The sequence below is a fragment of the Nocardiopsis sp. iso_238 genome (genome assembly GCF_056173325.1).
In genome coordinates this window covers 1,316,914-1,373,028 of the sequence record NZ_CM149668.1, presented here as the reverse complement: position 1 = coordinate 1,373,028, position 56,115 = coordinate 1,316,914, and the positions used below count along the sequence as shown (strand labels likewise).

Sequence of the window (56,115 nt, the reverse complement as noted above, 5' to 3'; positions counted from 1 at the left end):
GCAACAGCCCGGACCCGACCAGCCCCGTGGCCGCCATGCCGGTCACGAACGCCTCCCGGGCCGCGACGGTGAGCTCCCGAGCGGCATGCGGCAGCTGTCCGGCGACGGCGAGGGCGGCACCCAGACTGGAGCCGATCACCTCCACCCCCTCGGCCGGGACGTCGCCCGGAAGCCGTTCCTCGACGGCGGAACGGTAGACGACCGCACTGACCGTGCCCAGGACCGCGATCCCCAGCGCGGCGCCGAACTCGTTGGCCGTCTCCGACACCGCCGACGCCGCGCCCGCGCGATCCGGGCTGACCGCCGCGACCACCACGTCCACCGCCAGCGCGATGACCGGGCCGACCCCCATTCCCACCAGCGCGGATCCCAACAGGACCCACCAGGTGGGCGGATCGGTGGGAGCGAGCCCGAGCAGCAGCATCCCCCCGGCCGAGACCAGGGCGCCCGTCACGAACACGACCCGGTGCCCCCACCTGCGGGCCGCGCCCGCGGAGAGCGCGGAGTTCACCGCCACCGCCGCCAGGACGGGAAGCAGCAGCAGGGCGGCGCGCAGTGGGGAGAACCCCTGGACCAGTTGGAGGAACTGGGCGGTGTGGAGCATCATGCCGACCAGGGAGAACATCATGAGGGCACCGGCGAGCACCGCCCCGGTGAAGCGACGGTTGGTGAACAGGGACACGTCCACCAGAGGGACCGGGAGCCGCCGCTGGCGCCGGACGAACAGGGCCCCGCCGAGCAGACCGGCCGCCAGCGCCGCCCCGCTGGCCGGGGTCACGGCGAGCTCCTCGGCGACGGTCTTCACCGCCCACACCACCGGCAGGACGGTGACGAAGGAGAGCACGACGCTCAGCGAGTCGAGGGGGGCGGGGCGCTCGGCCCGGTACTCGGGCAGCACCAGCGCGCCAACCGCCATCAGCGCGAGGATGACGGGGACGTTGACCAGGAAGACCGACCCCCAGTCGAAGAACTCCAGGAGGCCGCCGCCGACGATCGGGCCGAGCGCCGCTCCCCCGGCGAAGCCCGCCGTCCACAGCCCGATGGCCCAGGTGCGCTCGGCGGGGTCCGTGAAGACGTTGCGGATCAGCGCGAGCGTGGACGGCATGAGGGTGGCTCCGCCGACACCCATGAGGGCCCGGGCCAGGATCAGGGCCTCGGGCGAGGTCGCGAGGGCGGCGGCGAGGGACGCGGCTCCGAAGAGCGCGGACCCGATCAGCAGCAGGCGCCGCCTCCCGATCCGGTCACCGACGTTGCCCGCCGTGATGAGGAGTCCGGCGAGGAGGAAGCCGTAGGCGTCGAGGATCCACAGGGTCTGACCCGTGGTCGGCGCCAGGTCCTCGGTGATGGCGGGGACGGCCATGTAGAGGATCGAGATGTCCATCGAGGTGAGCAGGACAGGGGCGACGAGGACGCCCAGGGCGAGCCATCGTCGGGGATGGGTACGGCTGGTCTGCGCGGTCATGACGGTCCCGTGTGGTCGAGGAAGGGGTGGTGAGTACGGTGTACGCATCAGGTGGGTACACCGTACGCAAGTGTTAGCGTGACCGCAACGGCGAACCGGGTGGTGAGTGTGGCGGGACAGACCCTGAGCAGGGAACGCATCGTCGAGGCCGCGATCGGACTCGCTGACTCCGAGGGCCTGGACTCGGTGTCCATGCGCCGTGTCGCCACACTGCTCGGCGCGGGGACGATGTCGCTCTACCGGCACGTCTCCGACAAGGAGGAGCTGCTCCGGGAGATGATCGACTCCCTCCACTCCCGCCACGCCTACCCCGACCCCGGCGACCTGGGCTGGCGCGCGCGGATGCGCCTGCTCGCCCGGCAGGACTGGGAGATGTACACGGCGCATCCCTGGCTGCTCACCGCCACCGCCACCCTGGCCCCGCCCGCGGGCCCGCACATGCTCGCGTCGATGGAGTGGGCACTGACCGCCCTGGAACCGCTCCAACTCACTCCGGAGCAGGCCGGGCGGGCCATCATGGCGGTCACGCACTACCTCCAGGGCAGCGCGCGCCTGGCGTCGCACGCCCGGGACAGCGGAGACGGCGCGCCCGGCGCCCGCGGGACGGGCCCCGGCGAGGCCTGGCGCAGACGGCTCGGTGGCGACGACCTGTCCGCGTTCCCCCGGGTGGCCGCCCTGGTCGGCTCCGCCCCCGACCACGGGGACGACGAGGACGACGACTGGGTGATGACCGGCCTGGACATGGTCCTCGACGGGATCGCCGCCCAGTCCGGCGCGGCCCCCGCGGTGAACCCGGACCGCTGACCCGGGACCGGATCGGGATCGGGCCGGGATCAGCCGGGCCGGTCCCCTCCTCGGGCCGGGCTCGCCCTCGGGTCAGGCTCGTCCTCGGGCCGGTGCCGCGGTCAGGGGGTCACGATGTCGAAGGAGGGGTCGGGCCGGTCCAGCAGGGCGATCAGCCGGTCCAGCAGCTCCCCGTCCCCCGCGAACGCCATGCCCTCGGTCCCCTTTCCCGCGAGCAGCCGCAGCAGGCGGAACTTGTTCAGGGTCACGGTGAGGCCCGGTTCTCCCCGGCGCGGCTTCTCCCGAGTGGTGAGGGCTCCGTTGGAGAGCGTCGTCCGGAACGTGGTGTCCAGGTCGGTGAACACCCAGTCGATCACGAACCGCTCGTCCCAGGCCCTCGGGCCGTTGACCCGGATCGCCACCGACTCGAAGAGCTGGTCCACCGATAGCGCGGCCGCCATGCCCGTGCCCAGGTTCGACGGGAGCTCCGGTTTGCCCCGCCGCAGCTCGGCCGCGCCCTGGAGGTAGAAGTTGCGCCAGGTGCCGTTCTCCGCGCCGAACCCCAGCCGCTCGTACACCCCGGCCAGGGCGGCCCGCGCCCGGCCGTGCTCCGGGTCCGCGAACACGGCGTGGTTGAGCAGTGTGGCGGCGAACCTCAGGTCGCCCCGGTCCCGGTACTCGTCCGCCCGGAGCACCACCTCGTCCACACCGCCCATGCAGTCCACGTACCGCCGCGCCGCCTCCTCCGGCGGGTGCTCCCACAGGTGGGCGGGGTTGCCGTCGAACCAGCCCATGTAGCGCTGGTAGATCGCCTTCACGTTGTGGCTGACCGACCCGTAGTACCCCCGTGTGTGCCACTCCCGCTCCAGGCCGGGCGGCATCCTCAGGTGCTCCGCGATCTCCGCGCCGACGAAACCCTGGTTCATCAGGCGCAGCGTCTGGTCGTGCAGGTAGGCGTACAGGTCCCGCTGCTGGCGCAGGAGCGACACCAGGTTCTCGGTGCCCCAGGTGGGCCAGTGGTGGGAGGCGAACAGGACGTCCGACTCGTGCGCGAAGAGCTCGACGGACTCGTCCAGGTAGCGCGACCACACCCGGGCGTCCCGCACGGGGGCGCCGCGCAGGGTGAGGATGTTGTGCAGGTTGTGAGTGACGTTCTCCGCCATGCACAGGGCCCGGTGGTCGGGGAAGTAGAAGTTCATCTCCGTGGGCGCCTCGGTGCCGGGCGTCATCTGGAAGACGATCCGCACCCCGTCCACGACCTCCTCCTGGCCCGTGCGGGTGATCTCCCGGTTGGGCGCGATGAGGGTGACCGTGCCGACCGACCTGGTCTGGCCGAGCCCCACCCCGATCTGCCCCCGCGGCCCCGCCTCCAGGTGGGAACCGGTGTGGTACAGGTTGCGGCGGGCCATGGCGGGCCCGGCGTGCACGTTCTCCGCCACCGCGCTCTCCAGGAACCCGGCCGGGGCGAGGATGGGCACGGTGCCGTCGGTGACCCCGCCGACCCCGCCGAAGTGGTCCACGTGCGAGTGCGAGTAGATAACCCCGCTGACCGGGCGGTTCCCCCGGTGCTCCCGGTACAGCTCCAGTCCGGCGCGGGCCGGTTCGGCGGAGATGAGGGGGTCGATGACCAGGACGCCCTGGTCTCCCTCCACGAGGGTCATGTTCGACAGGTCCAGACCTCTGATCTGGTAGATCCCTTCGGTGACCTCGAACAGCCCCTGTTTGGCGCACAGCTGGGACTGGCGCCACAGACTCGGGTTGGCGGTGTCCGGGCACTCCGCGTCGAGGAAGGCGTAGGCGTAGGCGTCCCACACCACGCGGCCGTTCGCGTCCCGGATCTGGCCGGGTTCGAGGCGTGCGACCAGTCCGCGCTCGGCGTTGGCGAAGTCGTCGGAGTGCTCGGGTCCGTGACCGGTCATCGCTGCTCCTCGTCATAGGGACGGGGTTCGTCCGGGCGGTGCCACCCGTGCGGCCGCCGGTGCGGGTGGCCCGCACCGGCGGCGTGAGAGGGCTCGGGTCCCGTGTACGGGCCCGGCCGATGTGTTCCTACTGGCTCTGGAGGGCCTCGACGAGCTCCCGCTCGTTGTCCTTGGACAGGTTGGTCTGGATGACCGTGGGGTCCAGCTGACGGAAGGCGTCGACGACGCGGTCGATGGTGGCGTCGGCGGCGAGCAGGAAGACGGCGGCCCGCCCCTGCTGGAGCTCGGCGCCGATGTCCTTGATCATGTCGTCGTCGATCCCGACGTCGCTCAGCCTGCCCGCGATGGCGCCGGCGCCCGCGCCGACCGCCAGGCCGAGGAGCGGGTTGAGGAAGAGCAGGCCGATGAGAGTCCCCCACAGTGCGCCGCCCGCCGCGCCGTAGCCGGTGAGGTTGACGGTCTGGTGGATGCGGGGACGGCCCTTGCCGTCCTTGTAGGCGTAGGCGGCGTCCTCCAGCTGGAGAAGCTCCTGTTTGTTCAGGTCCGAGGCGATGTCGAGCGCCTTCTCGGCGGTGTCGCGGTCGGCCACCCCGAGTACGATCAGCTGCGCCATGGGTGCTGGTTCCCCCCGTCGTCGTTGACCGGCCCGCCGTCGGCGGGCCCGATCTGCGGGAGCGTTCCCCGGGGCGTCTCTGGCCAAGGCCAGCGGAAGGGAGCGATCCCGCAAAACCCCCGGGTCACTCGCGGCGGGCCACCACCAGCTGGGTGGTGTAGGGCATCTCGACACGGCCGTCGGGGAAGTGGCGTTCGGCCACGGCCGTGATCTCGGCTCGGGTGCGCTCCTCTCCGATCTCGCGGACGACGGCGGCCATCCTGCTGGAGGACAGTGCCATCCCCAGGTACTCGTCGGCGGCGAGCGCCCGTGTCCAGGAGTGCGTGTGTTCGGTCGCCCCGGTGAGCCCCCGGGCCTCGGACAGCTCCCGGACCAGGTCGTACCGGCGGTGGTGGCGGTCGTACCCGGGGGCGTACCGCTCCAGCAGACTCTCGTGGTCGTCGACGAACGCGCTGCCGGTGAGGTCGCGGTTGTTGTTGAGCACCGCGAGGGTGCCGCCGGGTACGAGCAGCCGTGCGGACTCCGCGAAGAAGGCCGGGCGGTCGAACCAGTGCACGGCCTGGGCGGTCAGGACCAGCACGGCGGAGCCGTCCGGGAAGGGGACGTCCTCGGCGGTGGCCCGCACGTACTCGACCCCGCCGCCCTCGGCCTCGGCGGTCCGGATCATGTCGTGGCCGGGCTCCACGCCGACCACCCGGGGCCGGGGGCCGAACAGGGCGCGCAGGGCGCGGGTGGAGATGCCGGTCCCCGCGCCGACGTCGAGCAGGAGCCAGGGGCTGGGCCAGGCGTCGGTGGCCCCGGCCTTCAGATGGTCGGCCAGGGCGCCGAGGATCGGCGCCGGGTAGTCGGGTCGGAAGGCCTGGTAGTTCCCGGAGAGCCCGGTGAAGGCCTGCGTTCGGTCGTCGCTCATCGGTGGCCCTCTCGTCGGGGTGTGGGGGTCGTACCGACCGTAGCGAAGCGTCGGCCGCCGTGCCCGACATGACGTTTCGGTGACCGGTGTGAACGGGGCCTGAACGGCCCTCCACCCTTTGTGACCTCCCCATCTGCATAATCATGGTTTTCCTACTGTTTTGGTTGACTTTGATCGCGCGGGCGCCCTACCTTCAAGTCACCCGCCGCGAACGGACCGCGACCGAACGCGTGAGGTGACCGCCGCGCACCCGCCGCCAGAACGGAGCACCAACGTGACCACCACCACGGACCTGTCCGTACGCCGCGTCGCCGGACGGATCGGGGCCGAGATCTCCGGCGTGGAGATCGGCCCCGGCCTCGACGAGGCCACCGTCGCTCGGATCCGCGAGACCCTGCTCGCGCACAAGGTGATCTTCTTCCGCGACCAGCACCACCTGACCGACGAGACCCAGGCCGGGTTCGCCTCCCTGCTCGGCCCGCTCACCACCCCGCACCCCACCACCGGCAGCGTGTTCGGCCGGGAGCACCACGTCCTGCCGATCGACTCCGAGCGCGGCAAGGCCAACAGCTGGCACACCGACGTCACCTTCGTCGACCGGCCCCCACAGGCCAGCGTGCTGCGCGCGATCCACCTGCCCCCGTACGGCGGGGACACCACCTGGGCCAACACCGTCACGGCCTACCAGGACCTCCCCGAACCCCTGCGGGCGCTCGCGGACGGCCTCCGGGCGGTGCACACCAACGACTACGACTACGCGGCCTCCACCCCCAGGACCGAGGTCGGCGGCGAGCTGAGGAAGTACCGCGAGCAGTTCGTCTCCACGCTCTACCGGACCGAGCACCCCGTGGTGCGCGTCCACCCGGAGACCGGCGAGCGGGCACTGTTCCTCGGCCACTTCGCCCAGCACTTCTCCGGGCTGAGCAGCCGGGACTTCACCGCCCTCTTCGACCTCCTCCAGCAGCGGGTCACCCGCCCGGAGAACACCGTGCGGTGGAGCTGGCGCGAGGGCGACGTGGCGGTGTGGGACAACCGCGCCACCCAGCACTACGCGGTGGCCGACTACGACGACGAGGCCCGACGCCTGCACCGGATCACCGTGGGCGGCGACGTCCCGAAGGGGGTCGACGGCAGTCCCAGCCGGTCCCTGGTGGGCGACTCCAGCGAGTACACCCCGGCGGTCTGACCCCACGGGCCCGGGTGCGGGCCCGCCCCACGGCAGCACACCCCCTCGACGACGGCGGGTCGCACCACGCGCGACCCGTCGTCCTCCGGAGCCCACACATGCACTCACGACGCGACATCCTGCGCTACACCGCCTCGGCGGGGGCCGTCCTCCCCCTCGCGGCCGCCTGCGGCACCTCGGAGCGTTCCGCCGGAGACCCGGACGCGACCGTCGTGCGCTACCAGGGGGCCGCCGGTTCGGTGGTCTTCCCCGAGCTGGCCGCCGACCTCGGCTACCTGGACGGCATCGAACTGGAGTGGATCGGGGACACCACCAGCGGCCCCCAGGACATCCAGGCCGTGGCCACCGGCGACACCGACATCGGCGGGGCCTTCAACGGGGCGATCGCCAAACTGGTCGCGGCCGGGTCCCCGATCACCTCGGTCGTCTCCTACTACGGATCCGACGAGGAGTCGTTCAGCGGCTACTACGTCCTGGAGGACAGCGACATCACCCGGGCCCGGGACCTGGTCGGCCGGAAGGTCGCGATGAACACCCTGGGCGCCCACCACGAGTTCGTGGTCCGCGAGTGGCTGGAGCGGGAGGGACTGGGCGAGGACGAGATCGCACGGGTGGAGCTCACCGTCGTGCCGCCCGCCAACACCGAGCAGTCCCTGCGCGCCGGCCAGGTCCACGCGGCGACGCTCGGGGGCATCCTGCGCGAGACCGCCGTCGAGCGCGGCGGCATCCGTCCCCTCTTCACCGACGAGGGCCTGTACGGGAGGTTCAGCTACGGGTCCCTGGTCCTGCGTGACGAGTTCGTCGAGGAGAACCCCGACGCCACCCTCTCCCTGGTCAGCGGGATCGCCCGGGCCGTCCGCTGGTCACAGGTCACTCCGCGCGAGGAGGTGGTGGACCGGTTCGCGGCCATCGTCGAGGGGCGCGGCCGCAACGAGTCCTCCGAGGTCGTCCGGTACTGGAGGAGCAGCGGTGTGGCCGGTCCCGGCGGGGTCGTCGCGGAGGAGGAGTTCGCGATCTGGCTGGAGTGGCTGCACCGCAACGGAGAGCTGCCCGAGGGCTCGGTCGAGGCCTCGGACCTGTACACCAACGAGTTCAACCCGTTCCACAACGGCACCTTCCCCGAGGACTCGGGCCCCGACGGCGAGCCCGTGGGCGGCCCCACCGAGAGCGAGGACGCATGAGCGAGCACCCCAGGCTGCGGCTGGACGGGGTCCGGCAGACCTTCCCCGTGCGCGATTCCCGGGGGCGGCCGGGACCTCCCCTGACCGCCCTCGACGACGTCACCCTGGACGTCGGGGCCGGGGAGTTCCTCACCCTGGTCGGCCCCAGCGGCTGCGGCAAGTCCACCCTGCTGGACCTGTTGGGCGGGCTCGCGAGGCCCACCGGCGGACGCATCCTGCTCGACGGCCGCCCGGTGGAGGGACCCGGGCTCGACCGGGGCCTGGTGTTCCAGCAGTACGCCCTGCTGCCCTGGCGCACCGCCCTGGACAACGTGGCGTTCGGTCTGGAGGCCAAGGGGCTGCCCCGGTCACTGCGGGCCGCCCGAGCCCGCGAGTACCTGTCGCTGGTGGGTCTGGAGGGGTTCGCGGACCGCTACCCGCACGAGCTCTCCGGCGGGATGCGGCAGCGGGTGGCGATCGCCCGCAGCCTGGCGTTCGACCCCGAGGTGCTGCTGATGGACGAGCCGTTCGCGGCGCTGGACGCCCAGACGCGCGAGTCGCTCCAGGACGAGCTCCGAGCCATCTGGCTGCGCACCGGCAAGACCGTCCTGTTCATCACGCACGGGATAGACGAGGCCGTCTACCTGGGGCAACGGGTGGCCGTGATGACGTCGCGGCCGGGGCGGATCAAGAGCGTGATCGACGTCGACCTGGACCGGGAGGCCAGTGGGGACCCGCGTTCGGACCCGGCCTTCGCCCGGTACCGGAACCGGGTCTGGCAGGAGCTCCACGACGAGGTGGCGCTGGCGCAGAGGTCCGAGTTCGCACCCGTACCGTCGGAGGCCGACCGTGGCTGACACCCTCACCCGCACCACCGCTCCCCCGGTTCCCACGGGCGGCCCTCCCACGGCCGGGGCCGGGCGCCCGGTGCTGGCGGTCGGCTGGCTCTGGTTCAGGCGTTCGGCCGCGATCGTCGCGTTCCTCCTCCTCTGGGAGGCGGCACCGCGTGTGGGCCTGGTGGACCGGGTGTTCCTGCCCCCGTTCTCGGAGGTCCTCGCGGCCACCGCCGACCTGGCCGCCAGCGGACAGCTGTGGGCGCACGTCTCCGCGAGCCTGTCCCGCGCGCTGGCCGGGTTCGCCATCGCGGTGTCCGTGGCGGTGCCGTTGGGTCTGCTGATCTCCTGGTACCGGCCGGTGTCGGACTTCCTGCTGCCCGTCCTGGAGCTGTTCCGCAACACGGCTGCGCTGGCGCTGCTCCCGGTGTTCGTGCTGATCCTGGGGATCGGTGAGGCGTCCAAGATTGCGCTGGTGGTGTTCGCCTGCACCTTCCCGATCCTGCTCAGCACGGTGACCGGGGTGCGGACGGTGGACCCGCTGCTGGTGAAGGCGGCGGTGTCACTCGGTTTCGGACCGCTCGCCCTCTTCCGGAAGGTGATCGTGCCCGCCGCCGTGCCGTCGATCTTCACCGGGGTCCGCATGGCCGGGGCGGCGTCGATCCTGGTGCTGGTCGCCGCCGAGATGGTGGGCGCCCAGTCGGGGCTGGGATACCTGATCAACGCCTCGCAGCTCAACTTCCAGATCCACGACATGTACGCGGGCATCCTGTCCATCGCGCTGCTGGGTGTGGCGCTCAACGGCGCGCTGGTCGTCCTGGAGCGCCGGTGGTCCCGGTGGCGGACGACGGCCGGGTGAGACCGGCCGTCCCGGTTGTCCACAGGCGGAGAACCGGGGGTGGCGGGCGCGGCCCCTTCCTGGTGTGCTGGAACGGAATCCCCGATCCAGGACACCAGGGAGGGGCCCGATGCGTTCGGCCACCGTCCAGGAGCCCGTCAACGCTCACCGCCGCCTTCCGGGAACCGACCGGCTCCCCTGCCCTCCCCCTGTCAGCGGGAGTACGCCACCGGTGCGCCGTCGGGGCGGCGCACCGGTCCTCCGCCCCCACGGGGCCGGGAGGGCCGGGAGGGCCGGGGCGCACGATCCGCGGCGACCGGGATCGCACCGACGGGGACCTGTGTGCCTTGTGCCACAAATTAACCAACTGGTAGATTCCGAACCGTCCGCCGCGCGGCTCGGCGGGCGCGTACCGCGGGAACGAGGGAGCGGAACCGTAGTCTCGGAGCGACCCAGGCCTTCGTCGCCACGGCGGGCCCGTGGCGACGACCAACCGCGAGGAGACCGTCCCGTGGCGGACGCAGACCACACCCGACCGAGCAAGGGCGAGCGCACCAGGCGGCGCATCATCGACTCCGCCTCGGAACTGTTCTCGCGGTCGGGCTACCGGGCGGTGTCACTGCGCGACATCGCGGCGCACGCCGGGATCACCCACGCGGGCGCGCTACACCACTTCCCCAACAAGGAAGCCATGCTCATACACGTCCTGAGCAGGCGTGACGAGGTGGACGCTCCGCTGGTCCTCAGCGACGGCCTGAGCCACCGGGAGCTCATCGACAACATCGTGCGGATCGTGGAGCGCAACACGGGCACGCCCGGGATGGTCTCGCTCTACGTCAACCTGTCGGCCGAGGCCACCGACCCGACGCACCCCGCTCACGAGTACTTCGTCCGCCGGTACCGCGTCCTGCGCGAACACCTCACCACGGCCTTCGCCGGACTCCTCGGCGACCGTCCGCACCCCGCACCGGAGACCGCCGCGCAGCAGTTCCTGGCGCTCCAGGACGGACTCCAGGTCCAGTGGCTCCTCGACCCGGACTCCGTCGACATGCGGACCGCGGTCGCCTCCTTCCTCGGGAGCCTCGGGATCACCGTCCCCGACCCGCCCCCAGCGAGCAGCACCGACCCCACGGGAGACAGGCCCACATGAACACAGACCCACGCCCCGACCTCACGGCGAAGGCCTCGGCCACCTCCGGCTCCGACACCTGGCACAGCACCGGCGTGGCGGGCGTGCTGCGCCCCCTCCACCTCGCGGACGGCCCGCACGGGCTGCGGTACCAGCCCGAGGAGGGCGACCACCTCGGCATCGGCGGCAGCGTCCCGGCGACCTGTTTCCCGCCCGCCGTCGGCCTGGGCGCGACCTGGAACCCGGACCTCGTGCGCCGGGTCGGCGCGGCGCTCGGCGGGGAGGCCAGCGCGCAGGGCGTGGACGTGGTCCTGGGCCCGGGCATGAACATCAAGCGGTCGCCGCTGTGCGGCCGCAACTTCGAGTACGTCTCCGAGGACCCCCACGTCACGGCGCGCATCGCCGCCGCCCTCGTCACCGGCGTCCAGTCACAGGGGGTCGGCGCGTGCGTGAAGCACTTCGCCGCCAACAACCAGGAGACCGACCGGCACCGGGTCAGCGCCGAGGTGGACGACCGCACCCTGCGGGAGATCTACCTGTCCGCCTTCGAGGAGGTCGTCCGCACCACCGCGCCCGCCATGGTGATGAGCTCCTACAACCGGCTCAACGGGGTGTACACCAGCCAGGACCCGTGGCTGCTCACCGAACTCCTCCGGGAGGAATGGGGGTTCGAGGGCGTGGTGGTCTCCGACTGGGGCGCCGTCGTGGACCGGGTCGCCGCCGTCCGCGCCGGGCTCGACCTGGAGATGCCGCCGAGCGGGACCGACCGGGTCGTGGTGGAGGCGGTGGAGCGGGGCGATCTGGACGAGTCCGTGCTGGACACCGTGGTGGCGCGGCTGAGGCGGTTGCAGGACCGGGTGTCCGCCGACACCTCGCGCCCGCTGGAGCACGAGGCCAACGACGCCCTGGCACGCGAGGCCGCGCGTGAGGCGCTGGTCCTGCTGAAGAACGAGGGCGGCGTACTGCCGCTGGCGGCGGACCGTTCGGTGGCGCTGATCGGGGAGTTCGCGCGGACGCCCCGGTACCAGGGCGGCGGTTCCTCCCGCGTGGTGCCGACCAGGGTGCACACCGCGCTGGAGGAGTTCGGGCGCGCGCTCGACGAAGTGCGGTTCGCCCCCGGCTTCACCCTGGACGGGACCGACGACCCCGCGCTGGTCGAGGAGGCCGTCGCGGCGGCGCGCGAGGCGGACACGGCGGTGCTCTTCCTCGGACTGCCGGACGCCGCGGAGTCCGAGGGGTACGACCGCACCACCATCAGCCTGCCCGAGTCCCAGCTGGACCTGCTCGCGCGGGTGCGCGAGGTCAGCGACCGCGTGGTGGTCGTGCTGTCCAACGGCGGTGTCGTGTCGGTGTCCGAGTGGCAGGATCTGGCCGACGCCGTGGTGGAGGGCTGGTTGCTCGGCCAGGCGGGCGGAGCCGCCGTCGTGGACGTGCTGACCGGGGTCGTGTCCCCCTCCGGAAGACTCACCGAGACGATCCCCGTCCGGCTGAGCGACCACGCCACCTACCTGAACTTCCCCGGCGAGCACGGCGTGGTCCGCCACGGTGAGGGCGTGTTCGTCGGCTACCGCCACTTCGACACCCTGGACATACCGGTGGCCTACCCCTTCGGTCACGGTCTCACCTACACGGCCTTCGCGTACTCCGGGCTGGAGGTGGCCCCGGACGGCAACGGCGGGTGGACGGTGTCGTTCACCGTGACCAACACCGGTGACCGCGCCGGACGGGAGGTCGCCCAGCTGTACGCGGGGGTCGAGCAGGACCGCCCGACCCGGCCGCGGCACGAGCTGCGCGGCTTCGCGAAGGTGGCGCTGGAACCCGGCGAGAGCGCCCGGATCGAGCTCCCGCTGACCGGCCGCGACCTGTCCGTCTGGGACCCCCGGGACCGGCGCTGGTCCCTGGCGGCCGGCACCTACACCGTCTCCGTCGGGGCGTCCTCCCGCGACCTGCCGCTGCGCGGGGAGATCACCACCGAGGGCGACCGGTACGTGCGCCCGCTGACCAAGCACTGCACCGTGGGCGAGTGGCGCTCGCACCCCGTCGGCGGGCCGGTCATCGAGGAGATCATCGCGACGTTCCCCGGGCTCGACGACCTCCCCCCGGAGATGCTGGAGATGGCGGTTTCCCTGCCGGTCCTCACCCTGCGCACCTTCGGCCTGGGCGTCACCGAGGAGATGCTGGACCTGCTGGTGGACGACGTCGAGGCCCGGAGACGGGCGGCCGTCGACCGGGGAGAGTTCACCGGCTGACACGGGGCGGCGTGCTCGCGGCGGACGTCGTCCACACGCCCGTCCGGCGGGTTCGAGGAGTACGTCGCCGGGGCCGCCCGATCCGGGCCCGGGAGGGGAAGGGACGCGGGATCGACCCGTCCGGGCGGGTGCGCCCGGACGGAAACGGGTAACGGGGAAGGTGGGCCCAGGCCCTGCCCCCTCCCTCCTCACCCCCCAGGAGTCACCCTTGAAGCTGTACGCCGACGCCCCGGTGCGCGCCGTCCTCCAACTGGTCTCGGACCTGTTCGCCCTGGCCTGGGCGGGCGCGTGGGTCTACGCGGCCCTGTCCCTGCGCGAGGTCCTGCTCGCCCTGCACCACTCCGGCGAGCTCGTGACCAGCACCGGGAAGGGGTTCACCGAGCACATGGGCACGGCCGCCGAGAACGTCCAGCAGGTCCCCTTCGCCGGGGAGGCGCTGGCCACGCCCTTCGTCAACCTCAGTGAGTCGGGGGCCTCGCTCAGTGCGGCGGGGGACTCCTTCCAGGAGACCGTGGCCTCGCTCGCCGTCACCCTCCCGCTGCTCGTGGCGGCGATCCCGCTCTACCTCATCGCCACGACCTGGCTGCCCATGCGCGCCCGGTGGATCCGCCGGGCCACGGGCACGAGGCGTCTCGACGCGATGGCCCCGGAGGCGCGGACCCGGCTCCTGGCGCTGCGCGCCCTGAACTCGGCCTCCGGCAAGGGGCTCCTGGAGGTGCACGACGACCCCGCCGGGGCCTGGGAGGAGAACGACCGGGCGGCGGTGGCCGGGTTGGCCGCGCTGGAACTGCGCCGTCTGGGGTTGCGCCCGGCGGCCTCACCGGCGAGGACGGCCTGACCGCGGGCGCCTCAGTCGACCCGGATGATCCCCCGCCGCAGCGCCGTCGTGATCGCGGCGGTGCGGTTGTCCACCCCGAGCTTGTCGAACACGTGGACCAGGTGGGTCTTGACCGTCGCCTCGCTGATGAACAGCTCCCGGGAGATCGCCCGGTTGGACAGGCCCCGGGCGAGCAGACCCAGGATCTCCAGCTCGCGCCCGCTCAACGCGGGGCCCGGTGAACGCAGCCGGTCCATGAGGCGGTTGGCGACGTCGGGGGCGAGCGCGGTCTGACCGCGCGCCGCCGTGTGCACGGCCTCGCACAGCTGGTCCGGCGGGGCGTCCTTGAGCATGTAGCCGGTGGCTCCCGCCTCGACGGCGGCGAGGATGTCGGCGTCGGTGTCATAGGTGGTGAGCACGAGGACCGGCGGCGGGGTGTCGAGCCCGGTGATGCGCCGGATCGCGGTGACGCCGTCCATCCCCGTCCCCATGCGCAGGTCCATGAGGACGACGTCCACCTCCGTCACGGGGTCCCCGGCGAGCACGTCCAGGGCGGCCCGGCCGTCGGCGGCCTCGGCCACCACGTCCATGTCGGGTCGCTCCGCGAACATCGCCTTGAGCCCGTGCCGCACGACGGGGTGGTCGTCCACCAGGAGGATGCGCAGCGCGCGGCCCCGCTCGACCGGTCCGGTCACGGTGACTCCTTCCGGGTCAGGGGCAGCCGGACGGCGACGGCGGTGCCCTCGCCCGGGGCCGACTCCACCTCCAGGTCTCCGCCCAGGGCCGCCAGGCGCTGCCTCAGCGCGGTGATCCCGTAGCCGGTTCCGTCCTCACGGGGGCGGAGCGCTCCGGGCGCGAAGCCCCGGCCGTCGTCGTACACGTCCAGGGTGACCTCCCCCTCCAGGTAGCCGAGGGTGACGACGGCGGTGGTGGCGCGGGCGTGCGCGGTGACGTTGGCCAGGCTCGACTGCGCGGCGCGCAGGAGCGCCACCTCGAAGCCCGCGGGGAGCTCGGTGGGGGTGCCGTCGGTACGGAACCGGCAGTCGATCCCGTCGGCGCGGCCCACCCGCTCGCAGAGGCGCCGCAGTGCCTCGGGCAGGTTGGCGCCGGTGAGTGAGGGCGGGGCCAGGTCGCGGACGAACCCCCGCGCCTCCGCGAGGTTGGCGGAGGCGCTCTCCCTGGCCTCGGCCACACGGGTGGCGGCGAGTCCCGGGTCCCTCGGCAGGGCGTTCTCCGCCGAGCGCAGCAGCAGGACGATGCTGGACAACCCCTGGGCGAGGGTGTCGTGGATCTCCCGGGCCAGGCGTTCGCGTTCGTCGAGCACGCCCGTGCGCCGCTGGTAGGCGGCGAGTTCGCCGCGCGTGCGGGTGAGCGCGTCGATGAGCTCCCGGTGCCGTTCGCCCTCGCGTCGCAGCGCCGTGTACCCGGCCGCGATCGCCACCGCGAAGACCGCGCCGAGCACGGGCCCGAGGACCATCCCCGCGGTCATGTCACCGGTGTGCAGGGACTGGCCGAGGACCACCGCGGCCGTGATGACGACGACCGCCAGCACCGAGTGCAGGCCGCGTAGGAGGTGGAGGTGCAGGAAGTAGAGCGGGAAGGCCAGCCACACGAAGTCCTGTCCGGCCCAGACCAGTGCGAACCACAGCAGCGTGACGGCCGCGAGCCACACGAGGGAGCGGGTCCGGTGGAGGTCGTGGCGGGCGGCCAGCGCCCCGGCGCAGTAGACGGCCCCGAGCAGTACGGCACCGCCCAACACGGTCCAGTGCACGCCCTGGGACTGGTGGTCACCGAGGTGGGTGAGCGCGTACCGCGTGGTGCCGACCCCGAGCAGGAACAGGAAGCAGGCGTGCAGGAGCAGACGCAGCGCCTGGAGCACCGTCGTCACTCCGGGCAGTTCGGGCGCCCACCCTCCGCTGTTCCGCATCAGTGCAGCGTACGCCGGTGGGGACGGCGACGGCATCCATCGTTCGATGGATGCGTGCCTCCACCCGGAGCCCCCGGGGAAGGCTCCGTTCGCCCGATGCCGACGCCCCCGGCCGCCGGGGAGGCTGGAGCCACGGAACAACCGAGCTACCGGAAAGGGGGCCGTCGTGTTCGTCGCCCTTCGGGACATCCGTTTCGCCAAGGGCAGGTTCGCGCTGATGGGCTCCGTCGTCGCCCTGATCACCCTGCTGATCGTCCTGTTGTCGGGACTCACGGCGGGGCTGGCCGACCAGTCCACGTCAGCGGTCAGGAACCTGCCCGCCAGTCATGTCGCCTTCGGGACCTCCGGGGAGGGCGCGCCGGAGGAGTCCTTCGCCGACAGCACCGTCACCCGGGACCAGCTCGACGCCTGGTCCGGCACCGAGGGGGTGGAGTGGGCCGAGCCGCTGGGGATCACCCAGAGCCGGGTCGAACTGGGCGGCGGCGACGGCACCGCCGCCGTGCTGTTCGGTGTGTCGGCCGACGGCCCGTTGGCCCCCGAGGGACTGGGGACCGGCGCCCGCCTGGTGGTGAGCGAGGAGATCACCGAGGAGTTCGGGGTCTCCGTGGGAGACACCGTGTCCGTCGCCGGAACCGACCTGGTGGTGGGGGCGGTCGCTCCCACCGAGCACTACAGCCACGTGCCGGTGGTGTGGACCGACATCGGGGTCTGGCGCGGGATCGACCCCCGGGTACGGCACGCGGAGGGCGCGGACGCGCCGGTCGCCAACGTGGTCGCCGCGCGCACGGGTTCGGGGGCTGGCGCCCCCGAGCGGGCGGACGAGGCGGCCGACACCGTGTCCGCCACCCTGTCCGACAGCCTGCGCGCGATCGGCTCCTTCTCCTCCGAGAACGGATCGCTGGTCACCATGCAGGGGTTCCTGTACGCGATCTCCGCGCTGGTGATCGGCGCGTTCCTGACCGTGTGGACCATCCAGCGCAGCGGTGACATCGCGATCCTCAAGGCGCTGGGCGGCTCCACCCGGTACCTGGTTCGGGACGCCCTGGCCCAGGCCCTGATCGTGCTGCTCGTCGGCGCCGCCGCGGGCGGGGGTCTCGGGGTCGCGGTGGGGGCCCTGGCCGGTGCGGTCCTGCCGTTCTCCCTGACCGCCGCGACCACCCTCGGACCGATCGCCGCCATGGTCGTGCTGGGCATGCTCGGCGCGGTCCTGGCCGTCCGCCGCATCACCTCAGTCGACCCGTTGACCGCGCTGGGAGGCGTGCGATGAGCCTGGAACTGAACGACGTGACCCTGACCCACCCCGACGGCGACGGCGTGGTGACCGCCCTGGACCGTGTGTCGGTGCGGGTCGCCCCCGGTGAACTGGCGGCCGTGGTCGGCCCCTCCGGTTCGGGCAAGTCGAGCCTCCTCGCCGTGGCCGCCACCCTGATCAGGCCGGACTCCGGGCGGGTGGTGGTCGGCGGGGTCGAGACACTCGGCCTGCGCCCCCGGGAGCTGAGCGAGCTGCGGCTGGGCCGGGTGGGCATCGTCTTCCAGCAGCCCAACCTGATCGGTTCCCTCACCGCGGTGGAGCAGCTCATGGTGACCGAGCACATGCGCGCGCGTCCGGTGCGTGAGGCGCGCGGCCGGTCGGCGGAGACCCTGGCCGCGGTGGGGCTCTCCGGCAAGGAGCACCGGCGCCCGCACCAGCTGTCCGGAGGCGAGCGCCAGCGGGTGAACATCGCCCGTGCGCTGGCCGGTCGGCCGAGCGTCCTGCTGGTGGACGAGCCCACGGCGGCGCTGGACCACGAGCGGGGCGGCCGGATCATGGAACTGCTGGCCGAGGCGACCGGGACCTTCGACGTGGCGACCCTGCTGGTCACGCACGACACCGAGTACCTGGACGCGGCCGACCGGGTCCTGGAGATGCGCGACGGTCGGTTGCGCGCTCTGGCGGCCGACCGTCCGCGCGGGACCTGATCCCGGTCAGGGCACCTGGTACACGGTGTCCCGGACGTCGGTGACGGCCATGTGGCCGGGGGCGTGTCCGATGGCGAACTCGGGGGCGGACGCCGTCACCGCCGCCTGCGGGGTGACGCCGCAGGCCCAGAAGACCGGAACCTCGCCCTCGCGGACCTCCACGGGGTCGCCGTAGTCCGGCCGGTCCAGGTCGGTGATCCCCAGCGCGGCGGGATCGCCCACGTGGACCGGCGCCCCGTGTACGGCCGGGTAGCGGGAGGTGATCCGGACGGCGTCCGCGACCCGCCCGGCCGGGATCGGTCGCATGGACACCACGAGCGGCCCCGAGAGGCGGCCCGCCGGTCGGCACTCCCGGTTGGTCCGGTACATGGCGACGTTGCCGCCGGTCTCGATGTGGCGGACCGGCACACCCGCCTCCAGCAGCGGGGTCTCGAAGGTGAAGCTGCACCCGATCAGGAAGGACACCAGGTCCTCGCGCCACAGGTCGGTGACGTCGGTGCGTTCCTCCACGAACACGCCGTCGCGGTACACGCGGTAGGCGGGCAGGTCCGTGCGCAGGTCGCCGTCGAACACCGAGGCCGACACCTCGCCCGGCTCGGTCACGTCGAGGACCGGGCAGGCCTTGGGGTTGCGCTGGGCGAACAGCAGGAAGTCGAACGCGAGGTCACGCGGGAGCGAGATCAGGTTGGCCTGCGCGTACCCGGGGCTGTAGCCGGAGGTGGGCACGCGCAGTCCCCGCCGGAACAGGGCCCTGGCCTGGGCGGGAGAGAGGTCGGCCGGGGACGGCCCGTCGGTGCTGTGGTCGGGTTCGGGGTTCATCGGTTCCGGGCCTCTCTCTTGGCGGTTCACGGGACGAAGCGGATCCGGGTGCCGGGGCGGGCCTGGGCGGCCTTGGGCAGGTCGGTGGAGCGCACCACCGCGATCACCGGGTAGCCGCCGGTCACGGGGTGGTCGGCGAGGAACAGCACCGGTTCACCGCCCGGAGGCACCTGGAGTGACCCGGCGACCATGCCCTCGCTGGGCAGCTCGCCCTCCCGGGAGCGTTCCAGGACCGGCCCGGCGAGCCTGGCGCCGACCCGGTCGCTGCGGGAGGTCACCTCGTACTCGCCGGAGGACAGGGCCGCGACGGCCCGCTCGGTGAACCAGTCCTCGCGCGGTCCGAGATCGACCCGCAGGTCCACGAGGTCCGCACCGACCGCCCGGACCGGGGCGTGGTCCAGGTGGGGCAGGGCGGCGGGGACGGGTCCGACCGGCAGCAGGTCGCCGACGACGGGGACCTCGGGGCCCAGCCCGGCGAGCACGTCGGTGCTGCGCGAGCCGAGGACGGGCGCGACCGCCACTCCCCCGCGCACGGCGAGGTAGGACCGCAGGCCCCGGGCGGGGACGCCCAGGGTGAGTTCGGCCCCGTCCGGCAGGTGCAGCACCTCGTTGACGGCCGCGCCGCGTCCGTCCACCCGGACCGGGGTCTCGGCACCGGTCACCGCGACCGTGACGGGTCCCCGGGCACGGACCCGCAGACCGCCCAGGGTGACCTCCAGGGCGGCGGCGCCCTCGGGGTTGGCCAGGAGCCGGTTGCCGAGGGCGTAGGAGTCGGCGTCGGCGGCGCCGGAGCGGCCGACGCCCAGGGCGGCGTGCCCGAAGCGGCCCGCGTCCTGGACGGTGATCATCGGTCCCGTCGCCAGGACCTCCAGCGCGGTCACGAGACCTCCTCGAAGCGCACGCGGACCCCGGGGCGCAGCAGGCCGGGCGGGTCGCGGTCCAGGTCCCAGACCACGGCGTCGGTCCGGCCGAGCAGCTGCCATCCGCCGGGGGAGCTGCGCGGGTACACACCGGTGAACTCCCCGGCGAGCGCCACGGAGCCCTTGGGGACCCGGGTGCGCGCCTCCCCTCGGCGGGGCACGTGCAGGCGGGGGTCGTCACCGACCATGTAGCCGAAGCCGGGGGCGAACCCGCAGAACGCGACGGTCCACGTGGCGGCGGTGTGGGCCCGCACCACCTCTCGCGGGCTGAGGCCGGTGAGCCCGGCGATGTCGTCGAGGTCCTGGCCGTCGTAGTGGACCGGGATGGTCACGGTCTCCCCCACGCTCCGGCTGGCCTCCGAGGTCAGGGGCAGCTCGGTGACGGCCTCCGCGACCCGTGCCGGGTCGGTGCCGGGTTCCAGCCGCAGCAGGACGGTTCGGGCGGCCGGGACGACGTCGGAGACGCCGGGCAGCGGGGCGGCCTCCAGGGCCGCGCCCAGGGCGATGACCTGGGAGAGGTCGGTGACCTCCACCAGGACCCCCGTGTCTGCGCACTTCAGGACGCGCAAGGACGACTCCAAATCGGGACGGTCAGGCGGACGGGTCGGTGCCGGTGAAGGGCGCGATGGTGACGCCCTCGGCGCGCAGCAGGTCGGCCACGGCACGGGCGATGTCCACCGCTCCGGGGCTGTCGCCGTGCACGCACAGCGAGTCGGCGCGGACGAGGATCTCGGTGCCGTCCACGGCCTCGATGGGTTCGCCCCGGGCGATGCGCAGGCAGCGGGCGGCGATGGCCTCGGGGTCGTGCAGGACGGCGCCGGGTTCGCGGCGCGAGACGAGGGTCCCGCCCGGCGTGTACGCGCGGTCGGCGAAGGCCTCACGGTAGGTGCGCAGGCCCGCCTTGTCGGCCTGGTGCAGGAAGCTCGACCCGGGCAGTCCGAGGACGGGCAGGTCCGGGTCGAAGGCTCGGACGGCCGCGACGACCGCGGCCGCCTGTTCCTCGTGGTGGACGATCGCGTTGTACAGGGCCCCGTGCGGCTTGACGTAGCGGACGCGGTCGCCGGTCAGCGCGGTGAAGGCCGACAGGGCGCCCAGCTGGTACAGGACCTCGTCGGTGAGCTCGGCGGGCGGTACGTCCACGAAGCGGCGGCCGAACCCGGCCAGGTCCCGGTAGGCCACGTGCCCGCCGACGGCGACCCCGCGAGCGGCCGCCTCGGCCGTGGTGCGGCGCAGGACCGACGGGTCACCGGCGTGGAAGCCGCAGGCCACGTTGGCACTGGTCACGATGGAGAGCAGGGTCTGGTCGTCACCGAGCTCCCAGCGGCCGAAGCTCTCACCGAGGTCGGAGTTGAGGTCGATACGCACGTGGGTCCTCCTAGTTCTCGTACCCCCGGGCGGCGCCGCCACGCCGGGGTGGTGGCGCCACCGGTGCGGGTGGTGGTCCGGCCCCGGGGCGGTGACCGCCGCCCCGGGGCCGTTCGCTACTGCCAGAGCGCGGCGATGCCGCTCAGCGACCCGATCGCCATGTAGACGGTGAGCAGCCAGGCGGCGACGCCGATGACCAGCAGCCAGCGCGGGTAACGGTAGCCGTGCAGCAGGGTCTTCGAGTGCCGCGCGGCCACCCACAGGAGCAGGCCGAGACCCACCGGCAGGATGACGCCGTTGAGGGCGCCGGCCATGACCAGAAGGGTGCCCGGCGCCTGTCCGGAGACCAGGTAGATCGCCAGGGAGACACCGATGAACCCGGTGACCAGCTTGCCCTTGTGCCGCTCCAGCCACGGGGAGAACGTGGTGACGAAGGAGATGGAGGTGTAGGAGGCGCCGATCACGGAGCTGACGGCCGCCGCCCACATGATCATGCCGAACAGCCGCATACCGACCTCTCCGGCGGCCTGGTAGAAGGCCTCCGCCGGCGGGTTGGGGGCGTCCATGATGGAGACCCCGCCGACGACCACGCCGAGGATGGCGAGGAAGAGCAGGACCCGCATGAGGCCGGTGACGATGATGCCGGTGACGGAGGTCTGGGTGATGGCGGCGACGTTCTCCCGGCCGCCCATGCCGTTCTCGATGAGCCGGTGGGCGCCCGCGTAGGTGATGTAGCCGCCCACGGTGCCGCCGATGATGGTGATGGTGGCGAGGAAGAGGTCGCTGCTGGCCGCCTCGGGCAGCACCGACTGGCGCAGGGCTTCACCCACCGGCGGGCTGGACACGACCGCGACGTAGGCGGTGAGGGCGATCATCATGACGCCGAGGACCACGAGGATGCGGTCCAGGGCCACGCCCAGCCTCTTGACGGCCAGGATGACGATCGCGACGAGGGCCGAGATCACCGCGCCCAGGCGCGGGTCGAGGCCGATCATCGCGTCGAGGCCGAGGCCGGTGCCGGCGATGTTGCCGACGTTGAAGATCAGGCCGCCGAAGACGATGAGGACGGCGAGCAGGTAGCCCGCTCCCGGAAGCACCTTGTTGGCCAGGTCCTGGGCCCGCATGTTGGAGACGCCGATGACGCGCCAGATGTTCAGCTGCACGGCGATGTCGACCAGGATCGACACGAGGATCGCGAAGGCGAACGCGGCACCGAGCTGAGCGGTGAAGGTCGTGGTCTGGGTGATGAACCCGGGACCGATGGCGCTGGTGGCCATCAGGAACATGGCTCCGAGGAGACCGCTGCTCAGGGTGACTCTGCCAAGCCGCAGACGCACCTTCTGGTCTGGTGCGGGGGGCGCTTCGCCCATGGCTGACTCTCCAGGTGTACGGGAGTGGTGTGACGCCAACCTCATTGTTGGATTGTTGAACAATACTCCAATCCTTTGCCCCAAGTAAGGCACGGTTAAGTAAAATCGCGGACCCCCGGTACGTAACATTGGTGGGACCACCCCGTCTCCGGTGTGGGCGCACGAGACAGGCGGAGGGCTCACGTGACGGCGACCGAGGACCACATCGACCGGCTGCCCGCGCCCGCCCTGGCCCGGCTGACCAGCCAGGCCGAACGCGTCGCCGAACTCCTGCGCACCTTCGTCATCGACGGCCAGCTGACCCCCGGCGTGCGCCTGTCCGAGGAGAAGCTCAGCCGCAAGTACGAGGTCTCCCGCAACACCCTGCGCGAGGCCTTCCGCCTCCTCAGCCGTGAACGCCTGCTGGTCCACCACATGCACCGCGGGGTGTTCGTCAGCCGCCCCACCAGTGACGACGTGCGCGACCTGTTCAGCGCCCGCCGCTCCCTGGAACTTCCCGCCGTGCGCGGCGCGGCCGACGCCCCGGAGGACCTGGTCCGCGCCGTGGGCGGCGCCGTCGACGAGGGCGAGCAGGCCCGCGCCCAGGAGGACTGGTGGCGGATGGGCAGCGCGAACATGCGCTTCCACGAGGCGCTGGCGGCCCTGTCCGGCAGCGCCCGGGTCAACGAGTTCATGCGCCAGGTCCTGGCCGAGACCCGCCTGGTCTTCCACGTGATGGCCGCGCCCCGCGAGTTCCACGACCCCTACCTCAAGTGGAACCGGCGCATCCACCAGGAGCTGGCCCGTGGCGACGCCGACGCCGCCGCCGCCGAGCTCGGCGCCTACCTCGACACCTCCGAACGGCAGCTCGTGACCGCGTTCACCGAGATGGAGGCGGGTTCCCGGAGCCCGAACCCACCGGCCTGACCGCCGCGCCGAGCCTCGGGAACCACCCCTGCCAGAGGTCCCGAAGTGCCAGAATGGTGCCCGTAATGGAACTGAACGGACGCCCCGTCAGCACGGGAGAACTCTCAGGCCTCGCTCTGTACGGTTACGGGCACTTCACGACCATGCTCGTCACCGACCTGCGCGTGCGCGGCCTCGACCTGCACATGGAACGGCTCACCCGGGACTGTTCGGCCCTGTTCGGCGCCGAACTCGACGTCCCGCGCGTACGCGAGCTCGCCCGGCGCTCCGCCCGGGCCCACCCGTCGCCGTGCGTGGTGCGGGTGACCGTCCACGACCCCGAGTTCGACCTCGGCCGCCCCTCGGCGCGGTCCCTGCCGCAGATCCTGGTCACGACCCGACCCGCCCCGGCGTCCGACCCGCCCCCGGTCCACCTCGGCACCCGCGAGTTCACGCGGGACGCCCCGACCATCAAGGGCACCGGCCTGTTCGGGGCGATCCGCCAACGGCGCGCCGCCCAGTTGGACGGGCTCGACGACGCCCTGTTCATGGGGGTGGACGGACGCGTCTCCGAGGGCCCCACCTGGAACATCGGCTTCCTGGACGGCGAGGGGCTGGTCTGGCCCCAGGCGCCGTGCCTGGAGGGGGTCACCGCACGCCTGGTCGACCGGGTCGCCGGAGCGCTCGGGGTCCCGGTCTCCACCCGCCCCCTGGCCGCCGTCGCGGCGACCAGGATGGCGGGCGCCTTCGTCACCAACGCCGCCACCGGGGTGCGCCCGGTGGCCTCGATCGACGGGGTGGACCTGCCCCGCCCCGACCTCGCGGACAGGATCTCCCGGGCCTACCGGGAACTCCCCGGCGACCCGCTCTAGCGGATCCGGGCCGCGCGTCCGGGCCACCACAGGCGCGGGCCCGCGTCCAACGCGAGGGCGGGCACGAGCAGCGTCCGCACCAGCAGCGCGTCCACCAGAACGCCGAAGGCGACCAGGAACGCCAGCTGCAACAGGAACAGCAGCGGGATCACGGCCAGCGCGGCGAAGGTGGCCGCCAGCACCACCCCGGCCGAGGTGATCACCCCTCCGGTCACCGTGAGCGCCCGCAGGACCCCCTCCTGGTGCCCGTGCGCGAGGGTCTCCTCACGGGCACGGGACATCAGGAAGATGCTGTAGTCGATCCCCAGCGCCACCAGGAAGACGAAGGCGAAGAGCGGCACCACCGGATCCGCCCCGGGCAGACCGAGGACGTGGTCGAACACGAGGGTTCCCACACCCAGGGCGGCGGCGAACGAGAGGACGTTGGCGGTCATCAGGAGCAGCGGGGCCACCAGCGACCGCAGCAGCGGGATCAGCACCAGGAAGACCACCAGCGTCACCAGCGGGACCACCACCACGAAGTCCCGCTGCGCGGTCTCCAGGGTGTCGAGGTCCGTGGCGCTCACCCCGCCCACCAGCGCGTCGGCCCCCTCGACCGCGTCCAGTTCGGCGCGCAGGTCGCGAACGGCCTCCACCGCCTCCGGGGACTCCGGGTCGGCGGAGAGCACCACCTCGACCAGGACCCGGCCGTCCTCGACCAGCGGTGGGGCCTCCGCCCCGGGCGGGCCGGGCTCGGTGGCCGGGGCCGCCGTCTCCACCTGCGGCACCCGCTCGGCGGCCGCCACCACCTCGTCCAGGTGGTCCTCCCCGGCGACCACGAGGGCGGGCGCGGCGCTGGAGTCGGCCCCGAACCCCCGGGCCAGGGTCTCCTGCCCGTCCACGGCCTCGACCTCGGTGCGGAAGACCTCCGACTGGCCGGTGCCCTGAGCGCTGAACTGCGGTGCGAACACGGCGGCCGCGAGCAGCAGGGCCGCGGTGCCCAACCAGTAGGCGCGCGGTCGGCGGGAGACCGCGGCGGCGATCCGCCCCCAGAACGGGTGCTGGCTCAGGACCTCGCCGGTGGTGTTCCCGGCCGCCTCCCGGGCACGGTGCGGGGCGGTCGGCCAGAAGGCGGCGCGGCCGCACAGCGCGAGGGCGGCGGGAAGGAAGGTCATGGCGGCGAGCATCGCGGCGGCGACCCCGAGCGCGACCACCGGGCCGAGGCTGCGGGTGGAGGCCAGGTCGGCGGCGAGCAGGCAGAGCACGCCGAGGATCACGGTCCCCCCTGAGGCCAGGACCGGACCGGTCACCCCCCGCACCGCCGCGAGCACGGCCTCGGGGACCCGCTCGTGGGCGGCCAGTTCCTCGCGGTAGCGGGCGACGAGCAGCAGCGCGTAGTCCGTGCAGGCGCCCACCACCAGGATGAACAGGATGCCCTGGCTCTGGCCGTTGAGGCTGACCAGACCGGCGTCGGCGGCCGCGTAGACCAGGGCCCCGGACAGTCCGAGGGCCAGGAGCGAGGCGACGATCACCAGGACCGGGAGCAGGGGCGACCGGTAGACGGCGACCAGGATGACCAGGACCGCGACGACCGCCACGACAAGCAGCGTCGAGTCGATGCCGCCGAAGGCCGCGACGAGGTCGGCCGCGTAGCCGGCGGGCCCGGTGACCTGGGCCTGGACCCCCGAGACGGAGTGGTCGGCCAGGAGTTCCCGGAGTTCGGCCACGGAGTCGCCGGTGTCGTTCTCCGAGCCGATCGGGACGACGAGTTGGGCGACGGAGGGGTCCTCGGTGCCGGGCACGGGGCCGACGACCTCGCCGGAGACCCAGGGCCGGTCACCGATCCGCTCCGCCAGAGCGCCCGCCTCGGTCAGCTGGTCCCCGGTGAGCTCCTGGTCGGCGGACAGGACGACGATCGCCGGGACGGTGTCGCCGCGGTCGAACCCCTCGGCCAGCTCACCGGCCTCGGTGGACTCGGCGCCGACCGGCAGGAAGGCGCCGGGGTCGTTGGTCTGCACCTCGCCGAGTCGGCCGAGGAAGGCGCCGAGCGGGCCCGCTCCGAGCAGCCACACCAGGCTGACCAGCAGTGCGGCGCCGACCCACCATCGGGATCGTCCGGCCGGGGGTGCGTTTCGTGTCGGCAACGTGGGAATTCCTTCCGAGCCCGCGTCCAGTGGACCGCGCGGCCCAAGCTCCGCCGAAAAGACTCGGAAACCAAGTCTCTCGGATTCCTAGCTAATTCTTCCCACAAGGTAGCGCACCTCGGCGGTGGTCCCGCATCGGGGGCTCAGGTCCCGGCCGTCACCCCGGCGTCCTCCTCCGCCCGGGCCGCGATGTTGCTCGCCATCGAGCCGAACACGATCCCGTGGAAGGGCGTGACCGCCTTCCAGTACAGGTGGCCCGCCAGCCCCCTCGGGTGGAACAGCGCCCGCTGGCAGTAGACCGTGCGCCCCTCCAGGCGCGCCACACGCAGTTCCAGCCAGGCCGGGCCGGGCAGGCGCATCTCCGCCCGCAGCCGCAGCAGTTCACCCGGGACGATCTCCTCCACCCGCCAGAAGTCCAGCGAGTCCCCCACCCGCAGGCGCTCGGGGTCGCGGCGCCCGCGCCGGGGCCCCACCCCGCCCACCGCGAGGTCGATCCAGCCTCGGGCGGCCCAGGCCAGTGGCCACGAGTACCAGCCCCGGTCGCCGCCGATCCCCTCGATCACCCGCCACAGGCTCTCCGGTGAGCCGTCCACGTACCGGGCCCGCCGGTCGGTGTACAGACTGCCCCCCGCCCAGTCGGGGTCGGTGGGCAACGGGTCGGAGGGAGCACTGGGCCAGGCGGCCGAGGACCAGCGCGTGTCGACGCGGTCCTCGTCGATCCGCCGCAGCGCCAGGCGCACCGCCTCGTCGAACCCGATCCGCCGTTCGTCCGGCAGCGCGCGCGCCAGGTCGTCCTCCCCCATCACCGCGTCGTGCCGCAGCGACTCCACCAGGGGCCGGGCCACCGAGGGGGGCACCGGCGTGATGAGGCCGACCCACAGGCTCGACAGCCCCGGGGACAGCACCGGAACCGGGACGATCAGCCGTTTGGCCAGCCCCGCCACGGCGGCGAACCGCTGGATCATCTCGGCGTAACTGAGGACCTCGGGCCCGCCGATGTCGAAGGTGCGGTTGGTCCCCTCGGGGAGCTCGTCCGCGCGCACCAGCAGGCGGAGCACGTCCCGCACCGCGATCGGCTGCACCCGGCTGCGCACCCACCGGGGCGTGGTCATCGCCGGAAGCCGTTCCGTCAGGTGGCGCAGCATCTCGAAGGAGGCCGATCCCGACCCCAGGATGACGGCGGCCCGCAGCACCACCGCCGGGGTCGGCGCCTCCAGCAGGAGACGCCCGACCTCCTCGCGCGACGCCATGTGCTCCGACAGTTCCGTGCCCTCGGGGGCCAGACCCCCGAGGTAGACGATCCGGCCCGTCTCCGCCGTCCGCGCCGCCTCCGCGAACCGGCGCGCCCCCTCGGCGTCGGTACGCACGAAGTCGCGGCCGCCGCTCATGGAGTGCACCAGGTAGTAGGCCACGTCCACACCGGCGAGCGCCTCCGCCAGGCCCTCCCCGGAGACCACGTCGCCCCGGACCACCTCCACGCGGTCGCGCCAGGGGTGGTCACGCAGTTTCTCCGGTGTGCGGGCCAGGCAGCGGACCCGGTACCCGGCGGCCAGCAGTTCGGGGACGAGCCGTCCCCCGATGTACCCGCTGGCCCCGGTCACCAGGGCCAGCCGTCCCGTGGGCGCGCTCATCCCCGCGTCTCCTCGGTGCTGTCCTCGCGCTCACGGGCCGATCGCGGTCCGGGCACGCCGTGGGTACCGCTCCGCGCCGGGGCGGCGCCCCCGTCCTCCCCGGCCGCGCCCTCACCGGACGCGCCCTCCTCCGGGTGGCGGTACCGCCGGAACGGGTTGTCCTCCGGGAGGTTCCCGGTGAACCGGCCGTACATGCCGAAGGTGATCAGGACCAGGCCCACCACGTAACTGAAGATCACGTTGGGCACGCTGAAGGCCAGGATGTTGAAGTCGGTACTCATGAGGATCAGGTTCACCAGGCCGCTCACCAGGAAGGCCCCGCCGACCGTGACGCACACCGTCGACGCGAACTTGCCCCCCAGGATCGCCGCGCCCACCAGCAGCGAACCGATCGCGATGGACAGGAAGCTCAGGGCGCCGTTCGTGGACAGCCCCGCGACCACCTCGCCCCGGGTGTCGAACAACGGAAGTCTGGTCATCATGCCCGCGCTGCCGAAGCCCACCAGGACGAGCCCGGTGAACCCGGCCCCGATCCGGTAGACGTGGTCCAACCGCCGGTCCGCCCGGCGCGAGGTGTCCAGATCCATGTCGTCGCCCCTTTCGGTGCTCTCAGGTTCTAGAGTCGGAGGTCAGCGACTCGCGTCACAAGTCGCACCGCTTTCGCAACGTGTTGGGGTGCCATGACCGACGCACTCGGCCCGGGGGCCGCGGCCCGCCTCCTCGGGGTCGCGCCGACCACCCTGCGCAGTTGGGACCGGCGCTACGGGATCGGTCCGCGTGAGCGCAGCCCGGGCGGGCACCGACGGTACTCACCGGCGGACATCGCCCGGCTCCGCGCCCTGTGCCACCTGGTCGGTGAGGGCGTGCCCTCGGCCGAGGCCGCCCGGCGGGTCCTCTCCACGGACCCCGCCGCCCCCGTTCCGGGGCCGCGTGCCCCCGCACCGGACCCCGTTCCACGGCCTACCGACGCCGTACCCACGCGCGGACGCGAGCACACCCCGACCCTCCGGGGCGTGGCCCGGGCCGCCATGCGCATGGACTCCGACCTGGTGGAACACCTGCTCCAGACGGCCGTGGAGCGCTACGGGACCGTCGCCGCCTGGGAGGACCTGGCGATGCCCCTGCTGTACGGCATGGGCCGCCGGTGGGAGGACACACGGCGCTACGTGGAGGTGGAGCACCTGCTCTCGTGGAGCGTGTCCTCGGTGCTGCGCCGTGTGCCGCCCCCGCCCGCGCGCCCCGGACCGCGCGTCCGTCCCGTGGTCCTGGCCTGCGTGCCCCACGAGATGCACAGCCTGCCGGTGGAGGCGCTGGCCGCGTCCCTGCGCGAGGCGGGACTGGCCCACCGTGTCCTGGGGCCCTGCACGCCGACCGACGCCACCGTCCGCACGGTCGCGCGGATCGGCCCGCGCGCGGTGGTCCTGTGGTGTCACACGGGCGGCGAGCACGACACGGAGACGCTGGTGGCGACGGCCCGCGCCACGGTCTCCGCCCCCGAACGCACCGCCCTCTACACGGCCGGACCCGGCTGGCGCGACGTCGGGGACGCGCTGCGGCTCGCGGACGGGCACCTGGGGTCCCTGGCCGAGAGCGTGCGGACACTCAGCGGTTGACCCCCCGGCGCCGCCGCGGCGGCGCCCCGCGCGCCGGGGTCGGGACCGCCGAGCGCAGCGAGTGCCAGAGGTGGTCGGCCGTGCTCAGGGACATCGCGGCGACCGGCGTGGTCAGCCCCATCACGAACTCGCGACCCGGGCGCGAGTCCCCGTCCAGGAAGGCGAGCACGTCCCCGAGGCGGTTGGCGGCGAAGAGCCGGGTGAAGAAGTCCGCGCCCGACACCCTGCCGCTGTCCAGGGCCCGGAGCATGACGGCGTCCATGGCCAGGTGCCTGGGGCGGTGCGGGACCGGGGGGACCGGGACCCGGCCCCGTTCCAGCGCCCGCGCGATCGCGGCGGTCTGACGGGCCGTGCCGCTGAAGGTGTACCCGGTCGAAGGCCGGGTGGCGCCCCCGGCCGTACCGACCCGGAACAGCCGCCGACCCACCCTGGTGGGCAGGCGCGCGTCGGTCATCGGGATGGCCCCCTGTTCGGAGGCCGTGACCTCGAAGCCGTGCAGCCCGCTCCGCTCGCAGTAGTCCGTGAGGGCGCGCTCGTACTCGGCGGTGGTGAGCGCGGCCCGGCCGAACTCGGTGTACTCGACCAAAGCCGTGCGACGGGACAGCGGGAGCACGTAGCCGAAGGCGACACCGTGTTCGGGCTGGGGCGGGCGCAGGTCCATGAGCACCGCGGCGGCGGGGTCGAAGGCGTCGTCGGGCATGCGGACGAACCACCCCCGGAAGTGCTGGAGCAGACGGGTGCGTCCCCCGGAGGGCGGACCGGGGGGCCGTGAGTCGAAGACCCAGCGGGCGGTGAGGCGCAGGTCCTCCCCCTCCGGCGTGAGCGTCCGGACGGTGGCGCGCGCGGGTCCGTCCTCGGTGTCCCGCACGTACAGCGGCAGGAACTCGACCCCCTCACCCGCCGACGCGCGCACGTGCGCGTCCACGTCCGTGGAACGCAGCATCTTGTAGGCGTACGGCCCCGCCGGGGAGCGGTGCTCCCCGCCGTCCGGGCCGATGACCGACAGGTCCTCCCACGAGGCGGCGAGCAGGTGGTCCCAGGGGCCCGGACCGGACTCCCAGAAGCACCAGGTCCGAGGGGGCGGTGTGTGCGGGCCGGGTGGAGGCTCCAGGACCGCCGTTCTGAGCGGTGGGTCGCGCCGATCGTTGATTTGCCCGATGCGATGGGCCAGGGTGAGCCCTGCGGCCCCCGCTCCGATGATCACCACGTCGTAGTCGGCCATCGTCCCAGCATGGCCCCTGCGGCGGTCGAAGTCCCCCGTCCACCCCGACCGTCTCCGGAGGACCGATGACCACCCCGACCGAGCGGATGAAGACCGCCGCCGTGACCGACGAGTTCGACCACGCCGCACCGGCCTACGACTCCCTGGTCGCGTCCAGCCCCGGCTACCACCGGGACCTGCGCACGTCCGCGCGTCGACTCTTCCTGCCGGACCGGGGCGCGGGTCAGGTGCTGGTCGACCTCGGCTGCGGCACGGGGGCCTCGACCGCCGCCCTCGCACGCGAGTACCCCATGGCCCGGATCGTGGGCGTGGACTCCTCGGAGGGCATGCTGCGCGAGGCGGAGGCCAAGGGCTGGCCGAGCGGCGTCGGCTTCCACCTGGCGCGCGCCCAGGACCTCACGCCGGAGTGGGCCGAGGAGGTGGTCGGCGGACCGGCCGACGCAGTGTTCGCCTCCTACCTGGTGCGCAACGTCCCCGATCCGGACGCCTTCCTGACGGGGGTGCGCGCGCTGCTGCGTCCCGGCGGGCGGCTGGCCCTGCACGAGTACTCCGTGGCGGACTCCGTCTCCGCCCGCGCGGTGTGGAGCGCGGTGTGCTGGGGCGTGGTGATCCCCGCGGGCCGGGCCCTGACCGGCCGGGACGACCTCTTCCGCTACCTCTGGCGGAGCGTCCTGGACTTCGACGGCCGAGGCGCCCTGCTGGACCGGATGCGGGCGGCTGGGCTGGGGTCGGTGGCCAGCGCGCCGATGCCGGGCTGGCGCTACGGGATCACGCACACCTTCGTCGGCGCCCGGCCGTGAACCCCGACGTGAACGACCCCCGGGCCGAGCGGATCGTCGCCCCCGCCCCGTCCGGGCGGCGCCCGGAGCACGCGCCCCGGGTCGCGGTGGTGGGCGGCGGCATCGCCGGTCTGGCGGCCGCGTGCGGTCTCGCCGAGCGCGGAGTGGACACCGTGGTGTTCGAGCGCGAGGAGGGTCTGGGCGGACGCCTTCGAGGGTGGGACACCACGCTGGCCGACGGCAGCACGGCGACCATGAGCCGCGGGTTCCACGCCTTCTTCCGCCAGTACTACAACCTGCGGGGGCTGATCCGGCGCGCGGACCCCGGCCTGGACTCGCTGGTGCCGCTGGCGGACTACCCGCTGGTGCACCGCTCCGGGGCCCGTGACCGCTTCTCGGGCCTTCCGACCACTCCGCCGTGGAACGCGTTCGCACTGGCGGCCGCGAGCCGGAGCTTCCCGGTCCCGGAACTGGCCGCGGTGAACCTCCCTGCGGTGCTCCAGCTGCTGGACGTGGACGTCCCGGGGGTGCACGACCGCCTGGGGCACCGGAGCGCCCGGGAACTGCTGGAGGTCACCCGCTTTCCGCGCACCGCCCAGCACCTGGCCTTCGAGGTCTTCAGCCGGAGCTTCTTCGCCGCTCCCGAACGGCTCTCCGCCGCCGAGATGGCGGTCATGTTCCACGTCTACTTCCTGGGCTCCTCCGAGGGCCTGGTGTTCGACGTGCCGCGCTCGCCCTTCCCCCAGGCCCTGTGGAACCCCCTGGAGGGCTACCTGCGCCGGGCCGGGGTCGGGTTCCGGACGGGGGTCCGGGTCGGGCGGGTCACCCGCGGGGAGCACCTGCGCCACGCGGTCACCTGGCGCGACGCCGGTCGGACCCGCCCGGAGGAGTCCGAGGAGTTCGACGCGGTGGTGCTGGCCACCGACCCGGGCGGGCTGCGCGCCCTGGTGGCCGCCTCCCCCGGACTCGGGACGGAAGCCTGGCGGGACCGGGTCGCGGGGATCGTCTCCGCTCCTCCGTTCCTGGTGTCCCGGTACTGGCTGGACCGTCCGGTGCGACCGCACCGGCAGGCGTTCCTGGCCACCGCCGGATATCCGACGCTCGACAACGTGAGCGTCCTGGACCGCTACGAGGACCAGGCACGCGCGTGGGCCGCGCGCACCGGAGGCTCCGTGGTGGAGCTGCACGCCTACGCGCTGCCCGAGGACCACGACCCCGACCTGGAGCGGAAGTCGCTCTGGGAGCAGGCGGCGGCGGTCTACCCGGAGCTGGCCCCGGCGCGCGCGGTGGACTCGCGGCACGAGCTGCGCGCGGACTGCGCGCTGTTCCCTCCCGGGGGCTACCGGGACCGCTGCGCGGTGACCACGCCGGACCCCACCCTGGTGGTCGCGGGCGACCACGTCCGCGTCGACCTGCCGGTCGCCCTCATGGAGGGAGCGGCCACCACGGGGCTGAGCGCCGCCAACGCGCTGCTGTCGCTCTGGGGGTCGACCGGGCACGACCTGTGGACCGTGCCCCGGCGAGGGCGGGGCCCGGTCCTGGCCGCGCTGGCGCGGTCCTTCCGTCAGCCCGGCCAGCGACCGGAGGTCCGCAGCAGGTAGCGGCGCTCGGCGTAGGCGAGGTCGTCCTTCCACAGACGGCGGGCCACCAGCCGCATCGCCGGACGCACCGCGCCCGCCGCGCGCCGGGCCAGGGCGAAGCCGGTGCGCCCGGAGACGGCCACGGTCGCCTCGATCACGGCGGTGCGCGGCACCCCGTCGCGGTCGGTGCCCAGCGGGGTGGCGTGGGTCTCCACCACGCTGCCCGTACCCTCCCCCTCGATGATGCGCATGACCACCGTGCGCGGTTCCGGGCAGGTGAACTCGGCCCGCACCGGAACGCCCCAGCGGCCCGCCACCCGGAACCCCAGATCCGCCACCAGCCGGTCGGGGTCGGGGTCCGGTCCCTCCGGGACCTCGGTGACCCTCAGGCCGACGAACGAGTAGGGGTGGAACCACGAACCGTGCCACGGGTCGAGCCGGTTGGCCACCACGTCCTCCGGTTCGCAGCGTCCGGCCAGACTCTCCACCGCCGCGATGCTCGCGTCGGCCCTCGGACGCTCCGGGACCACCGGCGCCTCCGTCGGCTCCTCGCCCCCGCACTCGTCCAGGCGGACCCACACGAGCACGCCGTCGTCGTGCACCGGGAACGGGCTCCAGCCGGGCATGCCCCCGGACCCCAGGGAGAGTCCGTGCCAGCGGCACACCAGGTTCCCCTCGGTCACCGCGCCCCGGCACAGGGGCGCCCCCAGGTGGGGGCATGCGCCCGGGCCCGCGTGCGCGGCACCGTCCGGGGTGCGCCAGGCCACGAGTTCGGTTCCGGACACCACACGACCGAACGGGCGGTCCGTCCGGACCTCGGAGCTGGCGGCCAGCACGAACCAGTTCCCGGAGGGCCGGGCCAGGGCACGCTTGAGCGCTCCGCCGATGACGGAGGGCGAGGCCTCGCGCCAGGTCGGGTCCTGTCGCGCCCACACGCTCCTGGGCATGCGCCGCAGCGGCAGACGCCGGGGCTCGGGGTCGGGCAGTGTCATGGGACCTCCTCAACGGGCCTCTGGCGGCCCCTCCCGGCGCGGAGGATCAGGTGCCGACCCTCGGTCGGGGCACGGTCCGCGCCCAGAGCGCACGGGCCAGGGCGGGTGCGGCCACCGCCAGCTTGCGGGTGTCGGAGACGCGGTGGCGGACGCTCCACACGTCGTAGTCGGCGGCGGTGATCTCGTCCAGGATGGCGCGGTACAGCCGGAAGGCGGTGGCGACACACGGTCGGGCGACCGGCGAGAGCATCGCGACGCCCGGCTCGGCCTCACGGTAGAAGGCCTGGTTGGCCTCCACGAGCGCGGCGAGGGCGCCCCGGACGCGCGGGTCGGGCCGACGGACGCGCGCGCAGTGCTCCAGGAGCGGCCGGTCCACGCCGTGCGCCGCCAGGACGTCGGCGGGCAGGTAGACGCGGCCCCTGCGCAGGTCCTCCGCCACGTCGCGGAGGAAGTTCGTGAGTTGGAAGGCCTCCCCCAGCGCCGCCGCGTGCGGAGCCGCCTCCTCCCTCGGCGCGCGGGTCCCCAGGACCGGCAGGACCTGGAGCCCGATCACCGCCGCCGACCCGTACATGTACTCGCGCAGGTGGGGCAGGTCGCGGTAGTCCGTGGTGTCGAGGTCCATCCGCATCGAGGCCATGAACGCGGTGAAGTGGTCGGCGGGGAGCCCGTACCTCTCCACCGTGTGCGCCAGTGCCCGCAGCACCGGCTCGCGCGGCTCGCCTCCGGTGAACGCGGTCTCCAGGTCGGCCCCGATCTCGTCCAGGCGGGCGCGCTGGTCGTCCGAGGTCGTGTCCGCGCCGGGCTCGTCGACGATGTCGTCCACCCAGCGCGCGAACCCGTAGAGGGCGTGGATGCCGGGGCGGCGCCCGGGCGGGAGCACCCGCGTGGCGGTGAAGTAGGTGCGGCCGTGGAGGGCGTGCAGCGCACGGCACCGCAGGTAGTCGGCTCGCAACCGTCCCGGCGCGATCCCCGCGGCGTCCAGTTCCCCGACGGCTGAGGTCATCATCGTGCGCGCTGCTCCGTTCCGGCCACGACGCGCGCGGCCGCCAGTTTCCCCGAGATGAGGACGGTCGGCAGACCCACCCCGGGCGTGGTCCCGCACCCGGCCAGGACCGCGTTGGCGGTGCCGGGGACGGTGTTGCGCGGCCGGAAGGGCCCGGTCTGGGCGAAGGTGTGGGCGAGGGAGAAGGGGGTGCCCCGGGCCAGTCCCTGTCGGGCCCAGTCGGCGGGCGTGACCAGGCGTTCGGCACGTACGGACGCGTCCAGGCCGGTCATCCCCCTGGCTTCGAGGACGGCCACGATCCGGTCCCGGTAGCGGGGGCCCTCGCTGTCCCAGTCGATGTCGGCCGCGGCCAGGTTGGGCGCGGGCGCCAGGACGTACAGGAGGTGGTGGCCGTCGGGTGCCAGGGTCGGATCGGTGACGGTGGGCTGGGTGACCAGGAGAGAGGGGTCGCTCATGGTCCGGCCCTCGTCGATGATCTCGGTGAAGGTGCGCTCCCACTGCGTGCCGAAGGAGATGGTGTGGTGGGCCAACCGGTCCCAGGTGCGGTCGGTGCCCAGGTGGAGCACCACGGCGGACGGGGAGTACCGGTGCGGCAACGGGCGACGCGAGCGGTGGTCGAGCAGCCGGTGGGCGGCGGCCAGGTCGGTGGTGAGCACCACGTGGTCGCAGGCCAGGCGCTCCCCGTGGTCGGTGACGACCGCCGTGACCCGGTTTCCGCGACGCTCCAGGCGGTGCGCCGTCTCCCCGTAGCGCAGGACCGCCCCGGCCTTGGCGGCGGCGCCCGCCAGGGCCTCGCCCATGGCGCGCATACCGCCCTTCGGGAAGTGGACGCCCGCGACGGTGTCCATGTACGCGATGACGGCGTAGGCGGCCAGGGCCCGGTCCGGGGCGACCCCGGCGTAGAGCGACTGGAAGGAGAAGATCCGGCGCAGGCGCTCGTCCTTCAGGTGGCGGCCGACGACCCGGGACAGTCGGCCGAATCCGCCCATCGCCGCGAGTCGGACGAGGTCCGGGCCGAGGAGGTCGAGCGGTGAGTCGAACCGCGCGTCGATGAACGACCGCATCTCCACCTCGTACAGGCGGGTGAGCCAGTCCCGGAGACGCAGGTAGCCCACCGCCTCCCGCAGGCCCGCGACCCGGGCCACCTCCGCGGCCATCCGCTCCCGGTCGGTGTGCACGTCGACGGTGGAGCCGTCGGTGAACGACGCGCGGTAGGCGGGGGTCAGCGGCAGGAGTTCGAGGCGGTCACCGACGGACTCCCCGACGGCGGCGAACGCCTCGTCGAGGAGTTCGGGCATGGTGAGCACGGTCGGCCCGGTGTCGACCCGGAAACCGTCCATGTCCAGGCGCCCGGCGCGCCCGCCGGGGTGGTCCTCGCGTTCGAGCACCACCACCTCGCGTCCGGCGCCCAGCAGGTGGAGGGCGCAGGAGAGCCCGGACAGACCGGCCCCCACCACGACCACGGGGTCCCTACCGTTCCTCACGGGCACGTCGACGATCCTCTCCATGCGGGCTTCACGTACGTGCCGCCGCCTCGGCGAAGCGGTGCAGTCCTTCGGAGACGGCGGGGTGGAGATCGAGTCCGCGGATCCGCCCCAGTCCGCGTTCGGCCAGCGAACGGCATCGGCGGCGGACCTCCCCACGGGCGCCGATCCGGTCGAGCACGCCTGCCGCCTCCTCGGCGTCCACCCGTTCGGAGGGGTGTCCGACCCGGGCGAGGACGCGCTGGGCCGGGAGGTCCCCCGCCTCCGCCGCCCTCCGGACACCGCAGGCCAGGAGGAGCGTGTTCTTGCCCTCCCGAAGGTCCTCCCCGGCCCGTTTCCCGGTGTGGTCGGGGGCGCCGTAGGCGTCCATCAGGTCGTTCCGGAGCTGGAAGGCCACGCCCACATCGGTGCCGTAGGCCCGGAGGGCGGTCACGGTGGCCTCGTCGGCCCCGGCCATCACCGCGCCCATGTGCAGGGGTCGCTCGACGGTGTAGGTCGCCGTCTTGAGCTGGTCGATGCGCACCGCCCTCTCCTCGGAGCGGTCGCCGCTGGCCTGGGCGCCGAGGTCGAGGAACTGTCCGGCGATGACCTCGGTCCGCATGTCCCGCCACACCGCGTGCGCGGCGGCCCCGGCGGGCAGGTCGGCCAGGGACTCGTGGAGGAGGTCGTCGGCCCAGACCATGGCGAGGTCGCCGACCAGGATCGCCAGGGACTCGCCGTACCGGCGCGCGTCCCCGCGCAGTCCCCTCTCACGGTGTTGTGTCGTGTACACGGCGTGGAACGAGGGGGAACCGCGCCGGAGCGGGGCGGCGTCCATGACGTCGTCGTGCGCGAGGGCGAAGGACTGGAGCACCTCGACCGCCGAACACGCCCGCAGGGCCGACCTGGCGCCGGGCCCCGCGGCGGCGCCCCCACCGGCGAGCCATCCCCACCAGGCCAGGACGGAGCGCAGGCCCTTGCCCCCGTGCAGTGTGAAGGCGGACATCCTCGCGCAGAGCTCGTCCGCGAAGTCCCCGTCGACCGCCCGCGCCGCCGCGACCCTGTGTCCGAGGTACGCGGCCAGGAGTGCGTTCACCGCGTCCCGGACACCTTCCAGGTCGGTGGGAAGCGGTTCCTCCAGTGTGTCCGCAGGCGAGACGGTGATGGCTACCCCCGGCGAGTGTCCGATTTTTCGGGAAATGCCTTGGAAACCGAGCATCTTACTCTGGGGATCATTTCACGCGCTCCCCTCCGGGGCCAGGCGACACTTGGAGGGCGGCCTAGACTCGACGACAAGTGACCGGAGGGACCGTTCACGGAGCGGTAGGGAGATCCATGGACACCGTGCCCAGGGCCGAGCCGCCTGGGAAGGCACTCGGAGACGGCCGCGGTCACAGGACGCGTGAGGAGCTGTACGAGGCGCTCCAGAACGACGGACAGCAGCTCGCCGTGCGCCTGGTCCGGCTTCTGCACCGCATGGCCGACCGCTCGGGAATGAACCCGACCGACTTCCAGTGCTACACACTCCTGCGCGCGAGCGGCACCATGACACCCGGCGAGATCGCCGACAGCCTCTGCCTGTCCACCGGCTCCGTCACCGGCGTCGTGGACCGCCTGGAGGCGCACGGACTGGTCGAGCGCGCCCCGCACCCGCTGGACCGACGCAAGATCGCGGTGCGGCTCCTGGAGGGCGCCGAGGCCGCGCTCGGTCCTCCCGCCCCGGGCATGCGCAAGGCCATGACCGACCTGCACTCCGGGTACGACGAGGCGGAACTCGAGGTGATCGCGGACTGGCTGGACCGCGCGGGCCTCACGCTTGAGGCTCTGATCACCTCACTGCCACCCCGCCCCTGACCCTCGGAGCACCCCTCCGTCCCGCAACGGCGGCGCCACACGGGACTCAAGTCCGTCATGCCGTTTTTGTCGGAACACTCCAACTCGCGGCTTTACTTTGCTGCCAGGGACCAACGGCCCTAACATCCCACGGGACCCATCCGTGGCCGGCAGCGGGACCGGCACTCTCCCAAACACCGCCCAATCCCCCGGCGGTGTCGGGAAGGAGACACCATCTCGTCCCTGCGCACATACATAAAAGAAAAGACGAATCCCACGGTCTTCGGCGTTTCGGGCGTCGTGATCATCGCCTTCATCATCATGGGCGTGGCGTTCACGACCCCCATGCTGGACGCCACTGAGGCCACCCGGACGTGGATCGGTGAGAAGGTCGGCTGGATCTACGTCCTGTCGACGGTGTTCTTCGTGGTCACCGCCGTGTTCCTGATGCTCAGCAAGTACGGGGGCATCCGGCTCGGACCGGACGACTCCCGACCCGAGTTCAGCACCCTGGCCTGGTTCGCCATGCTCTTCACCACGGGCATGGGCATCGGCCTGGTCTTCTGGGGCGTGGCCGAGCCCATCGAGCACCTGCACTGGCCGCGCGACGCCGCGCTCATGCCGGGTCAGGACGGCGCTCCTCTGCCCGAGGCGGCGGCGGAGTCGCTGGCACTCACCTTCTTCCACTGGGGCTTCCATCCCTGGGCCGTCTACATCGCGCTCGGCCTGTCCCTGGGCTACTTCGCCTACCGCAAGGGTCTGCCGCTGCGCCCGGCCTCCGCGCTCTACCCGCTGCTCGGGGACCGCGCCTTCGGCTGGCCCGGCAACATCGTCGACATCCTCGCGGTGTTCGGCACCATCTTCGGCCTGGCCACGTCGCTGGGCCTGGGCACACTCCAGATCAACGGCGGACTCACCGACGTGTTCGGGATTCCGAACAACGCGCTGATCCAGACCGTGATCATCGCGGTGATCACGGGTGTGGCGCTGTTCAGCGTGCTCTCCGGCATCGACAAGGGACTGCGCCGCCTGTCGGTGATCAACCTCTGGCTGGCGTTCATCCTGCTCGCCTTCGTGTTCGCGGTCGGACCCAAGCTCTGGATCATCGCGAGCACCACCACCGCCACCGGCGAGTACCTGAGCAACCTCGTCTCGTGGAGCCTCTCGTTCCCGAGCCCCCGGGTCGACGAGCAGGCGGCCGCCTGGACCCAGGCGTGGACCATCTTCTACTGGGGCTGGTGGATCTCCTGGGCGCCCTTCGTCGGCATCTTCCTGGCGAGGATCTCCTACGGACGCACCATCCGTGAGTTCGTGATCGGCGCCCTGTTCGCCCCGACCGGCGTCTGCGTGCTGTGGTTCGGCGTGTTCGGCGGCTCCGGGCTCTTCTACGACCTCGCGGGCAGGGCCAACTTCATCGAGGGAGACGAGGCCCAGGCGGCGTTCACACTGCTGGACGCCCTGCCGATCTCCGGTGTGGTCGCGATGATCGCGGCCGTGTGGCTGCTGGCCGTCGTGGCCATCTTCTTCATCACCTCCGCGGACTCCGGTTCGCTGGTCGTGGACATGCTGACCAACGGCGGCACACGCAACCCGAGCCGCTTCCAGCGCGGCTTCTGGGCCGTCTGCCTGGGCGGCGTCACCTGGATCCTCCTGGTGGCCGGGGGCGATGACGCGTTGTCGGCGCTTCAAGCGGCCTCGGTGATCACCGGTCTGCCCTTCGCGGTGATCCTGCTGTTCATGGCGGCGGGGCTGTTCAAGGGGCTGGCCAGCGAACGCGCCCCGGGTGAACCCAAGAGATCACGGGCCGAGGATCGCTCCCGATCCGGAGACCGGGCAGAGTAGGGTCCAGAGTTCGTTCCTGACGGTGGACGGATCACCACCGACGGCGCATTGAGGAGGCAACGGTGGCACCCAAGAGGTTCAGCAACCCCTTCCACGGGGTGGTGGACATGATCACCGAGATGAACAGGATGTCGGACACGATCTCCACGATCGAGACCACCCAGGTGGGCGAGCGTGAGAGGACGTTCGCCGACGCCTGGAGCCCGTCCACGGACATCATGGCCAAGGGCCGCGACCTCGTCATCCGAGCGGAGCTGCCCGGGGTCAAGGAGACCGACGTGTCGGTCAGCCTGGCCCACGGCGTGCTCGTCATCAGCGGCGAGCGGCACCGCGAGGAGGACGACTCCACGATCTACTACACGTCCGAGCGCTTCATGGGCTCGTTCCGGCGTGAGATCAGCCTTCCCGAGGACGTCGAGGACAAGGACGTCGAGGCGGCCTTCGGTGACGGCCTCCTGGAGGTCGTCGTCCACGGGGGCGCCCACACCGGCGGCCCCCGGCAGATCGCGATCAAGAAGCGCGGTCGGCCGCGCGGACGCCCGCTGTAGGGCGGACCAGGCACAAGGAGAAGGGAGCCCGTGACCGGCGACGGTCACGGGCTCCCTTCCCTTGCGGGGTCCTCGGCCTCAGAACTCCCGGTCGGCCTCGTACGGGCCGATCACGGCCAGCGCCCTCGGGCGGGCCAGCAGCTCGGCGGCGACCCCGGCGACGTCGTCCTGCGTGACGGCGTCGAACCGGGCCAGGTCCTCGTCGATGGAGAAGTGGCGCGGCTGGGTGAGCTCGTGCGCGAGCAGACGGCCCATCCGGGCGTTGGTGCCCTCGCTGCCCAGCACCATGGCTCCCTGGATCTGGCCCTTGGCGCGGGTCAGCTCCTCCGCCGTGATCCCGGAGGCGGCGACCTTGGCCAGCTCGTCGCGGCAGACCCCGATGACCTCGTCGGCCTTCTCCGGAAGGCAGCCCGCGTAGATCTGGAAGGTTCCGGTGTCGGCGTAGGCCGTGTGGTACGCGTGCACCGCGTAGGCCAGGCCGCGCTTCTCCCGCACCTCCTGGAACAGGCGCGACGACATGCCGCCGCCCAGAGCGGCGCTGAGCAGCCGCAGGGCGTGCCAGCGCGGGTCGGTGCGGGTCAGCCCCTCCGAACCCAGGATGATGTGCGCCTGCTCGGTCTCACGCGGTTGCACGACCGTGCCACCGAACGTGCGGACCGGCTCCCCGGCTCCGCGCGGGCGGGACGGGCGGGCGTCACCGGCCGCACCGAGGCGGTTCGCGAACATGGCGCGGACCTGCTCCACGACGCTCTCGTGGTCCAGGCTGCCCGCCGCCGTCACGATGAGCTCCGAGGGCACGTAGGCGTCCCGGTACTGCTCCGCGATGCGCTCGCGGGACAGTGCCTTGATGCTGTCGGTGGTGCCGAGGATCGGACGCCCCAGCGGGGTGTCACCGAAGAAGTGCTCCGCGAAGACGTCGTCCACCAGGTCGGCGGGCTCGTCCTCGTACATGGCGATCTCCTCCAGGATCACGCCGCGCTCGGTCTCCACCTCCCCCTCGTCCAGGACGGAGTTGGCGACCATGTCGCCCACCACGTCCACCGCGAGCGGCAGGTCCCGGTCGAGGACCTTCGCGTAGTAGCAGGTGTGTTCCTTGGTGGTGTACGCGTTGTGGTCGGCGCCCACCCCGTCCAGCAGCGCGGAGATCTCCAGCGCCGACCGGGTCCCGGTCCCCTTGAAGAGCAGGTGCTCCAGGAAGTGCGCCGACCCCGCGTGCGCGGAGTCCTCGTCACGGGAGCCGGTGGTCGCGGAGATGCCGAAGGCGGCGGAGCGGCCCCCGGGGACGTTCTCGGTGACCACGCGCAGGCCGCCGGGCAGCACCGTCCGACGCACCAGACCGGAACCGCCGTCGGGCTCCAGCAGCGTGACGGTCGTGCCCGGCTCCTGCTCGGCGGCGATGGGGACAGAACTCATGAATCCTTCTTCTTCGCGTCGGGACATCCAGCAGAGCATACGCCCGGGACGACGGCGGGGCGGCCGCGTCGTGCAGACGCGACCGCCCCGTACAGGGTCACACAGGCGTGGATCAGGTGTTCTCGGAACGCCCGCCCGAGCTGCGGCGACGGCGACGGCGCGGGGCGCCCTCGGACTTGTCGTCACCCTTCTCGGCGTCCTCGTCCGCGTCCGCGGCCGCGGGGGCCTCGGGCTTGTCGGACTTGGCGGCGGTCTCGGACTCCACGACCTCGACCGGGACCAGGGAGAGCTTCCCGCGGTCGTCGATCTCGCGGATCTCGACCTGGATCTTCTCACCGATGCTGATCACGTCGTCGAGGTTCTCGATGCGCTGGCCGCCGTGCAGCTTGCGGATCTGCGAGATGTGCAGCAGACCGTCCTTGCCGGGCAGCAGCGAGACGAACGCGCCGAAGGCGGTCGTCTTGACGACGGTGCCCAGGTAGCGGTCGCCCACCTCGGGCATGGTCGGGTTCGCGATCTGGTTGATCGTGTCCCGGGCCGCCTCGGCGGAGGGGCCGTCGGTGGCACCGATGTAGATGGTGCCGTCGTCCTCGATCGAGATGTCCGCGCCGGTGTCGTCCTGGATCGAGTTGATCATCTTGCCCTTCGGGCCGATGACCTCACCGATCTTCTCGACGGGCACCTTGACGGTCAGGATGCGCGGAGCGTTCGGGCTCATCTCGGCCGGACGCTCGATGGCCTCCTGCATGACGTCGAGGATGGCCAGACGGGCGCCGCGGGCCTGCTGGAGCGCCAGGGCCAGCTGCTCGGCGGGGATGCCGTCGAGCTTGGTGTCCAGCTGGAGCGCCGTGATGAGCTCACGGGTGCCGGCGACCTTGAAGTCCATGTCGCCGAAGGCGTCCTCGGCACCGAGGATGTCGGTCAGCGTGACGAACTCGTCGCCCTCGCTGATCAGACCCATGGCGATACCGGACACCATCTCCTTCAGGGGCACACCGGCCGCCATCAGGGACATGGTGGAGGCGCAGACCGAACCCATCGAGGTGGAGCCGTTGGACCCGAGGGCCTCGGACACCTGGCGGATGGCGTACGGGAACTCCTCGCGGGCGGGCAGAACCGGCAGCAGGGCCCGCTCGGCCAGGGCGCCGTGCCCGATCTCGCGCCGCTTGGGCGAGCCCACCCGACCGGTCTCACCGGTGGAGTAGGGCGGGAAGTTGTAGTTGTGCATGTAGCGCTTGGTCTTGTCCGGGTTGAGCGTGTCAACCGTCTGCTCCATGCGCAGCATGTTCAGCGTGGTGACGCCCATGATCTGGGTCTCGCCACGCTCGAAGAGGGCCGAACCGTGCACCCGCGGCAGGATGCCGACCTCGGCGCTCAGCTGGCGGATGTCCTTGGGACCACGGCCGTCGATGCGGACCTTGTCGCGCAGGACGCGCTCACGCATGAGCTGCTTGCTGAGGCTGCGGAAGGCGGCGCTGATCTCCTTCTCGCGGCCCTCGAAGTCCTCGGCCAGCTTCTCGGCGGCCGACGCCTTGATCTTGTCGAGCTCGGACTCGCGGTCCTGCTTGTCCGCGATGGTGAGCGCCTTGGCGAGCTCCTCGCGCACGGCGCCCTCGACGGCGGCGTAGGCGTCGTCCTCGTAGTCGAGGAAGATCGGGAACTCGCCCTGCTCACGGCTGGCCTGGTCGGCCACGGCCTGCTGGGCCTTGCACAGCACCTTGATGAAGGGCTTGGCGGCCTCGAGGCCCTCGGCGACGGTCTGCTCGTTGGGGCCGACGGCGCCCTCGGCGACCAGCTTCAGGGTCCGGGTGGTGGACTCCGCCTCGACCATCATGATCGCGACGTCGCCGTCCTCCAGGACACGGCCGGCGACGACCATGTCGAAGGTGGCGCCCTCAAGCTCGCCGTGGGTGGGGAAACCGACCCACTGGCCGTCGATCAGCGCGACCCGGACGCCGCCGAGCGGGCCGGAGAAGGGCAGACCGGCGATCTGCGTGGACATCGAGGCCGCGTTGATGGCGACGACGTCGTACAGGTGCTCGGGGTGCAGCGACAGGATCGTCTCGACGATCTGGATCTCGTTGCGCAGGCCCTTCTTGAAGGAGGGGCGCAGCGGACGGTCGATCAGACGGCAGGTGAGGATGGCGTCCTCGGAAGGACGGCCCTCACGCCGGAAGAAGGAGCCGGGGATGCGGCCGGCGGCGTACATCCGCTCCTCGACGTCCACCGTCAGGGGGAAGAAGTCGAGGTTCTCCTTGGGCCGCTTCGAGGCGGTGGTGGCCGACAGGACGACGGTCTCGTCGTCCAGGTAGACCGTGGCCGAACCGGCGGCCTGACGGGCCAGACGGCCGGTCTCGAAGCGGATGGTACGGGTGCCGAACTTGCCGTTGTCGATGACGGCTTCGGCCGAGTAAACGCCCTCCATGGGCGACCTCCTGTTACACGTTGCGGGCGCCGCGCCGGGACCTCCCGGTCCGTGGCACGGCGATGTTGTTCCCGTGTCGTGCCCCGGAGGTGATGACGGTCGGTCATCGATCGAAGCCCACGGCCCGCCCGTACGGGCGGTGTCCGGAGACCACTACCGAGGACCGACCCCTGGGTCCGGGGTGGCGGCACGGGTGGTGCGGGTGGCGTCCTGTCGCGGACACCACTCTGGTCACACCTTACTAACAAAGAGGGAGCGGCCGAAGCCACTCCCTCCGAAACGACCTAGCGACGCAGGCCCAGACGCTCGATGAGCGAGCGGTAGCGGGTGATGTCCTGCTTGGCCACGTACTTGAGCAGACGGCGGCGACGGCCGACCATCAGGAGCAGGCCACGACGGCTGTGGTGGTCGTGCTTGTGGTCCTTCAGGTGCTCGGTGAGCTCGGTGATGCGGTGCGTGAGCAGCGCGATCTGGACCTCGGGGGAGCCGGTGTCACCTTCGACGGTGGCGTACTCGGCGATGATCTTTTCCTTGGTGGCGGTGTCGATCGACACGACGCTCCTTCACTGAGAAGTCGGTACGCAGGGGCGAACCCCGGTACGTGGCAGGGTTCAGACGCGGTGACCGCGCGTACGAGCAGTCACCGTCGCGTGTGGCGCGCGCGGCCCTCCGCCGATGGCGTGGGTGCACCGCGCTCCCGCGGAATCCGCTCCCCGAAAGGGGCGTGACTCACCGCGGGCACACGTGGACGGACCCCACCCTATCGCAGATGACGAGGGGCGGAACCCCGTTCCCCGGTGACGACGGACTCAGGCGACGCCGAGGACCTCACGGCAGCGGTCGACGTCGCGGCGCATCGCCACGATGAGCGCCTCGATGTCCTCGAACCGTTCCTGACCCCGGATACGCGCGGTGAAGTCGACCGCCATGCGCAGTCCGTACAGCTCCAGGTCGTCGCGGTCCAGGGCGTAGGCCTCCACCGTGCGCTCGGCTCCGTCGAACGTGGGGTTGGTGCCCACGGAGATCGCCGCGGGCCACCGTGTCTCGTGCCCCTCGACCGGCTCCAGACGGCTGAGCCACCCGGCGTACACGCCGTCACCGGGCACGGCGGTGTCCGGGTGCAGGTCGGCGTTGGCGGTGGGGAAACCCAGGAGTTCGCGACCCCGGGCGGCGCCGTGCACGATCTCGCCGGACACCCGGTGCGGGCGGCCCAGGAGTTCGGCGGCCGCCGCGACGTCGCCCTCGTCGAGCAGGGAGCGCACCCGTGTGGAGGTGATGGTGTCGCCCTCGGCCACCAGGCGCACGCCGTCCACCGCGAAGTCGTGCTTCTCCCCCAGTTCGGCCAGCACGGCGACGTTCCCGGCCGCCCGGTGGCCGAAACGGAAGTCCTCACCGACCACGACGGCGGCGGCGCCGAGCCGGTCGGACAGCACGCGGCGGACGAACTCCTCGGCGCCGAGCGAGGACAGCGCCTCGTCGAAGGGCAGGACGCACACGGCGTCGACCCCGAGGGGCGCCATGAGCTCCACCCGGCGGTCGACCGGGGTCAGGACCGCCGGGGTGGTCCCGCGCAGCACGCGTTCGGGGTGGGGGTCGAAGGTGACCGCGACCACCGGCAGACCGAGCCGGTCGGCGTGCCCGCGCGCGGCGGCCAGGATCGCCTGGTGTCCCCGGTGCACGCCGTCGAAGACGCCGACCGCCACCACGGACCGTCCCCAGTCCGAGGGGATGTCCCCCAGCCCGTCCCATCGCAGCACTTTCGGTCCCCTTCACTCACGTCCACTCGGGCAGGGTCAACCCTGCCATGTCACGTCCCCCGCTTCAGCCACGCACCGGTATGGTCCCGCGCACCCGCTCTCCGCCGAGGGCAGAGACGGGTTGGCACGAGCCGGACACCGTGGTCAAGGGCCTGTCGGAGGTTCCCCAGGTCCAGGCGGTCTCGGACCGGTGCACCGAGGGAGTCCGGGGCTCCCGCCTCCTGGAACTGCCCGAGACCGGGCACCTGGCCTCGGTGGAGCGGCCGGGCGAACTGACCGCCGCCCTCGCCGCCTTCCTGGACGAGGTCACACGGCGCCCCTGAGCCAGATTCCGAGAAGACTCCGGGAATCTTCGCGAAACCCGCACACATCCAGTGACGCCTCGCTATCTTCGCCCTTGTGAACAACACGCTGACATCGGACTTCAGCAAGAAAGTCGTCCAGCCACCCCTCGAACACGATGGTGGCATGGCGGGTAGCATAAGTGTCATGAACGGCGCTACCAAGAAGTACTCCGTCACCCTTCCCGAGGACCTCGCCGAGGACGCCCGCTCCCGTAGCGGCGGCTCGGGGCTCTCCGCCTACGTCACCAACGCGGTCAGACGGCAGGTCCAACGCGACCAGTTGGCTGAGCTGGTCGAAACACTGGAGGCCGAGAACGGCCCGGTCACGGACGAACGAATGAGTGAGATACGCGACGAGATGCGTCGGGCCCTGCAAGAGCAGGGAGTCAGCGCGTCCGGTTCCGCGCAGAAGCGAAAAGAGGACGAGGCCGCGTGAGTCCCGCCCCCCGTACACCGGTCAGGTCCCTCGTTCTGGACAGCGAGGGGCTCGCCGGAGCCATCCGCAGAGACGGCCGGATCAGTGAGTGGCTCGCCACCGCGCTCCAGGACGACATGACCGTCCTGACCAGTGCGGCCACGCTCGTGGAGGTCGTGCACCCCGGGATCAGGCGCCCGGCGCTGGAGTGGACCCTGTCCCGGATCACCGTCGAGCCGGTCACGGAAGAGGTCGCACGAACCGCGTGCGCCCTGCTCTCCGAGGCAGGACTCCACGGCCACAAACACGCGATCGACGCGATGCTGTGCGCCACCGCGCTCCGGGCGGAGGCCCCCGCCGTCATCCTGACCTCCGACCCGGACGACCTCCTGGCCCTGTGCGCGGGCCGGGCCGCCGTCATCAAGATCTGATCAGGCCGGGGAGAACACCACGACCGGCTTCATGTGGCCCGGGCGGTTCTCGCCCAGGGCGACCACGGTGCCGTCCGGGGCGAACAACCCCACCGGGCCGTCGCCCAGGGAGCTCTCACTGATCCGGTTCCCGTGGCGGATCGCGCGGGTCTCGGCCTCGTCCATGGTGCGTACCGGGAACGCGGCGGCCACGGCCTGGGCCAGGGGGACCTGGGTGAACTCCTTGGCGAGCTCGTCGAGCGTGCGGGCCTGGGACAGGTCGTAGGGGCCCACCCGGGTACGGCGCAGGGCGGTGAGGTGCCCGCCCACGGCCAGGTCCGCGCCCATGTCACGGGCGAGCGAGCGGATGTAGGTCCCGCTGGAGCCGGTGATCACCGCGTCCACGTCCACGAAGCCGTCGGGGGTGTGCCGGACCGCGGTCACGTCGAACTGGGAGACGGTGACCGTCCGTGCCTTGAGCGCCACCTCCTTGCCCTCACGGGCCGACTTGTAGGCGCGCTTGCCGTCCACCTTGATCGCGCTGACCTGCGGTGGGACCTGCTGGATCGGGCCGGTGAGCTTCGCCACGGCCGCATGCACGTCCGCGTCGGTGACGGCGGAGGCGTCCACCCGGACCCCGGGTTCGCCCTCGGCGTCGTCGGTGTTGGTGACCAGCCCGAGGCGGATCGTGGCCTCGTAGGTCTTCTCGGTCAGGGTCAGGTGACCGAGCAGCTTGGTGCCCTTCTCGATCCCCAGGACCAGGACCCCGGTGGCCATCGGGTCCAGGGTGCCCGCGTGGCCCACGCGCCGGGTGCGCGCCAGACCCCGGGTCTTCGCGACCACGTCGTGTGAGGTCCAGTCGGCGGGCTTGTCGACGACCACGACACCGCTGTCGGCCATGGGGGCTCCTTCTGAGAGGGGGCGGCGGCCGCTGCCGCCGCCCCGGGGGTCTGGTTACTCGTCGTCCTCGTCCTCGTCCTCACGAGGCGCCTTGTACGGGTCGGCTTCACCCGCGTGCTTGGCTCCGGTGGCCTTCTGGGCCACCTCCTCGTCGGACTTGCGCGCCTCGACCAGCAGCTTCTCGATGTGCTGGGCGTTCTCCTGCACCTCGTCGATGACGAAGGTCAGGCTGGGCGTGTGGCGGATGCCGGTCTGGCGACCGACCTCACTGCGGATCACGCCCTTGGCGCTCTCCAGCGCGGCCGCGCTGGCCGCCTTCTCCTCGGGGGTGCCGAACACCGTGTAGTACACCGTGGCGTCCCGCAGGTCCGCGGTGATCCGGGCGTCGGTCACGGTGACGAATCCCAGGCGCGGGTCCTTGATTCGCCGGTCCAGCATCTCGGCGACGATCCGCTGGATTCGGTCGGCGATCTTTCGCGCGCGTGCGGCGTCAACCATCGTCAGTCTTCCTCTTCGTTGAAGAGCCGCTGCCTGGCGGAGAGCAGCTCCAGTTCGGGACGGCCCGCGACGAGACGCTCGCAGGTGTCCATCTGGTCCCGGGCGTGGGCGGCGGTCGGCGCGACCACCGCGACACCGATCACGGCCCGACGGTAGAGGTCGTGTTCTCCGACTTCGGAGACCGACACCGAGAACTTCCGTCGCAGTTCGGCGATGACCGGCCGGACCAGCGAACGCTTCTGTTTGAGCGAGTGGACGTCTCCGAGGAGCACGTCCAGTGTCAGCGCCCCAACGTACAAGTGATCACCTGTGTGTTGTGTGAGCCGTCAAAGGCGGGGCCCCGGACACGATCGTCCGGGGCCCCAGGTGGATCAGTCCTCGCGACTAGTCGCGGGGCTTCTCCTGCATCTCGTAGGTCTCGATGACGTCCTCGACCCGGATGTCGTTGTAACCGACACCGATACCGCACTCGAAGCCCTCGCGGACCTCGGTGGCGTCGTCCTTGAACCGGCGCAGCGACTCGACGTTGAGGTTCTCGGAGATGACCTTGCCCTCGCGGATGAGCCGTGCCTTGGTGTTGCGGCGGATGATCCCGTCGCGGACGATGGCACCGGCGATGTTGCCGATCTTCGGCACCTTGAAGACCTCGCGGACCTCGGCGCTGCCGAGCTGGACCTCCTCGTAGATGGGCTTGAGGAGACCCTTGACCGCGGCTTCGACCTCGTCGATGGCCTGGTAGATGACCGAGTAGTACCGGATGTCGACGCCCATGCGGTCCGCCAGCTGGCTGTTCTTGCCCTCGGGCCGAACGTTGAAGCCGACGATGATCGCGTCCGCGGACGACGCCAGGTTGATGTCGTTCTGCGTGATGGCACCGACGCCGCGTCCGATGATCCGGATGCTGACCTCGTCGCCACCGGCGTCGATCTTGAGCAGCGACTCCTCGAGCGCCTCGACCGAACCGGACATGTCGCCCTTGATGAGGAGGAGCAGCTCGGAGCGCTCGCCCTCCTTGATGGCGGACTGCCAGTTGTCGAGGGTGACCCGGCGGGCCGACTTCGCCTGCTGGGCGAAGCGCTCGCGCGCCTCACGCTGCTGGGCGATCTGACGGGCCACGCGGTCGTCCTTGACGACCAGGAAGCTGTCACCGGCGCTGGGCACGTTGGTCAGACCCAGCACCTGGACCGGACGGGACGGCTCGGCCGACTGCACGTTCTCGCCGTGCTCGTCGAGCATGGCGCGGACGCGGCCGAAGGCGTCGCCGCAGACGATGGAGTCACCGACGTTGAGCGTGCCCCGCTGGACCAGCACCGTGGCCATGGAACCGCGACCGCGGTCCAGGTAGGCCTCGATCGCCAGACCCTGGGCGTCCATGTCCGGGTTGGCCTGGAGGTCCAGGGCCGCGTCGGACGTGAGGACGATCGACTCGAGCAGGGCGTCGATGTTGTCGCCCTTGAGCGCGGAGATGTCCACGAACTGGACGTCGCCGCCGTACTCCTCGGCCACGAGGCCGTACTCGGTCATCTGGGCGCGCACCCGCTGCGGGTCCGCTCCCTCGACGTCGATCTTGTTGACCGCGACCACGATCGGCACCTCGGCCGCCTTGGCGTGGTCGATGGCCTCGGCCGTCTGCGGCTTGACGCCGTCGTCGGCCGCCACGACCAGGACCGCGACGTCGGTGACCTTCGCACCACGGGCACGCATGGCGGTGAACGCCTCGTGACCGGGGGTGTCGATGAAGGTGATCTTGCGCTCTTCGCCGTCCACCTCGGTCGCGACCTGGTAGGCACCGATGTGCTGGGTGATTCCGCCGGCCTCGCCGCTGACGACGTTGGTCTTACGGATGGTGTCCAGCAGTCGGGTCTTACCGTGGTCGACGTGACCCATGACGGTGACCACGGGCGGACGCGGACGCAGCTCGGCGTCGCCGCCCTCGTTCTCACCGAACTCGATGGAGAAGGACTCCAGCAGCTCGCGGTCCTCGTCCTCGGGGCTCACGACCTCGATCGTGTACTTCAGCTCCTCGCCGAGCAGCTGAAGCGTCTCGTCGGGCAGCGACTGGGTCGCGGTGACCATCTCGCCCAGGTGCATCATGACCTGGACCAGCGACGCCGGGTTGACGTCGATCTTGTCGCCGAAGTCCGAGAGCGAGGCGCCACGGGACAGACGGATCGTCTGGTTGTTGCCGCTCGGGATCTTCACGCCGCCGAAGGACGGGGCCTGGAGGTCGTTGAACTCCTGACGCCGCTGCTTCTTGGACTTGCGGGCGCGTCCGGGACGACCGCCCGGACGGCCGAACGCACCGGCCGTTCCGCCACCGCGACCGCGACCGCCGCCACCGGGACGACCACCGAAGCCGCCGGGACGACCGCCGCCGCCACCGGGACGCGGACCCGCACCTGCGGGAGCGCCGCCACGGCCGCGGCCACCGCCGCCACCGGGACGACCGCCGCCGGCACCACCGCGGCCGCCGCCAGCGGGCGCGGCCGGACGGGACGAGGGCATGTTCATCGGGCTGGGACGCGGACCACCGGGACGCGGAGCGCCGCCGGCACCGCCGGGACGCGGAGCACCGCCACCGGGGCGGGGAGCGCCCGCGGCACCGCCGGGACGCGGGGCGCGCTGGTCGCCACCGCCCTGCGGGCCACCCGGACGGGGACCCGGACGCGGGCCACCGGCACCGCCGGGACGCGGAGCGCCGCCGCCGGGACGCGGGGCGCGCTGGTCGCCACCGCCCTGCGGGCCACCGGGACGGGGACCCGGACGCGGACCGGCGGCACCGCCGGGACGCGGAGCGGAGGGCTTGGAGCCCATGCCCGAGGCGTTGGACGCGAACGGGTTGTTGCCCGGACGCGGACCCGGACGGGGACCGCCCGGACGCGGGCCGCGGCCGCCGTCACGACCACCCTCGCGGCCGCCGGAACGCTCCGGACGGTCACCGCGCTGGGGACGGTCGCCACGGGCGCCGCCCTGGGCACCGCTGGGCTTGGGGCCGCCGGGACGCGGGGCGTCGCCGCCACGGGCCGCCCTCGGAGCCGGCTTGGGGCCGGGCTTCGGAGCGGACTCGGGACGCTCGGCGGGCTTCTCGAAATGCGGGACCGCGGGCTTCTCCACCGGCGCGGCCGGCTTCTCCACCGGCGCGGCCGGCTTCTCGACCGGAGCGGCCGGCTTCTCGGCCTTCTCAGCCGGAGCTGCGGGCGTCTCGGCCTTGGGGGCCGCGGGGCGCGCGGCCGGACCGGGCTTCGGGCCCGGCTTGGGCGCGGGGCCGGGCTTGGGAGCCGCGGGACGCGCCGAACCTTCGGCGGCGGGCTTGGGACCGGGCTTGGCCGATCCGCCCTTCTTGCCGCCGTCGGAACCGTTGTCGAAAGCTTCTTGCAGGCGTCGAACGACGGGGGCCTCTATCGTCGAGGACGCCGAACGGACGAATTCGCCCATCTCGTTGAGCTTGGCCAGCACGGCCTTGCTCTCTACACCGAACTCCTTGGCGAGTTCGTACACCCGGACCTTCGCCACACTTCTCCTTCAGCTTCGGTCCGGGACATGGGCTTGTGCCGGACCGTCGTTAGCTCGAGTTACTCATCGCTGCGTACTCATCAGGCGCTCATCGCAATCTCGACCTGCTTCCTCATCGCTACACAACAATGGGCCAGCTCATAGGTGCCGACACAGCACTACACGCCGACCTCGGTCACATCAACCACGGAGTCGGCGCGGACATTCCAACCCTATCCGGAACCGAGCGGAGCTCGGTCAAGCGGGGGCGTCACCAAGGAGGGACCTCACAAGTGAGACGTCCCACCCGGTGGCGCCACCACCGTTCCGGTTCCGGAAGGCGCGGGACCATGCTCTGCGGCGTTCGGCGAGCTCCAGGCATCGCCGATCGTGGTGCAGATAGGCGCCGCGCCCCGGACGTCGACCCCGGGTGTCGGGCGTGATGACCGTGCCCACGGCCACCAGCCGCACGAGGTCGGACTGGACTGTCCGCGACCGGCACCCCACGCACGTACGCACGGGGCGGTCAGGACCGTCTCCGGCCACCCTATCGCGTCGGGACATGGGCGCGACCCGATTAACCGGCCGAAGGGGTGTCTTCGTCCCCCTGGACGGCCTCGTCCGCGTCCTCGGCCGGGTCCCGCGCGGGCTCGGCGTCGGAGCGGATGTCGATGCGCCAGCCGGTGAGGCGCGCGGCGAGACGGGCGTTCTGCCCCTCCTTGCCGATCGCCAGCGACTGCTGGTAGTCCGGCACGACCACGCGGGCCACCCGGGCGGCCATGTCGAGGATCTCGACCGAGTTGACCCGGGCCGGGGAGAGCGCGTTGGCGACGAACACGGCGGGGTCCTCGGAGTAGTCGACGATGTCGATCTTCTCTCCGTGGAGCTCGGCCATGACGTTGCGGACGCGGCTGCCGAGCGGGCCGATGCAGGCACCCTTGGCGTTGACGCCGCCCCTATTGGAGCGAACCGCCATCTTCGTGCGGTGCCCGGCCTCGCGGGCGATCGCGGCGATCTCCACGGTGTGGTCCGCGATCTCGGGGACCTCCAGCTCGAAGAGCTTGCGCACCAGGTTGGGGTGGGTGCGCGAGAGGGTGACCGAGGGGCCGCGGTGGCCCTTGCGGACCTGCACCACGTAGGCGCGCAGACGCTCGCCGTGGGTGTAGTCCTCGGTGGGGACCTGCTCCTGCGGGGGCAGGACGGCCTCGATCTTGCCGAGGTCCACCAGGACGTTGCGCGGGTCGTTGCCCTGCTGGATGATCCCGGAGACGATGTCGTGCTCGCGTCCGGCGAACTCGCCCAGGGTCAGCTCGTCCTCGGCGTCGCGCAGACGCTGGAGGATGACCTGCTTGGCGGTGGAGGTCGCGATGCGGCCGAACCCGGTGGGGGTGCCGTCGAACTCACCGACGACCTCGCCCTCCTCGTCGGTCTCGGAGACCCAGACGACCACGTGGCCGGTGGAGCGGTTGAGCTCCACGCGGGCCTTCCTGTCGGGGCCCTCCTCGCGGTGGTAGGCGATCAGGAGGGCGTCCTCGATGGCCTTGGCCACGAGCTCGACGGCGATGTCCTTCTCGCGCTCCAGGCTGCGCAGGACACTCATGTCAATATCCATGGGGCTCCCCCTCTAGTCCGCCGCGTCGGTGTCGGCTTCGCGACGGAATTCCACCTGGACCTTGGCCTTGGCGATCGAGTCGTAGGCCAGGGTGCGGGGGCGGCCCTTGACGTCCAGGGTGACGCCCTGGTCGTCGGACCCGGTGACGCGCCCGGTGAGGTCGCCGCCCTCGACGAGGGAGACCTTCACCAGACGCCCCTGGGAACGCCGCCAGTGGCGCGGCAGCGTCAGCGGACGGTCCACCCCCGGAGAGGTGACCTCCAGCACGTAGGCCTGCTCGCCCATGACGTCGGAGGCGTCCAGGCTCTCGTTGACGGCCTGGCTGACCTCACCGACGGTGTCCAGGTCGACCCCGTTGTCGGAGTCCACGACCACGCGCAGCACCCGGCGTTTGCCCGCGGGTGTCAGCTCGACGGCCTCCAGGTCCAGTCCGGCCTCGGCCAGTACCGGCTCAAGCAGCTCGGCGATGCGCTCGTTGCGCGCCTGCGCTCCCATGCGTGATTAGCCCCTCAAACGGCGAAATCCCGCCCGCTCGGCCGTGTGCCGTTGAACGGGGCGGTCCAGCTCTGTACGTAGTCTTCGTCGAATCCGCTCCGCGCCCCCGTGAGGGGAGCGTGAGCGCCGCGCGTCGCGTGCGACGGCGGTTGTGGTGCAAGGGTATCCACACCTGAGCGCCGCCCAGGTCGGTACACGCGGACGGGGGAGGTCGCGGACGGGGGTCCGGCCCACCGGAACACCGTCCTGGCAGGGGGTGTCGGCACGACCCGTGCCCGTCATCGACCGTGGAAAGATGGGGGCTGACCGCCGGTGACGGCGGTGCAGTCGACGCCGTGGGGCACGGGAGGAGAGCGCGCGTGGACCAGGGGAACGCCAGCGGTCGCACGGCGCCCGGGCTGACGAGGAGGTCCTTCGCGGCCAGGAGCCTCGTGCTGACGGGTGTAGCCGTGACCGGCGCCGTCGCGGGCGCGGTCGGGGTGAGTGGCTGCGCCGGGGCCGACTGGTACCCGTTCGACGTCACACCGGACGTCGCCGTCCTGCGCTCGCTCATCCGTGAGAAGGAGCGGGCCGTCGTCCGGCACGAGGCCGCGCTGGAACACGGAACGGGCCCGGCGGAACTGCTGGAGCGCCTGCTGGAGGACCACGTCACCCATCTGGACGCGCTGTTGGACGCCCTCCCCGAAGGGGTGGAGCCGCACGACGGGGCCGAGGACGGGGAGGGCGGAGCCTCCGCCGCCCCGGCGGGGGACGCCGCGCTGGAGGCCGTGCCCGACGTCGCGGGGCTGCGCGCCCTCGCCGCGGCCGCGACCGGTGCCCGGCTCGACCAGGCGGCGGCCGTGACCGACCCCGGGCTGGCCCAGCTCGTGAGCGGGATCGGTGCCTGCGAGGCCGGACACGCCCACCTGCTCGCCCGTGCCTGAGCGGGCCCGGATGCGACGGTGCCGCAGCGTCGGTGCGGCGGACGGCGCCGGAGAGAGAAACAGAGCGACATCCCAGGAACGTCCGAGCGACGTGATGGCGGAAGGCAGGTAGTCAGGTGAGCGAGAGCCCCACGCCCGCGCAGGGCTCCCGGGAACCCGGTGCGGACGCGTCCCCCTTCGAGGACGGCGACCCCACCGCCGCGGCACTGGCGGAGGCCCTGAGCGCCGAGCACGCCGCCGTGTACGGGTACGAGTTCGTCGGTGGTGCCGCCGGTGACCGGACCCGGCGTGAGCGCGCCTCGGCGTCCGCCTACGAACACAAGGCGCTGCGGGACGCCCTGCACGCCGCCTCCGTCGAGCGCGGTGTGGACCCCCCGGCCGCGCTCGCTTCCTACCCGCTGCCCGAGGGCCGCGACGACGGCGACATGGACGACTTCGCCGTCCGGCTGGAGGAGACCACCATGAGCGCCTACCTGTGGCTGAGCGCGTCCGCCGACACCGACCTGCGGGTCACGGCGGCCCGCAGCCTCCAGGAGGCGACGGTGCGTTCGTTGGAGTGGGGCGCCGAGCTCGACCCCCTCCCCGCCTTCGACCGGGGCTGACCCGGACCGCCGGTTACCGGTCCGGGTACACGGAGGGGGCTCCCGCGCCGGTGCGCGGGAGCCCCTCCTCGGTTGTGCCGCGCCCTACTCGGCGCAGGCGGCGACGGTGCTCTCGACGATCTCCCCGACCGGCACGTCGGTGCGCTCACCGGTGCGGCGGTCGCGCAGCTCCACCAGGCCGTCC

The 56,115-nt window shown here is 72.4% G+C and carries 54 protein-coding genes and 1 pseudogene (2 of these 55 cut by a window edge); 24 read left to right on the top strand and 31 right to left on the bottom strand.

Translation table 11 applies throughout. The features are described 5' to 3' along the window. Positions 1 to 1,462, bottom strand: the 5' portion of a protein-coding gene (locus AC0VYL_RS06120; RefSeq protein WP_475482549.1) for an MFS transporter. The gene continues 44 nt to the left of window position 1, outside the view; only the first 1,462 of its 1,506 coding nucleotides appear in the window; it begins with the start codon at positions 1,460 to 1,462; its stop codon lies off the left edge, out of view. A 78-nt stretch (positions 1,463 to 1,540) separates the two neighbouring features. On the opposite strand from AC0VYL_RS06120, the gene AC0VYL_RS06115 reads away from it, so the two are divergent. Next, positions 1,541 to 2,266, top strand: coding sequence for a TetR/AcrR family transcriptional regulator (locus tag AC0VYL_RS06115; RefSeq protein ID WP_475460176.1), 726 nt, complete (start codon positions 1,541 to 1,543; stop codon positions 2,264 to 2,266). 101 nt (positions 2,267 to 2,367) lie between these two features. Here the strand turns inward: AC0VYL_RS06115 and AC0VYL_RS06110 are convergent, their stop codons facing one another. The 3 genes from AC0VYL_RS06110 to AC0VYL_RS06100 form a co-directional block, all read right to left on the bottom strand. Then, a complete protein-coding gene (locus AC0VYL_RS06110; protein WP_475482548.1) occupies positions 2,368 to 4,164 on the bottom strand; it encodes an alkyl/aryl-sulfatase in 1,797 nt (598 codons plus the stop codon). A 127-nt stretch (positions 4,165 to 4,291) separates the two neighbouring features. After that, positions 4,292 to 4,777 (bottom strand): DUF1269 domain-containing protein, encoded by a 486-nt coding sequence (locus tag AC0VYL_RS06105; RefSeq protein ID WP_475460172.1) that lies wholly within the window; start codon positions 4,775 to 4,777, stop codon positions 4,292 to 4,294. A gap of 124 nt (positions 4,778 to 4,901) precedes the next feature. Then, positions 4,902 to 5,687 (bottom strand): class I SAM-dependent methyltransferase, encoded by a 786-nt coding sequence (locus AC0VYL_RS06100; RefSeq protein WP_475482547.1) that lies wholly within the window; start codon positions 5,685 to 5,687, stop codon positions 4,902 to 4,904. 274 nt (positions 5,688 to 5,961) lie between these two features. Here AC0VYL_RS06100 and AC0VYL_RS06095 point away from each other — a divergent pair, with 274 nt between their 5' ends. From AC0VYL_RS06095 to AC0VYL_RS06065, 7 genes are all read left to right on the top strand, one after another. After that, a complete protein-coding gene (locus tag AC0VYL_RS06095; protein ID WP_475460168.1) occupies positions 5,962 to 6,873 on the top strand; it encodes a TauD/TfdA dioxygenase family protein in 912 nt (303 codons plus the stop codon). Positions 6,874 to 6,971: 98 nt separating this feature from the next. Beyond that, on the top strand, positions 6,972 to 8,054 hold the full coding sequence (locus AC0VYL_RS06090; RefSeq protein WP_475460166.1) for an ABC transporter substrate-binding protein: 1,083 nt from the start codon (positions 6,972 to 6,974) through the stop codon (positions 8,052 to 8,054). Then, positions 8,051 to 8,890 carry an ABC transporter ATP-binding protein gene (locus AC0VYL_RS06085; protein WP_475460164.1) on the top strand — a complete coding sequence of 280 codons (840 nt, stop codon included), beginning with the start codon at positions 8,051 to 8,053 and terminating at the stop codon, positions 8,888 to 8,890. Before AC0VYL_RS06090 ends, AC0VYL_RS06085 begins: the two co-directional genes overlap by 4 nt. Continuing rightward, entirely contained in the window at positions 8,883 to 9,725 is an 843-nt protein-coding gene (locus AC0VYL_RS06080; RefSeq protein ID WP_475482546.1) for an ABC transporter permease, read from the top strand. Before AC0VYL_RS06085 ends, AC0VYL_RS06080 begins: the two co-directional genes overlap by 8 nt. Before the next feature lie 490 nt (positions 9,726 to 10,215). Next, on the top strand, positions 10,216 to 10,854 hold the full coding sequence (locus AC0VYL_RS06075; protein WP_475460160.1) for a TetR/AcrR family transcriptional regulator: 639 nt from the start codon (positions 10,216 to 10,218) through the stop codon (positions 10,852 to 10,854). Beyond that, complete coding sequence (locus AC0VYL_RS06070; protein WP_475482545.1) at positions 10,851 to 13,082, top strand: glycoside hydrolase family 3 C-terminal domain-containing protein; 2,232 nt, start codon at positions 10,851 to 10,853, stop codon at positions 13,080 to 13,082. Before AC0VYL_RS06075 ends, AC0VYL_RS06070 begins: the two co-directional genes overlap by 4 nt. 208 nt (positions 13,083 to 13,290) lie before the next feature. Beyond that, positions 13,291 to 13,920, top strand: coding sequence for a hypothetical protein (locus AC0VYL_RS06065; RefSeq protein ID WP_475460156.1), 630 nt, complete (start codon positions 13,291 to 13,293; stop codon positions 13,918 to 13,920). 11 nt (positions 13,921 to 13,931) lie between these two features. Here AC0VYL_RS06065 and AC0VYL_RS06060 read toward each other — a convergent pair whose 3' ends face one another. Beyond that, on the bottom strand, positions 13,932 to 14,594 hold the full coding sequence (locus AC0VYL_RS06060; protein WP_475482544.1) for a response regulator: 663 nt from the start codon (positions 14,592 to 14,594) through the stop codon (positions 13,932 to 13,934). Continuing rightward, a complete protein-coding gene (locus tag AC0VYL_RS06055; protein WP_475482543.1) occupies positions 14,591 to 15,826 on the bottom strand; it encodes a sensor histidine kinase in 1,236 nt (411 codons plus the stop codon). Before AC0VYL_RS06055 ends, AC0VYL_RS06060 begins: the two co-directional genes overlap by 4 nt. A 166-nt stretch (positions 15,827 to 15,992) precedes the next feature. On the opposite strand from AC0VYL_RS06055, the gene AC0VYL_RS06050 reads away from it, so the two are divergent. After that, a complete protein-coding gene (locus AC0VYL_RS06050) occupies positions 15,993 to 17,093 on the top strand; it encodes an ABC transporter permease (protein ID WP_475482542.1) in 1,101 nt (366 codons plus the stop codon). Further along, a complete protein-coding gene (locus AC0VYL_RS06045; RefSeq protein WP_475460146.1) occupies positions 17,090 to 17,785 on the top strand; it encodes an ABC transporter ATP-binding protein in 696 nt (231 codons plus the stop codon). Before AC0VYL_RS06050 ends, AC0VYL_RS06045 begins: the two co-directional genes overlap by 4 nt. Positions 17,786 to 17,791: 6 nt before the next feature. Here AC0VYL_RS06045 and AC0VYL_RS06040 read toward each other — a convergent pair whose 3' ends face one another. The 5 genes from AC0VYL_RS06040 to AC0VYL_RS06020 form a co-directional block, all read right to left on the bottom strand. Beyond that, on the bottom strand, positions 17,792 to 18,604 hold the full coding sequence (locus AC0VYL_RS06040; RefSeq protein ID WP_475482541.1) for a putative hydro-lyase: 813 nt from the start codon (positions 18,602 to 18,604) through the stop codon (positions 17,792 to 17,794). Between the two features lie 26 nt (positions 18,605 to 18,630). Beyond that, the gene (locus AC0VYL_RS06035) at positions 18,631 to 19,485 is read right to left on the bottom strand and encodes a 5-oxoprolinase subunit C family protein (protein WP_475482540.1); all 855 of its coding nucleotides are present in this window, start codon (positions 19,483 to 19,485) and stop codon (positions 18,631 to 18,633) included. After that, the gene (locus tag AC0VYL_RS06030) at positions 19,482 to 20,093 is read right to left on the bottom strand and encodes a 5-oxoprolinase subunit B family protein (RefSeq protein ID WP_475460139.1); all 612 of its coding nucleotides are present in this window, start codon (positions 20,091 to 20,093) and stop codon (positions 19,482 to 19,484) included. Before AC0VYL_RS06030 ends, AC0VYL_RS06035 begins: the two co-directional genes overlap by 4 nt. A gap of 22 nt (positions 20,094 to 20,115) precedes the next feature. Further along, positions 20,116 to 20,889 carry a LamB/YcsF family protein gene (locus tag AC0VYL_RS06025; protein ID WP_475460136.1) on the bottom strand — a complete coding sequence of 258 codons (774 nt, stop codon included), beginning with the start codon at positions 20,887 to 20,889 and terminating at the stop codon, positions 20,116 to 20,118. A 116-nt stretch (positions 20,890 to 21,005) separates the two neighbouring features. After that, positions 21,006 to 22,259, bottom strand: coding sequence for an NRAMP family divalent metal transporter (locus tag AC0VYL_RS06020; RefSeq protein ID WP_475460133.1), 1,254 nt, complete (start codon positions 22,257 to 22,259; stop codon positions 21,006 to 21,008). A gap of 183 nt (positions 22,260 to 22,442) precedes the next feature. On the opposite strand from AC0VYL_RS06020, the gene AC0VYL_RS06015 reads away from it, so the two are divergent. After that, positions 22,443 to 23,165: a GntR family transcriptional regulator gene (locus AC0VYL_RS06015; protein WP_475460130.1), complete on the top strand. Its 723-nt coding sequence runs from the start codon at positions 22,443 to 22,445 to the stop codon at positions 23,163 to 23,165. Between the two features lie 65 nt (positions 23,166 to 23,230). Further along, positions 23,231 to 24,016 carry an aminotransferase class IV family protein gene (locus tag AC0VYL_RS06010; protein ID WP_475482539.1) on the top strand — a complete coding sequence of 262 codons (786 nt, stop codon included), beginning with the start codon at positions 23,231 to 23,233 and terminating at the stop codon, positions 24,014 to 24,016. On the opposite strand, the gene AC0VYL_RS06005 is transcribed toward AC0VYL_RS06010, so the two are convergent. The 3 genes from AC0VYL_RS06005 to AC0VYL_RS05995 all read right to left on the bottom strand — a co-directional run bounded on the left by AC0VYL_RS06005 (position 24,013) and on the right by AC0VYL_RS05995 (position 28,357). After that, a complete protein-coding gene (locus AC0VYL_RS06005) occupies positions 24,013 to 26,139 on the bottom strand; it encodes an MMPL family transporter (RefSeq protein WP_475482538.1) in 2,127 nt (708 codons plus the stop codon). The genes AC0VYL_RS06010 and AC0VYL_RS06005 overlap by 4 nt on opposite strands. A 143-nt stretch (positions 26,140 to 26,282) precedes the next feature. Further along, positions 26,283 to 27,770 carry an SDR family oxidoreductase gene (locus tag AC0VYL_RS06000; protein ID WP_475482537.1) on the bottom strand — a complete coding sequence of 496 codons (1,488 nt, stop codon included), beginning with the start codon at positions 27,768 to 27,770 and terminating at the stop codon, positions 26,283 to 26,285. After that, positions 27,767 to 28,357 (bottom strand): DUF4383 domain-containing protein, encoded by a 591-nt coding sequence (locus AC0VYL_RS05995; protein WP_475482536.1) that lies wholly within the window; start codon positions 28,355 to 28,357, stop codon positions 27,767 to 27,769. The genes AC0VYL_RS06000 and AC0VYL_RS05995 overlap by 4 nt, the downstream gene beginning before the upstream one ends. A 93-nt stretch (positions 28,358 to 28,450) precedes the next feature. Between AC0VYL_RS05995 and AC0VYL_RS05990 the strand changes: the two are divergent. Beyond that, a pseudogene (locus AC0VYL_RS05990) lies at positions 28,451 to 28,597 on the top strand (MerR family DNA-binding transcriptional regulator); the annotation flags it as partial. 186 nt (positions 28,598 to 28,783) lie between these two features. Beyond that, the gene (locus AC0VYL_RS05985) at positions 28,784 to 29,383 is read left to right on the top strand and encodes a B12-binding domain-containing protein (protein WP_475483479.1); all 600 of its coding nucleotides are present in this window, start codon (positions 28,784 to 28,786) and stop codon (positions 29,381 to 29,383) included. Here the strand turns inward: AC0VYL_RS05985 and AC0VYL_RS05980 are convergent. Beyond that, entirely contained in the window at positions 29,373 to 30,605 is a 1,233-nt protein-coding gene (locus AC0VYL_RS05980) for a lycopene cyclase family protein (protein ID WP_475482535.1), read from the bottom strand. The two genes, AC0VYL_RS05985 and AC0VYL_RS05980, sit on opposite strands and share 11 nt — an antisense overlap. A 65-nt stretch (positions 30,606 to 30,670) precedes the next feature. Between AC0VYL_RS05980 and AC0VYL_RS05975 the strand changes: the two genes are divergently transcribed. Together AC0VYL_RS05975 and AC0VYL_RS05970 are read left to right on the top strand one after the other, a co-directional pair. Beyond that, positions 30,671 to 31,405: a class I SAM-dependent methyltransferase gene (locus AC0VYL_RS05975; RefSeq protein WP_475482534.1), complete on the top strand. Its 735-nt coding sequence runs from the start codon at positions 30,671 to 30,673 to the stop codon at positions 31,403 to 31,405. Then, complete coding sequence (locus AC0VYL_RS05970) at positions 31,402 to 32,985, top strand: FAD-dependent oxidoreductase (RefSeq protein ID WP_475482533.1); 1,584 nt, start codon at positions 31,402 to 31,404, stop codon at positions 32,983 to 32,985. The genes AC0VYL_RS05975 and AC0VYL_RS05970 overlap by 4 nt, the downstream gene beginning before the upstream one ends. Here AC0VYL_RS05970 and AC0VYL_RS05965 read toward each other — a convergent pair. Genes AC0VYL_RS05965 through AC0VYL_RS05950 form a run of 4 tightly spaced genes read right to left on the bottom strand, consistent with a single transcriptional unit; the run spans position 32,949 to position 37,518 of the window. After that, complete coding sequence (locus AC0VYL_RS05965) at positions 32,949 to 33,956, bottom strand: Rieske (2Fe-2S) protein (protein ID WP_475482532.1); 1,008 nt, start codon at positions 33,954 to 33,956, stop codon at positions 32,949 to 32,951. The two genes, AC0VYL_RS05970 and AC0VYL_RS05965, sit on opposite strands and share 37 nt — an antisense overlap. A gap of 46 nt (positions 33,957 to 34,002) precedes the next feature. Beyond that, positions 34,003 to 34,959 (bottom strand): phytoene/squalene synthase family protein, encoded by a 957-nt coding sequence (locus tag AC0VYL_RS05960; RefSeq protein ID WP_475483478.1) that lies wholly within the window; start codon positions 34,957 to 34,959, stop codon positions 34,003 to 34,005. Further along, complete coding sequence (gene crtI, locus AC0VYL_RS05955) at positions 34,959 to 36,422, bottom strand: phytoene desaturase family protein (RefSeq protein ID WP_475483477.1); 1,464 nt, start codon at positions 36,420 to 36,422, stop codon at positions 34,959 to 34,961. The genes AC0VYL_RS05960 and crtI overlap by 1 nt, the downstream gene beginning before the upstream one ends. A gap of 52 nt (positions 36,423 to 36,474) precedes the next feature. Then, positions 36,475 to 37,518, bottom strand: coding sequence for a polyprenyl synthetase family protein (locus AC0VYL_RS05950; RefSeq protein ID WP_475482531.1), 1,044 nt, complete (start codon positions 37,516 to 37,518; stop codon positions 36,475 to 36,477). Between the two features lie 239 nt (positions 37,519 to 37,757). Between AC0VYL_RS05950 and AC0VYL_RS05945 the strand changes: the two genes are divergently transcribed. From AC0VYL_RS05945 to AC0VYL_RS05935, 3 genes are all read left to right on the top strand, one after another. After that, on the top strand, positions 37,758 to 38,276 hold the full coding sequence (locus tag AC0VYL_RS05945; protein WP_475460102.1) for a MarR family winged helix-turn-helix transcriptional regulator: 519 nt from the start codon (positions 37,758 to 37,760) through the stop codon (positions 38,274 to 38,276). A gap of 279 nt (positions 38,277 to 38,555) precedes the next feature. Beyond that, a complete protein-coding gene (locus AC0VYL_RS05940) occupies positions 38,556 to 40,097 on the top strand; it encodes a BCCT family transporter (protein ID WP_475482530.1) in 1,542 nt (513 codons plus the stop codon). Positions 40,098 to 40,159: 62 nt separating this feature from the next. Then, a complete protein-coding gene (locus tag AC0VYL_RS05935; protein ID WP_378742925.1) occupies positions 40,160 to 40,645 on the top strand; it encodes an Hsp20/alpha crystallin family protein in 486 nt (161 codons plus the stop codon). A gap of 78 nt (positions 40,646 to 40,723) precedes the next feature. Here AC0VYL_RS05935 and AC0VYL_RS05930 read toward each other — a convergent pair whose 3' ends face one another. From AC0VYL_RS05930 to AC0VYL_RS05915, 4 genes are all read right to left on the bottom strand, one after another. Beyond that, positions 40,724 to 42,058: a M16 family metallopeptidase gene (locus AC0VYL_RS05930; protein WP_475460096.1), complete on the bottom strand. Its 1,335-nt coding sequence runs from the start codon at positions 42,056 to 42,058 to the stop codon at positions 40,724 to 40,726. A 112-nt stretch (positions 42,059 to 42,170) separates the two neighbouring features. Further along, positions 42,171 to 44,483, bottom strand: coding sequence for a polyribonucleotide nucleotidyltransferase (locus AC0VYL_RS05925; protein WP_475460093.1), 2,313 nt, complete (start codon positions 44,481 to 44,483; stop codon positions 42,171 to 42,173). Between the two features lie 284 nt (positions 44,484 to 44,767). After that, positions 44,768 to 45,037 carry a 30S ribosomal protein S15 gene (gene rpsO, locus AC0VYL_RS05920; RefSeq protein ID WP_017542637.1) on the bottom strand — a complete coding sequence of 90 codons (270 nt, stop codon included), beginning with the start codon at positions 45,035 to 45,037 and terminating at the stop codon, positions 44,768 to 44,770. 255 nt (positions 45,038 to 45,292) lie between these two features. Next, positions 45,293 to 46,240 (bottom strand): bifunctional riboflavin kinase/FAD synthetase, encoded by a 948-nt coding sequence (locus AC0VYL_RS05915; protein WP_475460089.1) that lies wholly within the window; start codon positions 46,238 to 46,240, stop codon positions 45,293 to 45,295. A gap of 80 nt (positions 46,241 to 46,320) precedes the next feature. Between AC0VYL_RS05915 and AC0VYL_RS05910 the strand changes: the two genes are divergently transcribed. The 3 genes from AC0VYL_RS05910 to AC0VYL_RS05900 all read left to right on the top strand — a co-directional run bounded on the left by AC0VYL_RS05910 (position 46,321) and on the right by AC0VYL_RS05900 (position 47,430). Then, the gene (locus AC0VYL_RS05910) at positions 46,321 to 46,563 is read left to right on the top strand and encodes an alpha/beta fold hydrolase (protein ID WP_475482529.1); all 243 of its coding nucleotides are present in this window, start codon (positions 46,321 to 46,323) and stop codon (positions 46,561 to 46,563) included. A 166-nt stretch (positions 46,564 to 46,729) separates the two neighbouring features. Then, entirely contained in the window at positions 46,730 to 47,020 is a 291-nt protein-coding gene (locus AC0VYL_RS05905; RefSeq protein ID WP_017542634.1) for a hypothetical protein, read from the top strand. Beyond that, the gene (locus tag AC0VYL_RS05900) at positions 47,017 to 47,430 is read left to right on the top strand and encodes a type II toxin-antitoxin system VapC family toxin (RefSeq protein ID WP_475460084.1); all 414 of its coding nucleotides are present in this window, start codon (positions 47,017 to 47,019) and stop codon (positions 47,428 to 47,430) included. Before AC0VYL_RS05905 ends, AC0VYL_RS05900 begins: the two co-directional genes overlap by 4 nt. On the opposite strand, the gene truB is transcribed toward AC0VYL_RS05900, so the two are convergent. From truB to rimP, 7 genes are all read right to left on the bottom strand, one after another. Beyond that, complete coding sequence (truB, locus tag AC0VYL_RS05895) at positions 47,431 to 48,309, bottom strand: tRNA pseudouridine(55) synthase TruB (protein ID WP_475482528.1); 879 nt, start codon at positions 48,307 to 48,309, stop codon at positions 47,431 to 47,433. Between the two features lie 54 nt (positions 48,310 to 48,363). Beyond that, positions 48,364 to 48,807 carry a 30S ribosome-binding factor RbfA gene (gene rbfA, locus AC0VYL_RS05890; RefSeq protein WP_017584939.1) on the bottom strand — a complete coding sequence of 148 codons (444 nt, stop codon included), beginning with the start codon at positions 48,805 to 48,807 and terminating at the stop codon, positions 48,364 to 48,366. Between the two features lie 2 nt (positions 48,808 to 48,809). Then, positions 48,810 to 49,106, bottom strand: coding sequence for a DUF503 domain-containing protein (locus AC0VYL_RS05885; protein ID WP_475460079.1), 297 nt, complete (start codon positions 49,104 to 49,106; stop codon positions 48,810 to 48,812). An 85-nt stretch (positions 49,107 to 49,191) separates the two neighbouring features. Continuing rightward, a complete protein-coding gene (gene infB, locus AC0VYL_RS05880; protein ID WP_475460076.1) occupies positions 49,192 to 52,320 on the bottom strand; it encodes a translation initiation factor IF-2 in 3,129 nt (1,042 codons plus the stop codon). Between the two features lie 237 nt (positions 52,321 to 52,557). Then, the gene (locus AC0VYL_RS05875; RefSeq protein WP_475460074.1) at positions 52,558 to 52,863 is read right to left on the bottom strand and encodes a YlxR family protein; all 306 of its coding nucleotides are present in this window, start codon (positions 52,861 to 52,863) and stop codon (positions 52,558 to 52,560) included. Positions 52,864 to 52,876: 13 nt separating this feature from the next. After that, complete coding sequence (gene nusA, locus AC0VYL_RS05870; protein WP_475462957.1) at positions 52,877 to 53,899, bottom strand: transcription termination factor NusA; 1,023 nt, start codon at positions 53,897 to 53,899, stop codon at positions 52,877 to 52,879. A 24-nt stretch (positions 53,900 to 53,923) separates the two neighbouring features. After that, the gene (rimP, locus tag AC0VYL_RS05865) at positions 53,924 to 54,406 is read right to left on the bottom strand and encodes a ribosome maturation factor RimP (RefSeq protein WP_475460071.1); all 483 of its coding nucleotides are present in this window, start codon (positions 54,404 to 54,406) and stop codon (positions 53,924 to 53,926) included. A gap of 359 nt (positions 54,407 to 54,765) precedes the next feature. On the opposite strand from rimP, the gene AC0VYL_RS05860 reads away from it, so the two are divergent. Both AC0VYL_RS05860 and AC0VYL_RS05855 read left to right on the top strand, forming a co-directional pair. Beyond that, entirely contained in the window at positions 54,766 to 55,329 is a 564-nt protein-coding gene (locus tag AC0VYL_RS05860; RefSeq protein ID WP_475460068.1) for a hypothetical protein, read from the top strand. A gap of 116 nt (positions 55,330 to 55,445) precedes the next feature. After that, entirely contained in the window at positions 55,446 to 55,931 is a 486-nt protein-coding gene (locus AC0VYL_RS05855; RefSeq protein WP_475482527.1) for a ferritin-like domain-containing protein, read from the top strand. A gap of 84 nt (positions 55,932 to 56,015) precedes the next feature. Here AC0VYL_RS05855 and AC0VYL_RS05850 read toward each other — a convergent pair whose 3' ends face one another. Further along, positions 56,016 to 56,115 carry the end of a proline--tRNA ligase gene (locus tag AC0VYL_RS05850; RefSeq protein ID WP_475483476.1) on the bottom strand. 1,634 nt of this gene lie beyond the right edge of the window, so only the last 100 of its 1,734 coding nucleotides appear in the window; its start codon lies off the right edge, out of view — the gene reads right to left on this strand; it ends in the stop codon at positions 56,016 to 56,018.

What these genes read in the sequence shown, in the direction of transcription:
- AC0VYL_RS05930 (WP_475460096.1), bottom strand. Translation starts at nt 42,058, where the DNA reads ATGAGTTCTGTCCCCATCGCCGCCGAGCAGGAGCCGGGCACGACCGTC.
- AC0VYL_RS06090 (WP_475460166.1), top strand. Translation starts at nt 6,972, where the DNA reads ATGCACTCACGACGCGACATCCTGCGCTACACCGCCTCGGCGGGGGCC.
- AC0VYL_RS05960 (WP_475483478.1), bottom strand. Translation starts at nt 34,959, where the DNA reads ATGACCTCAGCCGTCGGGGAACTGGACGCCGCGGGGATCGCGCCGGGA.
- AC0VYL_RS06110 (WP_475482548.1), bottom strand. Translation starts at nt 4,164, where the DNA reads ATGACCGGTCACGGACCCGAGCACTCCGACGACTTCGCCAACGCCGAG.
- AC0VYL_RS05910 (WP_475482529.1), top strand. Translation starts at nt 46,321, where the DNA reads ATGGTCCCGCGCACCCGCTCTCCGCCGAGGGCAGAGACGGGTTGGCAC.
- AC0VYL_RS06020 (WP_475460133.1), bottom strand. Translation starts at nt 22,259, where the DNA reads ATGGGCGAAGCGCCCCCCGCACCAGACCAGAAGGTGCGTCTGCGGCTT.
- AC0VYL_RS05945 (WP_475460102.1), top strand. Translation starts at nt 37,758, where the DNA reads ATGGACACCGTGCCCAGGGCCGAGCCGCCTGGGAAGGCACTCGGAGAC.
- AC0VYL_RS05905 (WP_017542634.1), top strand. Translation starts at nt 46,730, where the DNA reads ATGAACGGCGCTACCAAGAAGTACTCCGTCACCCTTCCCGAGGACCTC.
- truB (WP_475482528.1), bottom strand. Translation starts at nt 48,309, where the DNA reads ATGGCCGACAGCGGTGTCGTGGTCGTCGACAAGCCCGCCGACTGGACC.
- AC0VYL_RS05875 (WP_475460074.1), bottom strand. Translation starts at nt 52,863, where the DNA reads ATGTCCCGACGCGATAGGGTGGCCGGAGACGGTCCTGACCGCCCCGTG.
- AC0VYL_RS06055 (WP_475482543.1), bottom strand. Translation starts at nt 15,826, where the DNA reads ATGCGGAACAGCGGAGGGTGGGCGCCCGAACTGCCCGGAGTGACGACG.
- nusA (WP_475462957.1), bottom strand. Translation starts at nt 53,899, where the DNA reads ATGAGTGTCCTGCGCAGCCTGGAGCGCGAGAAGGACATCGCCGTCGAG.
- AC0VYL_RS06100 (WP_475482547.1), bottom strand. Translation starts at nt 5,687, where the DNA reads ATGAGCGACGACCGAACGCAGGCCTTCACCGGGCTCTCCGGGAACTAC.
- AC0VYL_RS06010 (WP_475482539.1), top strand. Translation starts at nt 23,231, where the DNA reads ATGGAACTGAACGGACGCCCCGTCAGCACGGGAGAACTCTCAGGCCTC.
- AC0VYL_RS05925 (WP_475460093.1), bottom strand. Translation starts at nt 44,483, where the DNA reads ATGGAGGGCGTTTACTCGGCCGAAGCCGTCATCGACAACGGCAAGTTC.
- rimP (WP_475460071.1), bottom strand. Translation starts at nt 54,406, where the DNA reads ATGGGAGCGCAGGCGCGCAACGAGCGCATCGCCGAGCTGCTTGAGCCG.
- AC0VYL_RS05980 (WP_475482535.1), bottom strand. Translation starts at nt 30,605, where the DNA reads ATGGCCGACTACGACGTGGTGATCATCGGAGCGGGGGCCGCAGGGCTC.
- AC0VYL_RS06000 (WP_475482537.1), bottom strand. Translation starts at nt 27,770, where the DNA reads ATGAGCGCGCCCACGGGACGGCTGGCCCTGGTGACCGGGGCCAGCGGG.
- rbfA (WP_017584939.1), bottom strand. Translation starts at nt 48,807, where the DNA reads ATGGTTGACGCCGCACGCGCGCGAAAGATCGCCGACCGAATCCAGCGG.
- AC0VYL_RS06105 (WP_475460172.1), bottom strand. Translation starts at nt 4,777, where the DNA reads ATGGCGCAGCTGATCGTACTCGGGGTGGCCGACCGCGACACCGCCGAG.
- AC0VYL_RS05965 (WP_475482532.1), bottom strand. Translation starts at nt 33,956, where the DNA reads ATGACACTGCCCGACCCCGAGCCCCGGCGTCTGCCGCTGCGGCGCATG.
- AC0VYL_RS06085 (WP_475460164.1), top strand. Translation starts at nt 8,051, where the DNA reads ATGAGCGAGCACCCCAGGCTGCGGCTGGACGGGGTCCGGCAGACCTTC.
- AC0VYL_RS05975 (WP_475482534.1), top strand. Translation starts at nt 30,671, where the DNA reads ATGACCACCCCGACCGAGCGGATGAAGACCGCCGCCGTGACCGACGAG.
- AC0VYL_RS05995 (WP_475482536.1), bottom strand. Translation starts at nt 28,357, where the DNA reads ATGGATCTGGACACCTCGCGCCGGGCGGACCGGCGGTTGGACCACGTC.
- AC0VYL_RS06040 (WP_475482541.1), bottom strand. Translation starts at nt 18,604, where the DNA reads ATGAACCCCGAACCCGACCACAGCACCGACGGGCCGTCCCCGGCCGAC.
- AC0VYL_RS06070 (WP_475482545.1), top strand. Translation starts at nt 10,851, where the DNA reads ATGAACACAGACCCACGCCCCGACCTCACGGCGAAGGCCTCGGCCACC.
- AC0VYL_RS06045 (WP_475460146.1), top strand. Translation starts at nt 17,090, where the DNA reads ATGAGCCTGGAACTGAACGACGTGACCCTGACCCACCCCGACGGCGAC.